57 protein-coding genes, 1 tRNA gene and 1 riboswitch (1 of these 59 running past the window's edge) are annotated in these 55,765 nt (G+C 67.0%); of the genes, 22 read left to right on the top strand and 36 right to left on the bottom strand.

The window, feature by feature from the left end; all coding sequences use genetic code 11:
• From LZ686_RS06070 to pqqA, 6 genes are all read right to left on the bottom strand, one after another.
• On the bottom strand, positions 1-556 hold the 5' portion of the coding sequence (locus LZ686_RS06070) for a quinoprotein dehydrogenase-associated SoxYZ-like carrier (RefSeq protein WP_349547277.1). The gene continues 239 nt to the left of window position 1, outside the view; 556 of the gene's 795 nt are visible here — the first part of the coding sequence; its start codon is at positions 554-556; the stop codon falls past the left edge of the window.
• A 4-nt stretch (positions 557-560) separates the two neighbouring features.
• Positions 561-1,697, bottom strand: coding sequence for a pyrroloquinoline quinone biosynthesis protein PqqE (gene pqqE / locus LZ686_RS06065; protein ID WP_349547276.1), 1,137 nt, complete (start codon positions 1,695-1,697; stop codon positions 561-563).
• Complete coding sequence (gene pqqD / locus LZ686_RS06060; RefSeq protein WP_046000581.1) at positions 1,694-1,987, bottom strand: pyrroloquinoline quinone biosynthesis peptide chaperone PqqD; 294 nt, start codon at positions 1,985-1,987, stop codon at positions 1,694-1,696. Before pqqD ends, pqqE begins: the two co-directional genes overlap by 4 nt.
• Positions 1,984-2,736, bottom strand: a complete 753-nt coding sequence (pqqC, locus tag LZ686_RS06055; RefSeq protein WP_349547275.1) for a pyrroloquinoline-quinone synthase PqqC — start codon at positions 2,734-2,736, stop codon at positions 1,984-1,986. Before pqqC ends, pqqD begins: the two co-directional genes overlap by 4 nt.
• Positions 2,733-3,614, bottom strand: coding sequence for a pyrroloquinoline quinone biosynthesis protein PqqB (pqqB, locus tag LZ686_RS06050; protein WP_349547274.1), 882 nt, complete (start codon positions 3,612-3,614; stop codon positions 2,733-2,735). The genes pqqC and pqqB overlap by 4 nt, the downstream gene beginning before the upstream one ends.
• A 78-nt stretch (positions 3,615-3,692) precedes the next feature.
• Complete coding sequence (gene pqqA, locus LZ686_RS06045; RefSeq protein WP_042250260.1) at positions 3,693-3,785, bottom strand: pyrroloquinoline quinone precursor peptide PqqA; 93 nt, start codon at positions 3,783-3,785, stop codon at positions 3,693-3,695.
• A gap of 147 nt (positions 3,786-3,932) precedes the next feature.
• Between pqqA and LZ686_RS06040 the strand changes: the two genes are divergently transcribed.
• The 12 genes from LZ686_RS06040 (at position 3,933) to LZ686_RS05985 (ending at position 17,925) form a co-directional block, all read left to right on the top strand.
• Complete coding sequence (locus tag LZ686_RS06040) at positions 3,933-4,991, top strand: quinoprotein relay system zinc metallohydrolase 2 (protein WP_349547273.1); 1,059 nt, start codon at positions 3,933-3,935, stop codon at positions 4,989-4,991.
• 87 nt (positions 4,992-5,078) lie between these two features.
• Positions 5,079-6,434 (top strand): ABC transporter substrate-binding protein, encoded by a 1,356-nt coding sequence (locus LZ686_RS06035; RefSeq protein WP_349547272.1) that lies wholly within the window; start codon positions 5,079-5,081, stop codon positions 6,432-6,434.
• A 61-nt stretch (positions 6,435-6,495) separates the two neighbouring features.
• Positions 6,496-7,491, top strand: a complete 996-nt coding sequence (locus LZ686_RS06030; protein ID WP_046000585.1) for a carbohydrate ABC transporter permease — start codon at positions 6,496-6,498, stop codon at positions 7,489-7,491.
• Positions 7,491-8,624 carry a carbohydrate ABC transporter permease gene (locus LZ686_RS06025; RefSeq protein WP_349547271.1) on the top strand — a complete coding sequence of 378 codons (1,134 nt, stop codon included), beginning with the start codon at positions 7,491-7,493 and terminating at the stop codon, positions 8,622-8,624. Before LZ686_RS06030 ends, LZ686_RS06025 begins: the two co-directional genes overlap by 1 nt.
• Positions 8,621-10,162: an alpha-amylase family glycosyl hydrolase gene (locus LZ686_RS06020; RefSeq protein WP_349547270.1), complete on the top strand. Its 1,542-nt coding sequence runs from the start codon at positions 8,621-8,623 to the stop codon at positions 10,160-10,162. Before LZ686_RS06025 ends, LZ686_RS06020 begins: the two co-directional genes overlap by 4 nt.
• A 16-nt stretch (positions 10,163-10,178) precedes the next feature.
• Positions 10,179-11,402, top strand: coding sequence for an ABC transporter ATP-binding protein (locus LZ686_RS06015; RefSeq protein ID WP_139599176.1), 1,224 nt, complete (start codon positions 10,179-10,181; stop codon positions 11,400-11,402).
• Positions 11,403-11,480: 78 nt separating this feature from the next.
• Positions 11,481-12,452 carry a GAF domain-containing protein gene (locus LZ686_RS06010; protein ID WP_349547269.1) on the top strand — a complete coding sequence of 324 codons (972 nt, stop codon included), beginning with the start codon at positions 11,481-11,483 and terminating at the stop codon, positions 12,450-12,452.
• A gap of 117 nt (positions 12,453-12,569) precedes the next feature.
• Positions 12,570-14,096: an aldehyde dehydrogenase gene (gene adh / locus LZ686_RS06005; protein WP_349547268.1), complete on the top strand. Its 1,527-nt coding sequence runs from the start codon at positions 12,570-12,572 to the stop codon at positions 14,094-14,096.
• An 82-nt stretch (positions 14,097-14,178) separates the two neighbouring features.
• Positions 14,179-15,234 carry a DNA topoisomerase IB gene (locus LZ686_RS06000; RefSeq protein ID WP_045982351.1) on the top strand — a complete coding sequence of 352 codons (1,056 nt, stop codon included), beginning with the start codon at positions 14,179-14,181 and terminating at the stop codon, positions 15,232-15,234.
• On the top strand, positions 15,231-15,560 hold the full coding sequence (locus LZ686_RS05995) for a DUF779 domain-containing protein (protein WP_045982321.1): 330 nt from the start codon (positions 15,231-15,233) through the stop codon (positions 15,558-15,560). Before LZ686_RS06000 ends, LZ686_RS05995 begins: the two co-directional genes overlap by 4 nt.
• A gap of 69 nt (positions 15,561-15,629) precedes the next feature.
• Positions 15,630-16,547: an N-acetyl-gamma-glutamyl-phosphate reductase gene (argC, locus tag LZ686_RS05990; RefSeq protein ID WP_349547267.1), complete on the top strand. Its 918-nt coding sequence runs from the start codon at positions 15,630-15,632 to the stop codon at positions 16,545-16,547.
• A gap of 148 nt (positions 16,548-16,695) precedes the next feature.
• On the top strand, positions 16,696-17,925 hold the full coding sequence (locus LZ686_RS05985) for a calcium-binding protein (protein WP_349547266.1): 1,230 nt from the start codon (positions 16,696-16,698) through the stop codon (positions 17,923-17,925).
• 16 nt (positions 17,926-17,941) lie between these two features.
• On the opposite strand, the gene LZ686_RS05980 is transcribed toward LZ686_RS05985, so the two are convergent.
• The 6 genes from LZ686_RS05980 to gcvT form a co-directional block, all read right to left on the bottom strand.
• Positions 17,942-18,017 (bottom strand) — tRNA-Ala (locus tag LZ686_RS05980).
• Positions 18,018-18,077: 60 nt separating this feature from the next.
• Positions 18,078-19,955, bottom strand: coding sequence for a pyrroloquinoline quinone-dependent dehydrogenase (locus LZ686_RS05975; protein ID WP_349547265.1), 1,878 nt, complete (start codon positions 19,953-19,955; stop codon positions 18,078-18,080).
• Between the two features lie 5 nt (positions 19,956-19,960).
• The gene (locus LZ686_RS05970; RefSeq protein WP_046000590.1) at positions 19,961-20,320 is read right to left on the bottom strand and encodes a hypothetical protein; all 360 of its coding nucleotides are present in this window, start codon (positions 20,318-20,320) and stop codon (positions 19,961-19,963) included.
• A gap of 133 nt (positions 20,321-20,453) precedes the next feature.
• Positions 20,454-23,288, bottom strand: a complete 2,835-nt coding sequence (gene gcvP / locus LZ686_RS05965; RefSeq protein WP_349547264.1) for an aminomethyl-transferring glycine dehydrogenase — start codon at positions 23,286-23,288, stop codon at positions 20,454-20,456.
• Between the two features lie 97 nt (positions 23,289-23,385).
• Positions 23,386-23,745 (bottom strand): glycine cleavage system protein GcvH, encoded by a 360-nt coding sequence (gene gcvH / locus LZ686_RS05960; RefSeq protein ID WP_084693814.1) that lies wholly within the window; start codon positions 23,743-23,745, stop codon positions 23,386-23,388.
• 11 nt (positions 23,746-23,756) lie between these two features.
• The gene (gene gcvT, locus LZ686_RS05955; protein ID WP_349547263.1) at positions 23,757-24,872 is read right to left on the bottom strand and encodes a glycine cleavage system aminomethyltransferase GcvT; all 1,116 of its coding nucleotides are present in this window, start codon (positions 24,870-24,872) and stop codon (positions 23,757-23,759) included.
• Positions 24,873-25,030: 158 nt separating this feature from the next.
• Positions 25,031-25,120: riboswitch (glycine riboswitch) on the bottom strand.
• A 147-nt stretch (positions 25,121-25,267) separates the two neighbouring features.
• On the opposite strand from gcvT, the gene LZ686_RS05950 reads away from it, so the two are divergent.
• On the top strand, positions 25,268-26,977 hold the full coding sequence (locus LZ686_RS05950) for a glycosyltransferase family protein (protein ID WP_349547262.1): 1,710 nt from the start codon (positions 25,268-25,270) through the stop codon (positions 26,975-26,977).
• Here LZ686_RS05950 and LZ686_RS05945 read toward each other — a convergent pair.
• From LZ686_RS05945 to LZ686_RS05910, 8 genes are all read right to left on the bottom strand, one after another.
• Entirely contained in the window at positions 26,974-28,053 is a 1,080-nt protein-coding gene (locus LZ686_RS05945) for an ABC transporter ATP-binding protein (protein ID WP_045982329.1), read from the bottom strand. The two genes, LZ686_RS05950 and LZ686_RS05945, sit on opposite strands and share 4 nt — an antisense overlap.
• 64 nt (positions 28,054-28,117) lie before the next feature.
• Complete coding sequence (locus LZ686_RS05940; protein WP_045982353.1) at positions 28,118-28,897, bottom strand: SDR family oxidoreductase; 780 nt, start codon at positions 28,895-28,897, stop codon at positions 28,118-28,120.
• 137 nt (positions 28,898-29,034) lie between these two features.
• Positions 29,035-29,718: a ribulose-phosphate 3-epimerase gene (rpe, locus tag LZ686_RS05935; RefSeq protein WP_349547261.1), complete on the bottom strand. Its 684-nt coding sequence runs from the start codon at positions 29,716-29,718 to the stop codon at positions 29,035-29,037.
• Positions 29,719-29,746: 28 nt separating this feature from the next.
• Positions 29,747-30,670 carry a CbbX protein gene (gene cbbX, locus LZ686_RS05930; protein ID WP_349547260.1) on the bottom strand — a complete coding sequence of 308 codons (924 nt, stop codon included), beginning with the start codon at positions 30,668-30,670 and terminating at the stop codon, positions 29,747-29,749.
• 77 nt (positions 30,671-30,747) lie between these two features.
• Positions 30,748-31,167, bottom strand: a complete 420-nt coding sequence (locus LZ686_RS05925) for a ribulose bisphosphate carboxylase small subunit (protein WP_045982330.1) — start codon at positions 31,165-31,167, stop codon at positions 30,748-30,750.
• A gap of 12 nt (positions 31,168-31,179) precedes the next feature.
• A complete protein-coding gene (locus tag LZ686_RS05920; protein ID WP_349547259.1) occupies positions 31,180-32,640 on the bottom strand; it encodes a form I ribulose bisphosphate carboxylase large subunit in 1,461 nt (486 codons plus the stop codon).
• A gap of 21 nt (positions 32,641-32,661) precedes the next feature.
• Complete coding sequence (locus LZ686_RS05915; RefSeq protein ID WP_252930722.1) at positions 32,662-33,534, bottom strand: phosphoribulokinase; 873 nt, start codon at positions 33,532-33,534, stop codon at positions 32,662-32,664.
• 7 nt (positions 33,535-33,541) lie between these two features.
• Positions 33,542-34,420 (bottom strand): fructose-bisphosphatase class I, encoded by an 879-nt coding sequence (locus tag LZ686_RS05910; protein ID WP_349547258.1) that lies wholly within the window; start codon positions 34,418-34,420, stop codon positions 33,542-33,544.
• Between the two features lie 98 nt (positions 34,421-34,518).
• Here LZ686_RS05910 and cbbR point away from each other — a divergent pair, with 98 nt between their 5' ends.
• Positions 34,519-35,451, top strand: coding sequence for a LysR family regulator CbbR (cbbR, locus tag LZ686_RS05905; RefSeq protein WP_295168500.1), 933 nt, complete (start codon positions 34,519-34,521; stop codon positions 35,449-35,451).
• Positions 35,452-35,568: 117 nt separating this feature from the next.
• On the opposite strand, the gene LZ686_RS05900 is transcribed toward cbbR, so the two are convergent.
• Positions 35,569-36,237 carry a flagellar hook capping FlgD N-terminal domain-containing protein gene (locus LZ686_RS05900; protein WP_349547257.1) on the bottom strand — a complete coding sequence of 223 codons (669 nt, stop codon included), beginning with the start codon at positions 36,235-36,237 and terminating at the stop codon, positions 35,569-35,571.
• A gap of 9 nt (positions 36,238-36,246) precedes the next feature.
• Positions 36,247-37,515, bottom strand: a complete 1,269-nt coding sequence (fliK, locus tag LZ686_RS05895; protein WP_349547256.1) for a flagellar hook-length control protein FliK — start codon at positions 37,513-37,515, stop codon at positions 36,247-36,249.
• Between the two features lie 104 nt (positions 37,516-37,619).
• Here fliK and LZ686_RS05890 point away from each other — a divergent pair, with 104 nt between their 5' ends.
• From LZ686_RS05890 to carB, 7 genes are all read left to right on the top strand, one after another.
• Complete coding sequence (locus LZ686_RS05890; protein WP_045982336.1) at positions 37,620-37,865, top strand: rod-binding protein; 246 nt, start codon at positions 37,620-37,622, stop codon at positions 37,863-37,865.
• Positions 37,862-38,179, top strand: a complete 318-nt coding sequence (locus LZ686_RS05885; protein ID WP_045982337.1) for a hypothetical protein — start codon at positions 37,862-37,864, stop codon at positions 38,177-38,179. The genes LZ686_RS05890 and LZ686_RS05885 overlap by 4 nt, the downstream gene beginning before the upstream one ends.
• A gap of 169 nt (positions 38,180-38,348) precedes the next feature.
• Positions 38,349-39,191, top strand: coding sequence for a flagellin N-terminal helical domain-containing protein (locus tag LZ686_RS05880; RefSeq protein ID WP_045982357.1), 843 nt, complete (start codon positions 38,349-38,351; stop codon positions 39,189-39,191).
• 86 nt (positions 39,192-39,277) lie between these two features.
• A complete protein-coding gene (flaF, locus tag LZ686_RS05875; protein ID WP_052714760.1) occupies positions 39,278-39,643 on the top strand; it encodes a flagellar biosynthesis regulator FlaF in 366 nt (121 codons plus the stop codon).
• Positions 39,640-40,044: a flagellar biosynthesis repressor FlbT gene (gene flbT, locus LZ686_RS05870; RefSeq protein WP_045982339.1), complete on the top strand. Its 405-nt coding sequence runs from the start codon at positions 39,640-39,642 to the stop codon at positions 40,042-40,044. Before flaF ends, flbT begins: the two co-directional genes overlap by 4 nt.
• Before the next feature lie 7 nt (positions 40,045-40,051).
• Positions 40,052-40,825, top strand: a complete 774-nt coding sequence (locus LZ686_RS05865) for a DUF1217 domain-containing protein (protein WP_349547255.1) — start codon at positions 40,052-40,054, stop codon at positions 40,823-40,825.
• A gap of 139 nt (positions 40,826-40,964) precedes the next feature.
• On the top strand, positions 40,965-44,303 hold the full coding sequence (carB, locus tag LZ686_RS05860; protein WP_139599161.1) for a carbamoyl-phosphate synthase large subunit: 3,339 nt from the start codon (positions 40,965-40,967) through the stop codon (positions 44,301-44,303).
• A 2-nt stretch (positions 44,304-44,305) separates the two neighbouring features.
• Here the strand turns inward: carB and LZ686_RS05855 are convergent, their stop codons facing one another.
• The gene (locus tag LZ686_RS05855; RefSeq protein WP_349547254.1) at positions 44,306-44,851 is read right to left on the bottom strand and encodes a hypothetical protein; all 546 of its coding nucleotides are present in this window, start codon (positions 44,849-44,851) and stop codon (positions 44,306-44,308) included.
• Entirely contained in the window at positions 44,851-45,384 is a 534-nt protein-coding gene (locus LZ686_RS05850) for a hypothetical protein (protein WP_349547253.1), read from the bottom strand. Before LZ686_RS05850 ends, LZ686_RS05855 begins: the two co-directional genes overlap by 1 nt.
• Positions 45,385-45,586: 202 nt before the next feature.
• Here LZ686_RS05850 and LZ686_RS05845 point away from each other — a divergent pair, with 202 nt between their 5' ends.
• Positions 45,587-45,841 (top strand): hypothetical protein, encoded by a 255-nt coding sequence (locus LZ686_RS05845; protein ID WP_349547252.1) that lies wholly within the window; start codon positions 45,587-45,589, stop codon positions 45,839-45,841.
• 7 nt (positions 45,842-45,848) lie between these two features.
• Here the strand turns inward: LZ686_RS05845 and LZ686_RS05840 are convergent, their stop codons facing one another.
• The 12 genes from LZ686_RS05840 to pcaD form a co-directional block, all read right to left on the bottom strand.
• The gene (locus LZ686_RS05840; protein WP_349547251.1) at positions 45,849-46,367 is read right to left on the bottom strand and encodes a BrnA antitoxin family protein; all 519 of its coding nucleotides are present in this window, start codon (positions 46,365-46,367) and stop codon (positions 45,849-45,851) included.
• Positions 46,368-46,580: 213 nt separating this feature from the next.
• Positions 46,581-47,867, bottom strand: a complete 1,287-nt coding sequence (locus LZ686_RS05835) for a glycosyltransferase family 2 protein (RefSeq protein ID WP_349547250.1) — start codon at positions 47,865-47,867, stop codon at positions 46,581-46,583.
• Positions 47,804-48,103 (bottom strand): hypothetical protein, encoded by a 300-nt coding sequence (locus tag LZ686_RS05830; protein ID WP_349547249.1) that lies wholly within the window; start codon positions 48,101-48,103, stop codon positions 47,804-47,806. The genes LZ686_RS05835 and LZ686_RS05830 overlap by 64 nt, the downstream gene beginning before the upstream one ends.
• 24 nt (positions 48,104-48,127) lie before the next feature.
• Positions 48,128-48,604, bottom strand: coding sequence for an ArnT family glycosyltransferase (locus LZ686_RS05825; protein ID WP_349547350.1), 477 nt, complete (start codon positions 48,602-48,604; stop codon positions 48,128-48,130).
• Positions 48,582-48,764, bottom strand: a complete 183-nt coding sequence (locus tag LZ686_RS05820) for a lipid-A-disaccharide synthase N-terminal domain-containing protein (RefSeq protein WP_349547248.1) — start codon at positions 48,762-48,764, stop codon at positions 48,582-48,584. The genes LZ686_RS05825 and LZ686_RS05820 overlap by 23 nt, the downstream gene beginning before the upstream one ends.
• A 566-nt stretch (positions 48,765-49,330) precedes the next feature.
• Positions 49,331-50,428 (bottom strand): alkene reductase, encoded by a 1,098-nt coding sequence (locus LZ686_RS05815; RefSeq protein ID WP_349547247.1) that lies wholly within the window; start codon positions 50,426-50,428, stop codon positions 49,331-49,333.
• A gap of 525 nt (positions 50,429-50,953) precedes the next feature.
• Positions 50,954-52,285 (bottom strand): lyase family protein, encoded by a 1,332-nt coding sequence (locus tag LZ686_RS05810; protein ID WP_349547246.1) that lies wholly within the window; start codon positions 52,283-52,285, stop codon positions 50,954-50,956.
• A gap of 97 nt (positions 52,286-52,382) precedes the next feature.
• Positions 52,383-53,222 (bottom strand): 3-oxoadipate:acetyl-CoA acetyltransferase, encoded by an 840-nt coding sequence (locus LZ686_RS05805; RefSeq protein ID WP_349547245.1) that lies wholly within the window; start codon positions 53,220-53,222, stop codon positions 52,383-52,385.
• On the bottom strand, positions 53,215-53,808 hold the full coding sequence (gene pcaG / locus LZ686_RS05800; protein WP_046000608.1) for a protocatechuate 3,4-dioxygenase subunit alpha: 594 nt from the start codon (positions 53,806-53,808) through the stop codon (positions 53,215-53,217). Before pcaG ends, LZ686_RS05805 begins: the two co-directional genes overlap by 8 nt.
• 1 nt (position 53,809) lies before the next feature.
• Complete coding sequence (gene pcaH, locus LZ686_RS05795; protein WP_349547244.1) at positions 53,810-54,523, bottom strand: protocatechuate 3,4-dioxygenase subunit beta; 714 nt, start codon at positions 54,521-54,523, stop codon at positions 53,810-53,812.
• Complete coding sequence (gene pcaC / locus LZ686_RS05790; protein WP_173403393.1) at positions 54,520-54,909, bottom strand: 4-carboxymuconolactone decarboxylase; 390 nt, start codon at positions 54,907-54,909, stop codon at positions 54,520-54,522. Before pcaC ends, pcaH begins: the two co-directional genes overlap by 4 nt.
• A complete protein-coding gene (gene pcaD / locus LZ686_RS05785) occupies positions 54,906-55,688 on the bottom strand; it encodes a 3-oxoadipate enol-lactonase (RefSeq protein WP_349547243.1) in 783 nt (260 codons plus the stop codon). The genes pcaC and pcaD overlap by 4 nt, the downstream gene beginning before the upstream one ends.
• Positions 55,689-55,765: the final 77 nt, after the last annotated feature.

Raw genomic sequence — 55,765 nt, 5'->3', positions numbered from 1 at the left:
GAAGGCCTGAAAAGTTCGGATGCCGGATCATCAGCGTGCCGATCTCCTCTCCGTCCTGAACCTCGGTGCGCCAGCGCATCTGGCCCATGGTCGCCTTGGTCGCGGCCATGTCCTTGCCCGCCGGCGCCGAACAGCCGCCCGCGGCCTTGACGAAGCGCCCGGCCATGACCTGCGTGCCGTCGGCCTGGGTCGCGATGGCGCGGACGTCGGAATAGCTGTCGACCCGGACGCGCACCTCGAAATCCAAGGGCATCAGCGCGGGACCAAAGGCGTATTCGGCGGCGACGGGGGCAGGGTTCTCGTCGATGACCAGGGTCAGGGCGTCGATGGCGGGGGCGTCGGCCGCCTGCGTCAGCCGGATGGGCACGATGGCCGCGTCATGGGCGCGGGCCGGTGCGTCCAGGTCCAGCACCGTCGCGTCCTGCGGCGGATCGCTGTCCAAATCCATCACCGCCCCGCGCAGATCCTCCCAGGTGGGCGATGGTTGCAGCGCGTTGTCCTGCGCCATCGCGGGCGCGGCCAGCAGCGCCGCCGTCAGGGTCAGCCACAGTCTCATTGCCTCATCCTCCCTTGGACATCCTCCGATAGACGAATTCGGTGGTCGTGGCGGCGGCGTCCTCCTCGGCGCGTGCCACGACCCCTGCATGCAGCGGAGATTTCGAACAGACCGGGTCCGTCGCCCGCGCGTCGCCGGCCAGCGCCATCGCCTGGCAGCGGCAGCCGCCGAAATCGACCGACTTGCGGTCGCAGCCGCGGCAGGGTTCCGGCATCCACGCCGTGCCCCGGAAGGCGTTGAAGCTGTCGGACAGGTGCCAGATGTCGGACAGCGACCGCTCCTGCACGTTCTCGAAACGCATCCAGTCGATGGTCTGGGCGGCATGACAGGGCAGCACGGTCCCATCAGGCCCGACGTTCAGCCCGGTCGAGCCCCAGCCCCCCATGCAGGCCTTGGGATAGACCGCATGGTGATCGGCGGGGACGTAATCGATGACCATCCGTCCGCGCAGCCGGACGCGGGCGGCGTTGACCACCTGTCGCGCGAATTCGGCCTGTTCGCGCGTGGGCATCAGCGCGCCGCGGTTGCGGTCGGCCCATCCGTGGAACTGGACGGTCGCCACCTCGATCCGCCGGGCGCCAAGACGTTCGGCCAGATCGATCATGTCGGGCAGGCGGTCCATGTTCTGGCGGTGGACGACGGCATTGATGGTCAGCGGAAAGCCGATCTCGGTGACCCAGTCGCTGAAGGCCATCTTCTTGTCCCAGGACCCCGGATGGCCGCTGATCCGGTCGGCCATGTCGGGGCGGATGCCCTGCAGCGACAGCTGGACATGATCGACGCCCGCGCGGTCCAGTTCGATCAGCCGGTCACGGGTGATGCCGATGCCAGAGGTGATCAGGTTCACGTACAGCCCCGCGTCGCGCGCATGGCCCACGATCTGCGCCAGATCGCGCCGCGCACCGGGTTCACCGCCCGAGATATGGACCTGCAGCACGCCAAGATCGGCAGCCTGGCGGAACACCCGGCCCCAGTCGTCGGCGCCGATCTCGCGCGACGCGCGGACCAGATCGACCGGGTTCGAGCAATAGGGACAGGCCAGTGGGCAGCGGTGCGTGACCTCGGCCAGCATTGCCATGGGCAGGCCGGGGGTGACGGGGTTGCCCTCCAGGTCGCGGGGCTGGTGCTGCTGGTCCTTCATGCGCTGTCCCTGACAAAGACCATGCGCCGTTCGATCAGCCCGGTCAGGAAATCGCGCACGTCACCGCCGATCTGGTCCACCGGCGCGTCATAGCGCGCGGCCAGGTCGCGCACGATCCGGTCCAGGCTGCGGGCGCCGTCCAGTTCGGACAGGATCGCCTCTCCGATCTGGTCCAGCTGCATCGCGCGTTCCGGGGCCTGCAGCACGCGGATGCCGCGCACGCGGTCGCCCTGCAGCCGCACGCCGCGCGGCAGATAGGGGATGTCGTCGGGTCCGATCAATGCGGTCATGCGCGCATCCCCTCTCCGGGCCGCCAGGCCCCGGGGGGCGTGCGCCCCTCGACATAGCCGTGCCACAGCGCGTCCAGTTGGGCCCACAGCACGTCGGTCTTGAAGGTTAGCGCGGCGGCGGCGGCGTCCTGCTTCTCCAGCGTGTCGGCATGGGTCAGGACATAGTCCAGGCCGAACTTGACGTCCTCGGGCGCCTCGGTCAGGCGTTTCTTGAAATAGGACAGGCTGCTGTCATCGGCGAAATCGTAATGCTGCAGCAGACCCTCGATCCGCTGCGCATGGATGCGGGGCGCGAACAGTTCGGTCAGGCTGGCCGCCACCGCGTCCAGCAACGGCATGTCGCGCACGAAGCGGACATAGGCATCGACCGCGAACCGTGTCGCCGGCATGATGCCCACGCCCGATGCGACATAGTCCGGGTCCAGCCCCACCGCCTGCGCCAAGGCCAGCCAGCGGCGGATGCCGCCGCCCTCGCTCTGACCGCCGTCGTGATCCTCGATCCGCTTGCGCCAGGCGCGGCGCAGGTCGGGATCCTCGACCCGACTCATGAAGGCCGCGTCCTTCATGGGGATGCGCGACTGGTACATCCAGCGGTTGATGACCCAGGCCCGCACCTCGTCCGGGGTGCACTGGCCGCCATGCAGCCGGGCGTGGAACGGGTGACGGTCGTGATAGCGCGCGGCGCCGATGGCGCGCAGGCGGGCCTCGAAATCCTCACGGGACTGGGCGTTGGTTTGGACGTCCTTCACAGCGTGATCTCCATTCCGTCGCGGGCGACCTGCCAGCCCTGTGCCGCGGCCTGGGCCGCCTGCGGGCTGTCCGGGTCGGTCAGCGGGTTCGAATTGTTCATGTGCACGAAGATGCGCCGACCAAGCGGCGTGTCGGCCAAGGCGGGGATCGTGTCGGTCACCGCCATGTGCCCCATGCGGCGGCCGGTCTTGCGGCCCAAGCCCATGCGGATCATCTCGTCGTCATCCCAAAGGGTGCCGTCGAAGAACAGCGCATCCGCCCCCGCGACGCGGTCGCGCAGCCAGTCGGGCATGTCCGCGCATCCGGGGATGTAGAACGCGCGCCGGTCCGCGCTGCGCAGCTCGACGCCCACGGTGGTCTCTCCGATCAGGCCCGTCTCGACCGTGGCGCCCTCCTGATACAGTGGCACCTTGCCCGGCACGGCGAACAGCGTCGCGGTCAGGCCGGGGGTCAGCGGGATCGTCTGATCCAGCGCGACGGTCCGGCGTGGGACAAAGTCGGGGTTCACCGCAGCCATCATCGGGTTCGCCGCCAGCGCATCATGGATCGCCTGCGTCGCGAACAGATCGAAGGGCTGGCTTTCGCGCAGCGTCAGCAGCCCGGCCACGTGATCGATGTCGCCATTCGTCACCAGGACCGACCGCAGCGGCATGGTCCGCGGGCCGGACGGATGCAGCGCGGGCGTCGCTGCCAGCTGCGCCCGGATGTCGGGCGATGCGTTCAGGATGGCCCAGTCGCGCCCATCGGCACTGACTGCGACAGAGCTTTGGGTCATCGACGGAATACGTCCAGCGCGGGCCGCGTCGCAATTGCCGCAGCCGCAGTTCCATTGCGGCAGGCCACCGCCCGCCGCCGCCCCAAGGATGATGATCCGCATCGGGTGTCGTGCCTTACGATAAGAAAGCCCCGCCCGAACGAGTTCGGACGGGGCCGCATTCTTGCCTGCGGTACAGGCTCAGAACAGGACGGGCTCGTCCTCGGCGGGTGCGTACATGTTGATTTCCATGCCGCAAGCGATCTCGGTCAGGATAGGTTTGGTCCAGGCCATGTTGTGCTCCTCCTACATGCCGGTGGCGCCGCTACAGAAGGCGACTGGATTCAAATCTAGTATAGAGACAGGATGAATCAACACGACAAAGGTCGCAAGGTCGTGACCATTTCGTGAAGACGGGCCGCAAAAGGGGACGGAAGGACGATGTTTCACCTGGTTCTGGGCGTCTGTCTGGCGATGGCCGCCGATCAATGTGGCCAGGTTCTGCTGCCCCAGGGCGATTCGGCGACGGCCCAGGGGTGTCGGACGCAGGCCGCGCAGGTCGCGGATGCGTGGCTGGCCGCGCGGCCCGATCTGACCGGCAGTGCGCCGGAATGCCGCGCCAATGCCGATCTTCCGGCGCTGGATCTGCAGCAGGTCGCGCCGGGCGTTCATGTCCATTTCGGCGATTCTCACCAGATGGAGGAGACCCCGGACGGGCGCATCGCCAACCTGGGGGTAATCATCGGCCGCGATGCGGTTGCGGTGATCGATGCGGGGGTGTCGCGGGCGCAGGCGCAGGACCTCTATGTCGCGATCCGGAGGATCACCGACCTTCCGGTGCGGCACCTGATCCTGACGCACATGCATCCCGACCACGTGCTGGGCGCGCAGGTGCTGTCCGAGGCCGGGGCCCGCATTACCGCGCATCACGCCCTGCCGCAGGCGCTTCAGGCGCGGGCGGCAGGGTATCTTGACGCGCTGGTTGGTCTTTACCCGGCCCCGGACTGGATCGGCACGCAGGTGGTCATGCCCGACGACCTGGTCGATGACCGCCGCCAGATCGACCTGGGCGATCGGTCCCTGCTGCTGCGGGCATGGCCCGCGGCCCATACCGACAGCGACCTGACCGTGCTGGACCGCAGGACGAACACGCTGTTCACCGGCGATCTGCTGTTCCGGGACCTGACGCCGGTGGTGGACGGATCGCTGCTGGGATGGTTGGAATGGCTGGACAGCGACCCGGCGCGCGGCGCAGGCTTGATCGTGCCGGGACATGGGCCGGCCAGCGAATCATGGGCCGAAGCATCGGCGCCCCAGGCCGCATTATTGAAAGCGCTTGCGACCGCGACGCGCCAGGCCATTCAGGACGGGTTGCCGCTGTCGCAGGCCGTGCCCGCCATCGCCAATGCATTGCAGCCGATGCAGAATTCATGGAATTCCTATCCAGAGACGGTGGCGCGGAACGCAACCGCGGCCTACAAGGAACTGGAATGGGAATGAGAAGCGTTTGACAGGTTCGCCAGAACTGGCAAATGTTCGCGTTAACAGCCGGGCGAAACAGGTCCGGGGACTTTCAGGGAGGAAGACTTGAAAACCGCATTGTACACGACCGCCGCGATCATCGCGCTGACCGCGGGCAGCGCGCAGGCGCAGCTGGTGATCGAACCGGGCAGCGACGACCGCATCAACTGGGCCAGCCTGGACGAGTTCAAGGCCGCGCATTCCGACCTTGAGGGGCAGAGCTTCGACATCCTGGGCCCCTGGCTGGGCGGCGACCAGGAGCTGTTCCAGTCGGTCATCGCCTATTTCAACGAGGCGACCGGCGCGCAGGCGAACTATTCCGGTTCCGACAGCTTCGAGCAGCAGATCGTCATCGACAGCGAGGCCGGATCGCCTCCCGATGTCGCGGTCTTTCCGCAGCCGGGCCTGGCCTCGGACCTGGCCGAAAAGGGCTTCCTGCGCCCTCTGGGCGAGGAGACGGCGCAATGGCTGACCGACAACTATGCCGCGGGCGAAAGCTGGGCGGCGCTTGGCACCTATGCGGGCCCCGACGGGACCGAGGCGCTGTACGCCTTCCCCTACAAGGCCGATGTCAAGTCGCTGGTCTGGTACGTCCCCGAGAACTTCGAGGATGCCGGCTATGAGATCCCCGAGACCTACGAGGACCTGAAGGCCCTGACCGAGCAGATCGCCGAGGAGGGAGAGACCCCCTGGTGCATCGGCCTGGGATCGGGCGGCGCCACCGGCTGGCCCGCGACCGACTGGGTCGAGGACCTGATGCTGCGCACTTCCACGCCCGAGGATTACGACGCCTGGACGACCAATGCGATGCCGTTCAACGACCCCAAGGTCGTGGCCGCGATCGACGAGTTCGGCTGGTTCGCCAAGAACCCCGATTTCGTCGCGGGCGGCGTCGGATCGGTCAGCGCGACCGATTTCCGCGAAAGCCCCGCCGGCCTGTTCGACAGCCCGCCCGCCTGCTACCTGCACCGTCAGGCCAGCTTCATCACGACCTTCTTCCCTGAGGGCACGGTCGTGGGCGAGGATGCCGACTTCTTCTACATGCCCGCGCCCGCATCGGGTGACCTGGGCCAGCCCGTCCTGGGCGGCGGCACCATGTTCGCGGTCCTGTCGGACAACCCCGCCGCGATGGCCTTCGTCGAGTTCCTGAAGACCCCCGTCGCGCACGAGATCTGGATGGCGCAGCAGGGCTTCGTCACGCCCTATACCGGCGCCAATGTCGAGGCCTATGACGATCCGACCGTCCGCCGCATGGGGCAGATCCTGCTGGACGCGACGGTCTTCCGGTTCGACGGGTCGGACCTGATGCCCGGCGCGATCGGCGCGGGGGCGTTCTGGACCGGGATGATCGATTTCGTCGGCGGCGCCTCGGCACAGGACGTCGCGGACAAGATCCAGGCCAGCTGGGCTTCGCTGAACTGACGACGACCGGCGCGGCGGCCGCGACGTCGCCGCGCCCCATGATCCAGGGGGGAGACCGGGAATGGAATTGCTGTGGTTGGCGGTCAGCACGATCGCGATCGGGGTCTTTGGCTGCGTGGCCTGGTTCTGGGGGTCGAACTGGCTGCTGGACCGCATCTATCCGCCGCGCGGGGCGCAGGCGGGCGACAACATCCGGCGGGCGAACCAGATCCGCCCCTGGCTGTTCCTGGGGCCCGCGATCCTGTTCCTGACGACCTATCTGGTCTATCCAGTGCTGGACAGCTTCTGGCGGTCGCTGTTCAATTCGAACGGATCGCAGTTCGTCGGCCTGGACAACTATGTCTGGCTGGTGAACGACGGCAAGTTCCGGGAATCCATGCTGAACAACATGGCCTGGCTGCTGGTCGTGCCGGCCCTGTCCACGCTGTTCGGCCTGCTGGCCGCGCAGCTGACCGACCGGCTGAAATGGGGCAACATCGGCAAGTCGCTGATCTTCATGCCCATGGCCATCAGCTTTGTCGGCGCGGGCGTGATCTGGAAGTTCATCTATGAATACCGCGCCTCGGGCGAGACGCAGATCGGCCTTCTGAACTGGATCGTGACCCAGCTGGGTGGAGAGCCGCAGATCTGGCTGACCCTGCCGGTGTGGAACAACCTTCTGCTGATGATCGTGCTGGTCTGGATCCAGACAGGCTTCGCGATGGTCATCCTGTCGGCCGCCCTGCGCGGCATCCCCGAGGAGACGATCGAGGCCGCCATCCTGGACGGCGCATCCCCCCTGCAGGTGTTCTTCAAGATCAAGGTGCCGCAGATCATGGGCACCATCGCGGTGGTCTGGACCACCATCACCATCGTCGTGCTGAAGGTCTTCGACATCGTCTTCGTCATGACCAACGGGCAATGGGGCACGCAGGTGCTGGCGAACCTGATGTATGACTGGATGTTCCGCGGCACGCCCGATTACGGGCGCGGGTCGGCCATCGCCATCGTCCTGATGATCCTGGTCACCCCGATCATGGTCTGGAACATCTACAACGCACGCAAGGAGGTCCGCTGATGGAGGGGATGGCTGGACAGAAGTCGTCGCTGGCCTGGGCGGTCAACATTGCGGCCTTCCTGCTGGTGCTGCTGTGGACGATCCCGACGCTGGGCCTGTTCGTGTCGTCGTTTCGCGACCGCGACCAGATCTCGACCTCGGGGTGGTGGCAGTCGTTCTCGGGCTCGGTGCAGACCGGTTTCGTGCGTTCGGGCACGGCCGAGGACCAGGTGCAGGAGGGCGATCTCTATGTGATCCAGGGCAGCGCCCTGGAGGGCACGCAGGAGTTGACCGCCTGGGGCACCAGCGCGCGCCAGCCCGATGCCAACGCCCCCGGCGACACCGTCGAGCTGGAGCCGGGGATCGATCTGACCGTGGCCGAGGACGGCAGCTATCGCATGACCTCGGGCCAGCCCTTCGAGATGCGGCGGGGTGAACGGATCTTCACCACCACCCTGTCGCCGCCGGCCTTCACGACCGACAACTATTCCCGGGTTCTGACTGCAGGCGGGCTGGGGCGCGCCTTCATGAACACCATGACGGTGACGATCCCCGCCACCGTCATCCCGATCCTGATCGCGGCCTTCGCGGCCTATGCGCTGGCCTGGATGCAGTTTCCGGGCCGGGCCCTGCTGACGGCCTGCGTGGTGGGGCTTCTGGTCGTGCCGCTGCAGGTGGCGCTGATCCCATTGCTGCGGCTGCACAACGAACTGGGCATCGGCAAGGGATACCTGGGCATCTGGCTGGCCCATACCGGGTTCGGCCTGCCGCTGGCGGTCTATCTGCTGCGAAATTACATGGTCGGCCTGCCACGAGAGGTCATCGAGAGTGCCCGCGTCGACGGCGCGACCGAATTCCAGATCTTCCGCCGGATCATCCTGCCGCTGTCCTTCCCGGCCCTGGCCAGTTTCGCGATCTTCCAGTTCCTGTGGGTCTGGAACGACCTGCTGGTGGCCACGGTGTTCCTGGGCAACACGCGCGAACAGCTGGTCATGACGGGCCTGCTGCGAGAGCTGATGGGATCGCGCGGAGGTGAATGGGAGATCCTTGCAACTTCGGCCTTTATCTCGATAGCGGTGCCGCTGCTGGTGTTCTTTGCCATGCAGAAATATCTGGTCCGCGGATTGCTGGCCGGCTCCGTGAAAGGTGGATGAACTTGACTGAACAGACGACGGATTGGTGGAAGGGCGGGATCATCTATCAGATCTACCCGCGCAGCTTTCAGGACACGACCGGCAGCGGCACGGGCGATCTGGCGGGCATCGCCCAGCGCCTGCCCTATGTGGCGTCCCTGGGGGTCGATGCGGTCTGGATCTCTCCGTTCTTCACCTCTCCGATGAAGGATTTCGGCTACGACGTCAGCGATTACTGCGGCATCGACCCGATCTTCGGCACGATGGAGGATTTCGACTGGCTGGTCCAAAGCGCGCACGAGCTGGGGCTGAAGGTCATGATCGACCTGGTGATGTCGCATACCTCGGACCAGCATCCCTGGTTCAAGGAGAGCCGCGCCAGCCGCGACAACCCGAAATCGGACTGGTATGTCTGGTCGGACCCGCGCCCGGACGGCACGCCGCCCAACAACTGGCTGTCGATCTTCGGCGGCAGCGCGTGGCAATGGGATGCGCGGCGCGAACAGTATTTCCTGCACAACTTCCTGTCGTCGCAGCCGGACCTGAATTTTCACAACCCCGCCGTCCAGGACGCCCTGATCGAGATGGCGCGGTTCTGGCTGGACAAGGGCGTCGACGGCTTCCGGCTGGACACGATCAACTTCTATTTCCATGACGCCCAGTTGCGCGACAACCCGCCCTTGGCGCCGGAACTGCGCAAGTCGGACACGGCCCCCGCCGTGAACCCCTACAACCACCAGAGCCATCAGTTCAGCAAGTCCCAGCCCGAAAACCTGGCCTTCTTGGAGCGGTTCCACCAGGCGCTGGTGCCCTATGGCGCCGCCGTCGTCGGAGAGATCGGCGACAGCGAGCGCGGGCTGGAACTGCTGGAGGAGTATACCGGCGTGCCGGGCCGGGTGCAGATGTCCTATGTCTTCGACTTCCTGTCGGGTGACGACCTGCCCGCCGCGCGCGTGGTCGAGGTGTTCGACAAGCTGCACGACATCGCGCCGAACGCCTGGCCCTGCTGGGCCATGTCGAACCATGACGTGGTGCGCCACGTCACGCGCTGGAACCTGCCGGACCAGGCGGCCAAGGCCTATGCGACGGTGCTGTTGTGCCTGCGCGGGTCGGTCTGCCTGTACCAGGGAGAGGAACTGGGCCTGCCCGAGGCAGAACTGCGCTTCGAGGATCTGCGCGATCCCTATGGCATAGAGTTCTGGCCCGAGTTCAAGGGCCGCGACGGTTGCCGGACGCCGATGGTCTGGGACATGGGCGTGAACGGCGGTTTCTCGACCAGCCAGCCCTGGCTGCCGGTGCCGCACACGCATCTGCAGCGCACCGTCGTCAGCCAGGAGGCCGACGCCCAGTCCATGCTGCACCATTATCGCTGGGCAGTCGGCCTGCGCCGCAAGCACAGCGCATTGCGCTGCGGAAACATGACAGACATCAAGGCCGAGGGGCCGGTGCTGTCCTTCCGCCGCCGTGACGACAAGCAGACCCTGCTGATCCGCGCCAACCTGTCCGACGACGATGCGGGCGGGCTGATGCCGTGGCAGGTCCAGATCATCGAAGGGTAGGGGAGGAAGACCGCAAATGGCCGATCTGAAACTGACGGACGTCGCCAAGTCCTATGGCGACGTGCAGGTGCTGAGGGACATCGACCTGGACATCCGTTCGGGAGAGTTCATCGTCTTTGTCGGGCCGTCCGGCTGCGGGAAATCCACGCTCTTGCGCATGATCGCGGGCCTGGAGCAGATCACCGGAGGAGAGCTGAAGATCGGCGGGCAGGTCATGAACGACATCCCGCCCAGCCAGCGCGGCATCGCGATGGTGTTCCAGTCCTATGCGCTTTACCCGCACATGACGGTCCGCGACAACATGGCCTTCGCGCTGAAGATCGCGGGCCAGTCCAAGGAGCAGATCCAGGCCGCGACCGACCGCGCCGGCAAGATGCTGCAGCTGACGCCCTATCTGGACCGCCTGCCCAAGGCGCTGTCGGGTGGCCAGCGCCAGCGCGTGGCCATCGGGCGGGCCATCGTGCGCGACCCCAAGGTCTATCTGTTCGACGAACCGCTGTCGAACCTGGACGCCGCCCTGCGCGTCGCCACCCGGATCGAGATCGCACAGCTGAAAGCCTCGATGCCCGACCGCACGATGATCTATGTCACCCACGACCAGACCGAGGCGATGACCCTGGCCGACCGCATCGTGGTGCTGGCCGGCGGCGGCATCGCCCAGGTCGGCGCGCCGCTGGAGCTGTACGAGCGTCCGATGACCGAATTCGTGGCCCAGTTCATCGGCAGCCCGGCGATGAACCTGCTGCCCGGGCGGGTCAAGACCGTGGGCGCGATGACCACCGTCGCGCTGGACGTGGGCCTGGAGGCGCAGGTCGCGATCCCGACCCGCGCCGGCGACGAGGGCATGGTCGTCAACCTGGGCGTCCGCCCCGAGGACATGCGCGAGACCGACGGCACCCCGGTCTTCGAGGGGACCGTCGATCTGACCGAGGCCCTTGGGGAGGTCACGCTGCTGTACTTCGGCACCGGGGCCGAGACCGCGCCGATCACCGCCAAGCTGCCGGGCATCCACCCGGACCTGAAGGGCAAGCGCGTCCGGCTGACCGCCGATCCCCATGCGCTGCACCTGTTCCACAAGGGACAGTCGCTGCTGTACCGGGACGGCGCCGACCGCCTGCCGCCCTATCAGCCGCGCATGGCCGCGCCCTCGGGCAGCATGGGCGGCACGCCCGCGCAGTCGGATCGCGGTCCGGACCGGGCGATGGACGGGATGGTCATCCCCGAGGGTCCGGTACGCTGAGCCCCGGGGGGCGCGACCAAAGTCGCAGATCGCGCCCCGCAAACCGTGCTATACTTTCCCCATCCTGAGGGGGAGACCATGACCGAACGCAACCACGCGGAGCTTGTGGCCGCGCAGTCGCAGTCCCGCAGCGCGACCTCGGCGCTGGCCGCATCCTGGCGGCGGTCCATGCTGAAGCACGGGCTGGACCCCGCCGACCGCCGCCGCCCGGATCGCCTGTCCGACAGCGAACTGGCCGACCGCCATCAGGCGATGCAGGCCTTCCTGAACGTCGCCGGACCGCAGCTGGACCAGCTGTACAACCTGGTCGGCCTGTCGGGCTGCAACGTGCTGCTGACCGATGCGCATGGCATCGTGCTGGACCAGCGGGTGTCGGATGCCGACGCCCAGCAGTTCCGCGACTGGGGCCTGTGGCAGGGCGCCGACTGGTCCGAGGCCGCGCAGGGCACTAACGGCATCGGCACCTGCCTGGCCGAGGGCCGGCAGGTGACCATCCACCGCGACGAACATTTCCGCACCCTGAACACCGCGATGTCCTGCATGGACGCGCCGATCTGGGGACCGGACGGGCGGCTGCTGGCGGCGTTGGACGTCAGTTCTGCGCGCGCGGACCAGACCGAACGCTACAACCGGCTGATCTCGGCGCAGGTGGCGCAGACCGCGCGGGCGATCGAATCGCTGTTCTTCCGGATGTCGTTTCCCGACGCGCGCATCGTCGTGGCCTCGGACGATCAGGGCGAACAGGCGGTGCTGCTGGCGGTGGACAAGGATGACCTGGCCATCGGCGCCACCCGCGCCGCCCGCCGCGCCCTGGGGCTGGAGCGCGAGGGTGCGATCCGCCCGCGCCCGGCCGCCGACCTGCTGGGCCGCCAGGACGATCTGACCGGCTTCGACCGGGCCGAACGGGCCGCGGTGATGCGGGCCCTGGCGCGGGCCGAGGGCAACGTCTCGGCCGCCGCACGCGCGCTGGGGGTCGGTCGCGCGACGCTCTATCGGCGCATGGCGCGGTTGGGTCTGGGCGAAAATCACGGGGGACTGTCTCGATCGTGAGACAGCTTCTGCGCTGCGGCGTGGATCGGCGGTTGCTCCGAATCACCTTGCGTCCGACGCTGGCCCCATACCCGGACCGGGAGATCCGGGGGCTGTCATCCTGAGGAGGAGGAACCGATGCCGAACGACCAGACGCACGAATTCAAGGGCGTGGGCGTGATGCCCTTTGCCCGCCGCTATGACAACTTCATCGGCGGCGAGTGGGCGGCGCCCAAGTCGGGCAAGTACTTCACCAACACCACGCCCATCACCGGCGCCGAGATCGGCGAGATCGCCCGGTCGAACGCCGACGACATCGAGGCCGCGCTGGACGCCGCCCACAAGGCCAAGGGGGCCTGGGGCCGCACCTCGACCACGGAGCGCTCGAACATCCTGCTGAAGATCGCCGACCGGATGGAGCAGAACCTGGAGCTGCTGGCCACGGCAGAGACCTGGGACAACGGCAAGCCCATCCGCGAGACCATGGCCGCCGACCTGCCGCTGGCCATCGACCATTTCCGCTATTTCGCGGGCGTGCTGCGCGCGCAGGAGGGCGGCATCTCCGAGATCGACAACGACACGATCGCCTATCACTTCCACGAGCCCCTGGGCGTCGTGGGCCAGATCATCCCGTGGAACTTTCCGCTGCTGATGGCCTGCTGGAAGCTGGCGCCCGCGCTGGCCGCCGGCAACTGCGTGGTGCTGAAACCCGCGGAACAGACCCCGGCCACGATCATGGTCTTTGCCGAACTGATCGCAGACATCCTGCCGCCGGGCGTCCTGAACATCGTCAACGGTTTCGGCCTTGAGGCGGGCAAGCCGCTGGCGTCGAACCCGCGCATCTCCAAGATCGCCTTCACCGGCGAGACGACCACCGGCCGCCTGATCATGCAGTACGCGTCCGAGAACCTGATCCCGGTCACGCTGGAACTAGGTGGCAAGTCGCCCAACATCTTCATGGAGGATGTCTGCCGCGAGGACGACGACTTCTTCGACAAGGCGATCGAGGGTTTCGTGATGTTCGCGCTGAACCAGGGCGAGGTCTGCACCTGCCCGTCGCGCGCCCTGATCCACGAGAAGATCTATGACCAGTTCATGGAACGCGCGCTGAAGCGCGTCGAGGCCATCGTGCAGGGCGACCCGCGCGACAGCGCGACGATGATCGGCGCGCAGGCCTCGAGCGAGCAGAAGGAGAAGATCCTCTCCTACTTCGACATCGGTCGCAAGGAAGGCGCCGAGGTGCTGATCGGCGGCGAGGCCGCGGATCACGGCGGAGAGCTGTCGGGCGGGTTCTACATCAAGCCGACGGTGTTCAAGGGCCACAACAAGATGCGGGTCTTCCAGGAGGAGATCTTCGGCCCGGTCGTGTCCGTGACCACCTTCAAGGACCAGGACGAGGCGCTGTCGATCGCCAATGACACGCTGTACGGTCTGGGCGCGGGCCTGTGGTCGCGGGATGCGAACACCTGCTACCGCTTCGGTCGCGCGATCCAGGCGGGCCGGGTCTGGACCAACTGCTATCACGCCTATCCGGCCCACGCGGCCTTCGGCGGCTACAAGCAGTCGGGCATCGGGCGTGAAAACCACCGCATGATGCTGGACCACTATCAGCAGACCAAGAATATGCTGGTCAGCTACAGCCCCAAGAAGCTGGGCTTCTTCTGACGCGATGCGGGCGGCCTTCGGGTCGCCCGCAACCCGCACCGATCCCGCGGCGTTGGGCCAGACGCCACCTGCGGAGCGCGCCATGCCCAAGGACAGCATCATCGACCCCGAGGACGCCGCGATCAGCGCGGGCCTGACCTATGTCAACGACGACATGCCGGGCATCACACGCCAGCGGTCGGGCAAGGGGTTTTCGTACAAGGGACCGGACGGGCGCACCATCACCGACAAGGCGGAACGCAAGCGGCTGGCGTCGCTGGCCATTCCGCCCGCCTATGTCGACGTCTGGATCTGCCCCGATCCGCGCGGCCACATCCAGGCGACCGGACGCGACGCCAAGGGCCGCAAGCAGTACCGGTATCACCCCGAATTCCGCGAGCTGCGCGACAGCAGCAAGTATGACCGCATGCTGGATTTCGCGCGCGGCCTGCCGCAGCTGCGCGCGCAGGTCGATGCCGACATGTCGCGCCGCGGCCTGCCGGTGGAAAAGGTGCTGGCGACCATCGTGTTCCTGCTGGAGAACACCATGATCCGCGTGGGCAACACCCGCTATGCGCGCGAGAACAAGTCGCACGGGCTGACCACGCTGCGGATGCGGCATGTCACGCTGGACGGCAATCAGGTCCGCTTCAAGTTCAAAGGCAAGTCGGGCAAGGAATGGAACCTGGGCCTGCGCGACCGCCGCGTTGCCCGGATCATCCGTGCCGTGCAGGAGATCCCCGGCCAGCATCTGTTCCAGTATGTGGACGATGACGGCACCCGCCGCCAGGTCACCTCGACCGAGGTGAACGACTATCTGCGCCAGATCACCGGGCGGCAGGTCACTGCCAAGGATTTCCGAACCTGGACCGGCACGGTCCTGGCTGCCCTGGCATTGGCCGAATACGAGAAGGCCGACAGCGAGGCAGCCGCCAAGCGCAACGTGCGCGACGCCATCGAATCGGTTGCCGCGCGGCTTGGCAACACGCCCACCATCTGCCGCCAGTGCTATGTGCATCCCCAGATCATCGACGCCTATCTGGCCGACGAGTTGCGGCTGGAGCTGGCCGACACGATCGACGACACCCTGACCCAGACCGACCTGCGCCCCGAAGAGACGCAGGTCCTGCGGTTCCTCAAGAAGAGGCTGAAGACATGAGCACCGTCACCGCCACCCCCGCCGCGCTGGAACTGATCGCCGAGATCGTGGCCGATCATGGCCCGGTCCTGTTCCACCAGTCAGGCGGCTGCTGCGACGGGTCGTCGCCGATGTGCTATCCCCAGGGCGATTTCCGCGTGGGCGAACGCGACGTGCAGCTGGGAGAGATCGGCGGCGCGCCCTTCTACATCTCGGCCAGCCAGGCCGAGGCCTGGGCCCATACCGACCTGATCATCGACGTGGTGCCGGGGCGGGGCGGCATGTTCAGTCTGGACAACGGTCGCGAGAAGCGGTTCCTGACCCGGTCAGAGATGTGCAGCATCTAGCGCCAAGCAGCGTTGTGACCAAGGCCGCGCTGCGCTAGACACGGGCGACACCTGCGAAAGGCTTGCCCCATGACCCACAGCGTCTTCATCGATGGCGAGGCCGGCACCACCGGCCTGCAGATCCGCGACCGCCTGCTGGGACGCGACGACATCCGCCTGGTTCAGCTGGACCCCGCGATGCGCAAGGACCCGCAGGCCCGCGCCGACTGCTTTGCGCAGGCCGATGTCGCGATCCTGTGCCTGCCGGACGCCGCCGCACGCGAGGCCGTGGCCCTGACGGCCGACATGGACGTGCGCCTGATCGACGCCTCGACCGCGCACCGGATCGATCCGGACTGGGTCTTCGGCTTTCCCGAACTGGCCCCCGAGATGCGCGAGCGCATTGCCGCCGCGCGGCTGGTCAGCAATCCGGGCTGCTATTCGACCGGCGCGATCGCCATCGTGGCCCCGCTGGTCGCTGCCGGCCTGATCGACGAGACCGAGGCGCTGTCGATCAACGCCGTCAGCGGCTATACCGGCGGCGGCAAGGCAATGGTCGCGGATTTCGAGGCGGGCACCGCGCCCGTGCATTTCATCTATGGCCTGGACCAGCGCCACAAGCACATCCCCGAGATCATGACCCATGGAGGCCTGCTGCTGCAGCCGGTCTTCGCGCCTTCGGTCGGGAACTTTGCCCAGGGCATGGCGGTCCAGCTGCCGCTGCAGCTGGATGACGACCGCAGCGTCGCGGCCCTGCACCAGGCGCTGGCCGATCATTACGCGAACGAGGCCTTCGTGCAGGTCGTGCCTGCCGACCAGGTCGGCGCCCGCATCGACCCGACCGCGCTGAACGGCAGCAACGTGCTGCGCATCAGCGTGCATGGCGACGATGAGACCGGATGCGCCACGATCGTCGCGGTGCTGGACAACCTGGGCAAGGGCGCATCGGGCGCCGCGGTCCAGAACATGAACATCATGCTGGGCCTGCCCGAGGGCACCAGCCTCTGACGCGCCACGCCATCCTTGCGGAAACGTTAACGACGTTGCGCGATAGGTTTTGACGCCTGTCGTGCGACGTCGTTAATGAATGCCATTCTGTCCCCGCACATGAACGGGACAGAGCCGATTTTCATGGTTGTTTTGCAAGGGGTTAACGATGGCGCGCGTGCAGGCGTATTCCGGTTTCGACATCACGAATTTTGATCTCAGCGTGTTGTATTACGATGCGTTCAATGTCGAATTCTTTGACAATCTTTATTTCAATTATGACGGACAGCAGTTCGAGGATGTCCTGCTGGTGGATTATTACAGCGGCGGCTACGATTTTGCGACGATCTTCGGCGGCAGCGGCTTTCGTCTGACCGGTGGGGACATCACGGGTGGAACCGTCACTCTGATCGGCGGGGCCGCCAATATCGGCGGAAATTACTACGATCAATGGCAGATCGATCAGCTGAGGGTGCCGTTGGCGGATATCTACAACGCGTCCATGACATTCTCGCGTGTCGATGATCAGCGGATCATCGAACGGATGCTGTCTGGCAACGACGTCTTCAGCCTCAGCTTCGAGGACGACCGCGCCTTCGGAATGGCTGGCGACGACACGCTGTACGGCAATGGCGGCAACGACATCCTTGGCGGCGGGATCGGCCATGACGCGCTGTATGGCGGCGCCGGCCTGGACCGGGTGCTGATGGATGCGGGCAATGACGTGATCGACGGCGGTTCGGGCGTCGATACGGTCGTCCTGCAGGGCGCCACGGGTGGCCGCATCGACCTGGCGCTGACCGGGCGGCAGAACACCCGCCATGGCCTGGACATCATCCGCGGGGTCGAGAATGCCGAAGGCGGCGCCGGCCATGATTTGCTGCTGGGCAACGCGCAGGGCAACCTGATGCGCGGCAACGCGGGCAATGATCGGCTGGAGGGGCGCACGGGCAACGACACGCTGGAGGGCGGGTTCGGCAGTGACCGTTTGCATGGCGGGCAGGGGGCGGATCGGCTGGCGGGTGGGGCGGGCAACGACACCCTGATCGGCGGACAGGGGGCGGATCTGCTGACCGGGGGCGTCGGGGCGGATACGTTCGTCTTCGGGTCGATGGCCGACAGCCAGGGCGCCCAGACCGACCTGATCCTTGATTTTCGGCGCGGCAGCGATCGGATCGACCTGTCCGGCATCGATGCGGACTGGCGGACCCCCGGAAACCAGGCGTTCCACATGACCGACAGCTTCGAGCCCGGGCAGGGTGCACAATTGATGGTGCAGTATGTCCCGCAGACCAACGTGACGCGTGTGATGATGGATGCGAACGGAGATGGCCGCGTGGACGGGATGATCCGCCTGTCAGGCCAGGTGTCGCTGACCGAGGCGGATTTCATTCTGTAGACGGATGATCCGGATATGGTGGAGCCGAGGGGAATCGAACCCCTGACCTCGTCATTGCGAACGACGCGCTCTACCAACTGAGCTACGACCCCAACGCTGTTTTGATCGCGTGGGCGGCGCGGTTTGTCAAGTGGGCCGCGCCGCCCTGTTCATCACTTGGGCAGGGTGAAGGCGATCAGCTGATCGGCCACCTGCGGCTTGATGATGGAATTGCCGCCGACGGCAAAGACCACGTATTGCTGGCCGTCATAATCATAGACCGCGGGGATCGACACGGCCGGGGCGTCGACCTGGGCCTTCCACAACACGTCGCCGGTGGCGGCGTCCAGCGCGCGGACCCGGGCGTCCATCGATGCGCCGATGAAGATCAGCCCGGACGCCGTCACGACCGGCCCGCCGATGGTGGGCGAACCCCAGCTTTCCGGCATGTAGAAGCCCCATTGCTGCGTCTGTCCGAAGGGACGCTCCCACAGCGTTTCACCCGATTTCAGGTCGATGGCGGACATCAGACCATAGGGCGGCTTCCAGCAGGGCATGCCGATCGGGTTCAGGAAGTTGGTCAGGCTGAACCCGTAGGGCGTGCCGGTCATCGGGAACAGGCCGCCCTCGGCCTCGCTGCCGCCGCTGGTCATGGTGTTGTAATCTTCGCGCTCGATCAGCTGATAGATCTGCGCGACACGAGAGCTGTTGATATAAAGGATGCCGCTTTCCGGATCGACTGCGCCGCCGCCCCATTGAAAGCCGCCCGCGGTGGCCGGATAAGCCAGCGTCCCTTCCAGGCTGGGCGGGGTGTAACGGCCCTCATAGCGCAGCTCGTCGAACTTGCGCGAGCAATAGCCGAAGGACGCGATGTCGGCCAAGCCGAACACGCCGCCCCAGTCATCACCGATCGGCGATTTCGGCAGGGTCGGAATGGGCTGCGTCGGGGACGAGACCTCTCCCTCGACATCCGTCGCGGGGACGGGGGTGTCCTCGATCGGAAAGATCGGCTCTCCGGTCAGGCGGTTCAGAACGAAGGCATAGCCCATCTTGGTCGGCTGGACCAAGGCGGGGGTGCTGCCCCCCTCACCGGGGATATCCACAAGGGTTGGTGCCGCAACGGTATCGTAATCCCAGATGTCGTGGTTCACCAACTGGCGCGACCACACGACCTCTCCGGTGTCGCCATTCACCGCGGTGACCGAGGTCGCCAGGGGGATCGAGTCGGTGCGCGTCCCGCCATAGAAATCCGCGCTGGGGCTGGAGACGGGCAGGAAGGCCAGACCGTTCTCCTCGTCGACCGACATGGCGGTCCAGACGTTCGAGGTGCCGGTCACGCCGTCGTAATCCTCGGGGATCGAATGGAAGGTCCAGTCCAGTTCTCCGGTGCGCGCGTCGACGGCAAAGACCGACCCCAGGGGGTTCGCTGCGTCGTGCCAGTCCTTGCCCGCCCAGCCCAGCAACAGCTTGTCGCGAAAGACGGTGGGCGGCTGCAGCTGCGACAGCGGAAAGTTTGCGTCGGGCTTGTTCCACTGGTTCACGTCCAGGATCCCGCCCTCGCCGAAATCGGCGCACAGTTCCCCGGTATCGGCATCCACCGCATGCAGTTCGGCGTCCATCGTGCCGATATAGACCCGCCGGGCGCAGGGTCCGTCGCCCTCTCCCTCCCAATAGGTCACGCCGCGGTTCTTCAGTTCGGGCTGGGACAGGGGCTCCAGCGTGGTGTCGTCGGGCTCATACGTCCAGGCGATCTCTCCGGTGTCGGGATGAACGGCCAGGATGCGATAGAAGGGCGTGCCGACGTACAGCAGGTCGTTGGCCAGAATCGGCGTCGCAGACCAGACCGTGCCCGGAATGTCGCCCGACCCGTCGGAGACATCCCCGGTGTGAATCTCCCAAGCCATCTCAAGATCGCCGACGTTCTCGGGGGTGATCTGGGTGGAGGCGCTGTATTTCTGGGCCATGCCGTTTCCGTGGAAACCGGTCCATTCGGTCTGTTGCGCATGGGCGGCGGGGGCCAGAAGGATCAGGGCGGGAAGGATGCGGATCATGGCTTTTACCTCGCGACCAGGATGAAGATCAGCCACAGGGCCAGCGTCAGCGCGATGGCCAGCATCAGCCAGCCCTGCATCAGGAACCACGCGCAGATCAGCGTCAGCAGCCCCCCGATCAGGATCATCACCGCGACGAAGGTGCGGAACCGGCCCGGCGACAGACGCCCGACCAGCAGCGCAGCCACGGTCAGCGCGACCATGCCAAGGATGGCCAGCCCGGCGCCGGCAGTTCCGGTGATGCCCGATCCGCGCTGGAAGAAGGCCAGGATGGCCAAGACCAGGCCGATCACGGCAGGGACCGCCATCAGATTGGCGACCAGCTCCTCTCGGGCGCGGTGGGCGGGGGGCAGGGTGTCGGGCATCGGGACCTCTGGCATGGGGTCTGACCGGCGCGATCACGGGGCCGTGTCAGATCGTGACATGCAAGGGCAATGCCCGGGGCGGGGCAGGGTTCCCCCCAAGGCCCGGATTTCGGGCCCTGGGGGCTGGCATCGCCTATTCGGCAGCCTCGGCATAGGCTTCTAGCGGCGGGCAGGTGCAGATCAGGTTGCGGTCGCCATGGGCATTGTCCACGCGCCCGACCGGCGGCCAGTACTTGTCCACGCGGAACGCACCTGCCGGGAAACAGCCCTGTTCGCGCGAATAGGGGCGGTCCCAATCGCGGACCAGATCCTCGACCGTATGCGGCGCGTGGCGCAACGGGCTCTGATCCGCGGCGATGCGACCTTCGGCCACGTCGGTGATCTCGTCGCGGATGGCCAGCAGCGCGGTGATGAAGCGGTCGATCTCGGCCTTGGTCTCGCTCTCGGTCGGCTCGACCATCAGGGTGCCGCTGACCGGCCAGCTCATCGTGGGGGCGTGAAAGCCGTTGTCGATCAGACGCTTGGCGATGTCGTCCACCGTCACGCCATGTTCGGCAAAGGGCCGCGTGTCGATGATGCATTCATGCGCCACCCGGCCGCGATTGCCCATGAACAGGATCGGATAGGCCCCGGCCAGCCGCGCCGCGATATAGTTCGCATTCAGGATCGCCACGCGCGTGGCCTGCGTCAGGCCCTCGCCGCCCATCATCAGGCAATAGGCCCAGCTGATCAGCAGGATCGACGCCGACCCATAGGGCGCCGCCGACACGGCGCCTTCGCCTCCCTGCGGATCGCCGGGCAGGAAGGGCGCCAGATGCGCCTTGACCCCGATCGGCCCCATGCCGGGACCGCCGCCGCCATGCGGGATGGCAAAGGTCTTGTGCAGGTTCAGGTGGCTGACATCGCCGCCGATTTCTCCCGGCTTCACCAGGCCGACCAGCGCGTTCATGTTCGCGCCATCGATATAGACCTGCCCGCCATGGTCATGCGTGATGTCGCAGACCTGCTTCACGGTGTCCTCGAAGACGCCATGGGTGCTGGGATAGGTGATCATCACCGCCGCCAGCCGGTCGCCCGCCTTGGCCGCCTTGTCGGCGAAATCCTCCAGGTCGATGTCGCCGTTCGGGGCGGATTTCACCACCACGACCTGCATCCCGCACATCTGCGCGCTGGCCGGGTTCGTGCCATGCGCCGATACCGGGATCAGGCAGATGTCGCGCTCCTCGCCCCGCGCCTTGTGATAGGCCTGGATGGTCAGCAGCCCCGCATATTCCCCCTGCGCGCCGCTGTTCGGCTGCATGGAAAACGCGTCATAGCCGGTGATCACGCACAGCTTCTGGGTCAGGTCCGCGATGGCCTCGTGATACCCCGCCGCCTGATCGGCCGGCGCAAAGGGATGCAGCGCGCCGAATTCCGGCCAGGTGATCGGCATCATCTCGGCCGCGGCGTTCAGCTTCATCGTGCAGCTGCCAAGCGGAATCATCGCCCGGTCCAGCGCCAGGTCCCGGTCCGACAGACGGCGCATATAGCGCATCATCTCGGATTCGGCCCGGTTCATGTGGAACACCGGATGGGTCAGGTAATCACTCTCGCGCAGCAGCGCCTCCGGGATTGCGGGCGCGGTCGCCGCGGGTGCTGCATCGGTGATCCCGAACGCGTCCAGCAGGCGGGTGATCACGCCCGCATCGGTCGTCTCATCGACGCTGATACCCACGCGGTCGCGGCCCACCTTGCGCAGGTTGATGCCGCGATGGCGCGCGGCGGCCATGATGCCCTGCTGGCCCACGCCCACCTTGACCGTGATCGTGTCAAAGAACGCCTCGGGCGCGACCTCGGCCCCCGCAGCACGCAGGGCATCGGCCACCGTCACCGCGTGCAGATGCACCCGCTGCGCGATGGCACGCAGGCCCACCGGCCCGTGGAACACCGCATAGAACCCCGCCATCACCGCCAGCAGCGCCTGCGCGGTGCAGACGTTGCTGGTGGCCTTCTCGCGGCGGATATGCTGCTCGCGCGTCTGCAGCGACAGGCGCAGCGCCTGGTTGCCCGAACTGTCGATGCTGACGCCGACGATGCGCCCCGGCATCGCCCGCTTCAGCGCGTCGCGGCAGGACATGAAGGCCGCATGCGGCCCGCCATAGCCCATCGGCACGCCAAAGCGCTGCGACGATCCGACGGCGATGTCGGCGCCCATCGCGCCCGGCTCCTTCAGAACGCACAGCGCCAGAAGGTCGGTCGCGACGATGGCCAGCGCGCCCGCGGCATGCAGCGCCTCGATCTCGGGGGTCAGGTCGCGGACATGGCCATAGGTGCCGGGATACTGGAACACCGCGGCAAAGACCTGATCCGCCACCAGATCATCGACCGAGCCCTTGATGATGCGAATGCCCAAAGGCGCCGCCCGCGTCTCGATCACCGCGATGGTCTGCGGATGCAGGTCATGGGCCACGAAGAATGCGTCCGCCTTGGACTTCGACTGCCGCCGCGCCATGGCCATCGCCTCGGCCGCCGCGGTCGCCTCGTCCAGCAGCGATGCGTTCGCCACCGGCAGCCCGGTCAGATCCGCGACCATGGTCTGGAAGTTCAGCAGCGCCTCCAGCCGCCCCTGCGCGATCTCGGGCTGATAGGGGGTATAGGCCGTGTACCAGGCCGGGTTCTCCAGGATGTTGCGCTGGATCGCGGGGGGCGTGACGGTGCCGTAATAACCTTGGCCGATCAGGCTGGTCATCACCCGGTTCTTGTCCGCCACCTCACGCATGCGTGCCAGCAGCCCGGCCTCGGACAGCGCCGGCCAGTCCAGCGCATCCGACTGGCGGATCGCCGCGGGCACGGTCTGCTCGATCAGCTGCTCCACGCTGTCGGCCCCGACCGCCTTCAGCATCTCGGCCATCTCGACCGGGGACGGGCCGATATGCCGGCGGTTCGCGAAATCGTCGGGGTTGTAGTCGGTGGGCGTCCAGCGGCTCATCCTGGCCTCCTTGCCGGGCACGCGCGGCGGCGGCCCTTCTTCTTTGTTCAAATACCCTGGGGGTCCGGGGGTGAAACCCCCGGCCGGCGGTCGATCTTCAGTCGACCAGCGCCTTGTAGGCGGCCTCGTCCATGAACCCGTCCAACGCACCGGCATCCGTGGGCTTGATCCGGAAGAACCAGGCGGCCATCGGATCGCCGTTCACGTCGCCGGGGCTGTCCGACAGCGCCTCGTTCACCGCGGTGATCGTGCCCGCCACCGGGGCCGTGATGTCGGAGGCCGCCTTGACGCTCTCGATCACCACGATCTCGTCGCCGGCGGACACCTCGCGCCCCTCCTCGGGCAGCTCGATGAACACCACGTCGCCCAGCTGTTCGCTGGCATGCTTGGTGATGCCCACGACGATCTCGTCGCCCTCGGCGCGCAGCCATTCGTGGTCTTCGGTGTATTTCAGCATGATCAGGTCCTTCAACGTTTATAGGATGGGGTGACGAAGGGCAGGGCGCAGACCGTCAGGGGCACGCGCTTGCCGCGCAGCTCCGCCTGGATCATGGCGCCCTCGGGGATGTCGGCGGGAATGCGGGCCATGGCGATCGGGCCGCCCACAGACGGCCCGAAGCCGCCCGAACCGACCGTCCCGATGGGCGTCCCGTCATCGGCGAACAGCGCAACCCCCTCGCGGATCGGTGCGCGGCCCTCGGGGCGCAGCCCGCGGCGGGTGACGGCGGGCGATCCCAGTTCGGCCAGCACCGCGTCGGCGCCGGGAAACCCGCCCGCCCGCGCACCACCCGCGCGACGCACCTTGGGGATCGACCAGCCAAGCGCCGCCTGCGCGGGCGTCACGCCCCCGTCCATGTCATGACCGTAAAGCGGCATCCCCGCCTCCAGCCGCAGGCTGTCGCGCGCCCCCAGACCGATGGGCGCCACCTCGGGCTCTGCCAGCAGCGTCCGCGCGAAATCCTCCAGCCGGGTCTCGGGAACCGAGATCTCGAACCCATCCTCTCCGGTATAGCCCGACCGCGACACCCAAAGCGTCGCCCCATCCCAGTCCAGCGCGGTGCTGTCCATGAACCGCATCGCCGCGACCCCCGGCACCAGCCGCGCCAGCGCCGCCTCCGCCTGCGGTCCCTGCAGCGCCACCAGCCCGCGATCAGTGACCGGGGTCACCGTCACACCCGAAAGCCGCCCCAGATGCGCGATGTCCTGGTCCGCACAGGCCGCGTTCACGACCAGCAGATAATGATCGCCCCGATTGGCGAACATGAGGTCGTCCAGGACCCCGCCCGCATCGTTGGTGAACAGCCCGTAACGCTGCCGCCCGGGTGCCAAGCCCGCCACATCTGCGGGGATCAGCGTCTCCAGCGCCGCGGCGGCGGTGGCCATGTCGCCATCATCAGGGGTGACCAGCACCTGTCCCATATGGCTGACGTCGAACAGCCCGGCCCGCGCGCGGGTGTGCAGATGTTCGGCCATCACCCCCATCGGGTACTGCACGGGCATGTCCCAGCCCGCAAAGGGCACCATGCGGGCACCCTGTTCGACATGAAGGTCGTAAAGACCGGTCCGGCGGCTCGTCTCGGCCATCTGGCCTCCTGCGTGTCTGCCGGGCAGCCGGCATCGGTTGGACGGGGAATGCCCCCGTGCGTCGATGCCCCCTCTGTCCGTGCCGGTGCCCCTGTCGGGACTTGGGCGCCTGAGATCGTTATCCCTTCGGCGGGCCTCTCGGCCACTCTCCAGAGTTCTTGGGGAAGACGGTCCTTTTGCCTGAGAGCTTGCCGGGGCGGCTTCTCCTTCGGCCCCGGCGCAGCGCCGGTGTCTCCCGAATTCCTGCCCTCGGTGCTAGCCGCCCCCTTGCGGCAAGGCAAGACCTTTGTCGCAGCCGTGCGTCAAAGCGGCGCTTTCCGCCCAAGGGCCAGGCAGACGTTGACAGGCCGCACCCCCATGCGCATCGTCGCGGCTTGCCCCCGGACAGGTCGCCCATGCCGCCCAAGTTCTTCCAGATCGGCTTCAACAAATGCGGCACGACCTTCATCGCGCGCCTGTTCGACCTGAACCGCATCCCGGCTGCACACTGGCTGGAAGGCGCGCTGGCCGATGACATCGCTTATGCCAGGCTGACCGATGCCCGGCCGCTGGCGCGATGGGCGGACAGCGTCACGGCCTTCACCGACATGGAATCGGTGCGCTTCCTGAACATGCCGGTGATCGAGGGGTTCCGCGAATTCGCCCTGCTGGATCGTCACTATCCCGGTTCGGTCTTCCTGTTGAACACCCGCCGGGTCGAGGACTGGATCGCCAGCCGCTATCTGCACCGGGGCGGCGCCTATGCCCGCAGCATCGCGGCCAATCTGGGCGTTCCCCTGGGCGATCTGGGCGACATCTGGGCGCGGGACTGGGCCGACCACCTGTCCGCCGTGCGGGCGCATTTCGCGGGCCGTCCCACCTTCATCGACATCGACATCGACCAGGCCGCCCCCGAGGATTACCGCCGCGCCCTGTCGCCCTGGTACGACCTGCCGCATCTGCCCGCCCTGCCGGGCGCGGGGGTGCGCCAAGCCCGGCGTACCAACCTGCCGCGGGTGCTGGCGATGATGCAGACGGCTGGTCCCGGCACCGACATCGACCCCGACCGTCGCGCCCGGCTGGCGGCGCGCCTGGCCCGGCTGGCCGCGCCCGTCCGCCTGCGGCAGAAGGGTACGGTCGACCGCCCGCCCCATGCGCAGGCGCTGTGCCTGGACATGGATCACGGCCGCCTGCGCACGGCCGACGGGGCCGACCTGCCGCTGCATCGCGGGCCGGACGGGCGGTTCTATCTGGCCGCACAGCGCCCCGGCCTGCTGCGCGCGGCGGCGGTGGCCAATGACATCGCCGCGCTGACAGATCGGGGGCGGTACTGGCTGGACATGCGCCCCGCGACCTTCGCGGGCAGCGGACCGGACGATCCCGCCGACGGACCGCTGATCGCCAGTCTGCGCCGCACGGGGGCGCGCAACGTGTTCCTGTGGCCCGCGCCCTGGCTGCACCGCATCGGCAATGACGGCTTTCCAGGCGCACCCACGGGCGACGACCCCGCATGGCAGGACCGCGCCGACGTGGCGGGGTGGCGCGGAACGCTGTCCGGCCATCACGACCGCCTGACGGCCGAGAGCGCGATCACCGCCCTGCTGACCAGCGCGCCGGGCTCCGACGCCTTCGCACAGGCGGTCGATGCCTTGCCGCGGATGTCGCGCTGGCGGTTCCTGACCGACCATGCAGGACGCGACGGCGTCGACCTGGCGCTGATCCCCGATGCGCGTGTCGCGCGGGCGCTAGACCGCGCCGGGCTGCGCCCGCCTGCGCCGCAGGCGCCGCCCCGGCCGCCGCGCCACGCCTTGTGCCTGTCCGGGTCCGAGGGGGATGCCGACCTCCTGCCCCTGGCCAACAGCCATGCGGTGGTGATCCGCCAGGATGACGGCTGGGAAAGCTTTGCGGGGCGGCTGTTCCGGCCTTGGGTCCACGTCATTCCGATGGCGCAGGACGGGTCCGACCTGCCGGACCGGCTGGCCTGGGCCCGCGCAAACCCGGACGCCTGCCGGCAGATGTCGCGCAAGGCGCGCAGGCTGTGCCATGCCCTGGCCGATCCTGCCGGGCGCAGGCTGCATCTGGCACAGGTGCTGGCCGATTACCGCCGCGCCACGGGCCAGGACTAGCGGCGCGGAAAGACGAAGACCCGGTCGCGGCGCAGCATCAGCCACATCGGCGTCCCGGCAGGCGGCAGGAACACCCCCGGCACCGTCGCGTTCAGCGCGATGCCGCCCGCATCGGTCGCGAACTCGACCAGCGATTCGCGGCCCAGATAGCGGGCCCGCGTGACCCGCGCCAGCGCGGCGCTGCCGTTTTCGGCGGTGGGGGCGGGGCCCTGTCCGGCGCGGTCGAAATCCATCTTCAGGTGCTGGGGCCGGATGACGATGTCGACCTCTGCCCCCTCGGGCAGGCCGGGGGTCAGGAACTGGCCGAAGGGCGTGTCGGTCAGCGCGCCCTGCACCCGTCCCGTCAGCACGTTGATGTCGCTAAAGAACCCCGCCGCCAGCCGGTCCACCGGCGCGTTGTAGAGGTTGTAGGGCGCACCCTGCTGCACGATCCGGCCCCCCCGCATCAGCAGGATCTGGTCGGCCATGCGCATCGCCTCGTGCGGCTCGTGGGTGACCAGCAGGACGGCGGTGCCCTCATCCTTCAGCAGGGCCAGCGTCTCGTCGCGGATGCCGTCGCGCAGGCGCTCGTCCAGGCCGCTGAACGGCTCGTCCATCAACAGGACGCGCGGCCGCGGGGCCAGGGCGCGCGCCAGGGCCACGCGCTGCTGCTCTCCGCCGGACAGCTCATGCGGATAGCTGTCGATATGGGCGGTCATGCGCACGCGGTCCAGCAGCTCGGCCACGCGGTCGCGGTTGGCCTTCCAGCCGCCGGCCAGGCCGAATGCCACGTTCTCGCGCACGGGCAGATGCGGGAACAGCGCGAAGTCCTGGAACATCAGCCCGATCGCGCGGCGTTCGGGCGGGATGCGGAACTGGGTGTCGCAGACCAGCTGGCCGTCGACGAAGATCCGCCCCCGGTCCTGCATGTCGACGCCCGCCACGATGCGCAGCGTGGTCGATTTGCCGCAGCCCGACGGGCCCAGCAGGCAGGCCACCTGGCCCGCCTCGACCTGGAAGCTGACATCGTCCACCACCGCCTGCCCGTCGAATCGGCGGGTCAGTCCCTGAACTTCCAGGCGGGGGGGCACGGTCACGGGCGATCCTTGGCGTTTTGGTCGGGGTTGCGTATCAGGCGCGCCCCCGCCTCGCAACAGGGCCTCAGACCGTGACGTTCAACGCGCCGCCGTCCAGCAGCACGTTCTGCCCGACGATGAACCGCGCCTGCTGGCTGCACAGGAACGCGCAGGTCGCGCCGAAATCGGCGGCCGTGCCATAGGTGCCGGTGGGAATGGTCGCCTGCCGCTGTGCGCGGGCCTGATCGACGGTGATCCCCTGCGCGGACGCCACGCCGCCATCCAGGCTGTCGGCGCGGTCGGTCGCGTGGATGCCGGGCAGCAGGTTGTTCACGCAGACGCCCTTGCCGGCGACCTGGCGCGACATGCCGGCCACGAACCCGGTCAGCCCGGTGCGCGCCGTGTTGGACAGCCCCAGCACCGAGATCGGCGACCGCACCGATGCCGAGGTGATGTTCACGACCCGGCCCCAGCCGCGGTCCATCATGCCCGGCACCAGCGCCTGCATCAGGGCGATGGCCGACAGCATGTTGGCGTCGATGGCACGGATGAAATCGTCGCGCGTCCAGTCCTGCCAGTCGCCCGGCGGAGGGCCGCCCGCATTGGTGACCAGGATGTCGGCATGGCCCACGGCGGCCAGCACACGGGCGCGGCCCTCCTCGGTCGTGATGTCGGCGGCGACCGGGGTGACCTCGACGCCATGCCGTTCGGCGATCTCGCGGGCGGTCCGGGTGATCTCGGCCTCGGTGCGGGCGTTGATGACCAGGTTCACGCCGGCCTCGGCCAGTGCCTCGGCGCAGCCGCGCCCCAACCCCTTGGACGCCGCACAGACCAGCGCCCGTTTGCCCTTGATCCCCAGATCCATCGTGTTCTCCCTCTGCGTTCGACGCGCAGGAAACGCGGGCAGGGCGGCATTGTCAAACGCGATGACGCCGGCGATGCGCGGCGGGGCGCAGCCCCGCGGCAAGGAAGGGGCCTCGACGGCCCCGCCCTTGCCCATGCTCACCCCGCGATGGCCTCGCGGATCGCGCGCATGTTCGCGCCATAGACGTCGGGCCGGTCCACCGACCCGCCCTTGAAGACCGCCGATCCCGCGACCAGCACGTCGGCCCCGGCCTGCGCCACCAGCGGCGCCGTCGCCGGGTCCACCCCGCCGTCCACCTGGATATGGATCGGCCGATCGCCGATCATCCCGCGCAGGCGGGCGATCTTGTCGACCTGGCTCTGGATGAACTTCTGCCCGCCGAAACCGGGGTTCACCGTCATCACCAGCACCAAGTCGCACAGGTCCAGCAGGTATTCGACCGCCTCGACCGGGGTGCCGGGGTTCAGCGCGATCCCGGCCCTTTTGCCCGTCGCACGGATCGCCTGCAGGGTGCGGTGTGGATGCGGCCCGGCCTCGACATGGGCAGTGATCATGTCGGCGCCCGCCTCGGCATAGGCCTCTATATAGGCGTCGACCGGCGCGATCATCAGATGCACGTCCATGACCGTCTTGACATGCGGGCGGAACGCCTTGACCGCCGGGGGGCCGAAGGTCAGGTTCGGCACGAAATGCCCGTCCATCACGTCGACATGGACCCAGTCGGCGCCCTGCGCCTCGATGGCGCGGATCTCGGCCCCGAAATTGGCGAAATCGGCGGACAGGATCGATGGGGCGATCTTGATCGTGCGGTCGAAATCCATGGCGCTCTCCATTCTGTTCGGGCGGGGTTCACTCCGCTGCGGCCTGCCTGCTGGCGCGGTCCACGTCAAGACCGCCGTCGAAGACCCGGCTGGCGCGGATGTCCGGCGCGCTCAGCGTGGACAGGGCGGCGGCGTCCAGCGGCCCCTGCGCCTCGGTGAACAGACGGTTCGCCTGCCGCAGCCGGGCGCGGTCCAGCGCGTTCCGGATCGACCGGGCGTTCGCGAAATGCGGCTGCGTGCGCCGCGCGGCGATGTACTGGCCCATCGCGGTGCGGGCCGCGTCGTCCAGGCGATAATTCTGCCGCGCCAGCATGCCTTCGCAGATGTGCAGCAGCTCGTCGTCGCTGTAGTCGGGAAACTCGATGTGGTGGGCGATCCGCGACCGGAACCCGGGGTTCGAGGCAAAGAACCGGTCCATCCGGTCGCCATAGCCCGCCAGGATCACCACCAGGTCGTCGCGGTTGTTCTCCATCACCTGCAGCAGGATCTCGATCGCCTCCTGCCCATAGTCGCGCTCGTTCTCGGCCCGATAGAGATAATACGCCTCGTCGATGAACAGCACGCCTCCCATCGCCTTCTTCAGGACCTCCTTGGTCTTGGGCGCGGTATGGCCGATGTACTGGCCCACCAGGTCGTCGCGCGTGACCGTCACAAGGTGCCCCTTGCGGACATAGCCCAGCCTGTGCAGCAGCGTGGCCATCTTCAGCGCAACGGTCGTCTTGCCCGTGCCGGGATTGCCGGTGAAGCTCATGTGCAGCGTCGGCGTTTCCGTGGCCAGACCCAGCCGCCGCCGCGCCCGGTCGACCAGCAGCAGCGCCGCCGTCTCGCGGATGCGTGCCTTGACGGGGGCCAGGCCCACCAGCTCCCGGTCCAGTTCGGCCAGGACCTCGGCCACGCCGCTGTCGGCAAAGTCCCGGGCAAGGTCGACATGGGTCGGGACGTCTTCGGTCATCATGCACCTCTTTCGTGGAATGCGTCCGGGCGATGGGAGGACACCGCCCGGACCTGGCCCTGCGGAGGAGCAACCTCTCAGGGATAGCGGGCGCCCTCGGGCTCGCGCATGGCATAGCTCTCGATGCTGTATCGGACCGTCCGGCCCTCGCCCTCCTGGCGCACCAGCCGAAAACCCGGTTCCACCGCCGGGCGGTTCACGATCATCGCCATGCGGATCGATTCCCATCCGGGCGAGGCATCGAAGGCGATGACGCGGATATAGACGCCGCCATGCACCTTGCGGCATTCGTTGACCTCGAACACCACCGCCGCGGCGTCGGGATTGTCGAACATCGGGTGGCCCCACATCTCCCAGTACGTGTTCCGGGGATGCGGATCGTCGGTGTATTCGACCGATACCGCCCAGCCCCTGTCGATGGCGTACTGGGCCTGCACGCGGATGTCGTCATCCGACAGGTCGGGCAGAAAGCTGAACTGGCCTTGGGTCATCTTCATGGCTCTGACTCCTCAGTGGGACACTTCGGGGGTGGGCGCGAAATCGGGCGCATCGGTCGAGGCATAGTCGAAGCTGACGTCCTTCCAGACATCCAGGGCCTGCTTCAGCGGCGTGCAGGTGCGGGCGGCGTCGCGCAGGATGTCCTCGCCCTCGTTCCAGATGTCGCGGCCCGAATTGCGCGCGAACACCATCGCCTCCAGCGCGACGCGGTTGGCCTGCGCGCCGGCGGCGATGCCGTGGGGGTGGCCGATCGTGCCGCCGCCGAACTGCAGCACGACATCCTCGCCCAGGTAATGCAGCAGCTGGTGCATCTGGCCGGCATGGATGCCGCCCGACGCCACCGGCATCATCTTGTTCAGGCTGGCCCATTCCTGGTCGAAGAAGATCCCGTTCTCCAGCGCCATGGGATTCCGCTCCTCGCGGAAGATGTCGTAATATCCCCTGGTGGTCGCCGGATCGCCCTCCAGCTTGCCCACGACGGTGCCTGCGTGCAGGTGGTCGACGCCGGCCAGGCGCATCCATTTCGCGATCACGCGAAAGCTGACGCCGTGGCTGCGCTGGCGGGTATAGGTCGAATGCCCGGCCCGGTGCAGGTGCAGGATCATGTCGTTGTCGCGCGCCCATTTGGCCATCGACTGGATCGCGGTGTATCCGATCACCAGGTCGATCATCACGATCACCGACCCAAGCGATTTCGCGAACTCGGCCCGCGCGTACATCTCCTCCATCGTGCCGGCGGTGACGTTCAGGTACGTCCCCTTGACCTCTCCGGTCGCGGCACCGGCGCGGTTCACCGCCTCCATGCAGTACAGGAACCGGTCCCGCCAATGCATGAAGGGCTGGCTGTTGATGTTCTCGTCATCCTTTGTGAAATCAAGACCGCCCTTCAGCGCCTCATAGACGACGCGGCCATAGTTCCGGCCCGACAGGCCCAGCTTGGGTTTCACCGTCGCGCCCAGCAGGGGGCGGCCATAGCAGTTCAGGCGCTCGCGCTCGACCACGATGCCGGTGGCGGGGCCCTGGAACGTCTTCACATAGGCCACGGGCAGGCGCATGTCCTCCAGCCGCAGGGCCTTCAGCGGCTTGAAGCCGAAGACGTTGCCGATGATCGACGCGGTCAGGTTGGCGATGCTGCCCCCCTCGAACAGGTCCAGGTCATAGGCGATGTAGGCAAAGAACTCTCCGGGGCCGTTGGGGACGGGGTCCACGCGATAGGCCTTGGCGCGGTACTTGTCGCAGGCGGTCAGCCGGTCGGTCCAGACCACGGTCCAGGTCGCGGTGCTGCTTTCGCCCGCCACCGCCGCCGCGGCCTCGACCGCGTCCACCCCGTCCTGCGGCGTGATGCGGAACAGCGCGATGATGTCGGTGTCCTTGGGGGTATAGTCCGGCTCCCAGTATCCCATCTGCGCGTATTTCAGCACCCCGGCAGAGTACCGCTTTTTCGCGTCCAACTTGGCTGGCATCTCGTTCATGGTCAGTCCTCCGTGAAAGGGTCAGGCGCGCTTGGCGTCATGGGTCAGGCGCAGGATCATCGGCGTCAGGATCAACTGCATCGCCAGGTCCATCTTGGGGCCGGGCACGACGATCGAGTTGGCGCGGCTCATCCAGGATCCGTCGATCATCTGGGTCAGATAGGGAAAATCGATGCCCCTCGGGTTGCGGAACCGGATCACCACCAGGCTTTCGTCGGCGGTGGGGATCCAGCGGGCGATGAACGGGTTCGACGTGTCGACGACCGGCACGCGCTGGAAATTGATGTCCGTCTGGGTGAACTGGGGACAGATGCAGTGCACATAGGCGTGCATGCGCCGCAGGATGGTGTCGGTCACGGCCTCGGTCGAATAGCCGCGCTGGGCGCTGTCGCGGTGGATCTTCTGGATCCATTCCAGATTGATCACCGGCACCACGCCGATCTTCAGGTCGGCCAGCGCGGCCAGGTTGACGGTGTCGTTGGCCACCGCCCCGTGCAGCCCCTCATAGAACAGCAGGTCGCTGCCGTCGGGAAAGGGTGCCCAGTCCGTGAAGGTGCCGGGCGAGGTGCCCCATCTTTCCGCCTCGCGGTCGTCATGGACGTAATGGCGGGTCTGGCCGCGCCCCGTTTCGCCATAGACGCGAAAGATCTCCTCCAGTGCCTGCAGTTCGTTGGCGTCGAAGCTGAAATGGCTGAAGGTCGCGTCGCCCGCGGCCAGCCGCGCGGCCAGTTCGGCCTTCATCGCGGCGCGGTCATAGCGGTGGAAGGCATCGCCCTCGATGCTGACGGCGGTGATGCCCTCGCGGCGAAAGATCTGGTCGAAGGTCGACTTGACCGTCGTGGTGCCCGCGCCCGAACTGCCGGTGACCGAGATGATAGGATGCTTGTGGCTCATGGGGTCCTCAGGTGCGGAACAGGCCGCGATGGCCGAACAGGGCCGACACCTCGGCCTCAGGCAGATCGTGATAGGCGGCGACGCGGTCGACCTTGTCGATGCAGCCGAAGACCAGCGGCGTGCGGCTGTCGAACCCGGTGATCACCGCGTCCAGGATCGGCAGCGCGCCGTCCGTTGCCCGTCCCCCGGCCTGTTCGATCAGGAACGCGATGGGCGCCGCCTGGTGCAGCATCGACAGGCTGCCCCGCGCATGCCCCGACCGCGCATCGGCGGGCGCCAGGTAGATGCCGCCGCGCATCAGGATCCGATGCGCCTCGGCCACCAGCGACGGGGTCCAGCGCAGGTCGATGGTCCGTCCGCGCGGGCCCTGAACGCCGGCCAGGCAGTCGTCGACATAGGCCCGCACGGGGCGCGGCCAGTGGCGGTACTGCGACATGTCGATGGCCAGGTCGCGCACGGCGTCGGGCAGGGTGGCCCGCGCCCGTTCGATGGCGAAGGCCCACCCGTCCAGCGCCTGCACCTGCACGCCGTCGCCGCAGGTCAGCACCATCAGGCAGCGCGGTCCGTGCATCACGTATCCCGCCGCCCGCATCTGCCGCGCGGGGCGCAGAAAGCTGTCCTCGGCCGTGGCCGCCGCGTCGAAGATCGCGAACAGGGTGCCCGTGGGGGCATTGGCATCAGGCTGGTCGGGCGGCGAATGCGCGATGGCCAGGGCCAGCGCGCCCCGCGGATCGCCCCCTTCGGGCGTGGCCTGATCCGCCCGGCTGATCCAGCGCAGCCCCTTGCCTCGCAGCGCAGCCCCCGTGGCCAGGTGGCGCGCCAGATCATCCATGCAGGCGTGCAGATCGGCCGGGATCAGGTCCGTGTCGATGGTCGCTTCGGTCATCGTCCCCTCCCCGGCACGAGTGCTGCCAGGGGACATTGACAGGCGACCGCGTTTCGGAAAATTTAATAAGGCGAAAGACGCATTCAGGAAAACTTAAGATGCGCCATGATGCCGTCACCCTCCGCCAATTGCGCGCCCTGCGCGCGGTCGCCGACAGCGGCAGCCTGACCCTGGCCGCGGCGCAGCTGGGCCTCAGCCCGCCCGCCATTCACAGTCAGCTGAAATCGCTGGAAGATCTGGCTGGGGCGCCGTTGCTGCAGCGCGCCGAGCACGGGGCCTTTCGCGCCACCGCACAGGGTCGTGCCCTGCTGATGGCAGAGGCCCAGATCGCCACCGCACTGGCCCGCGCCGGGCGCGAGGTCGCGTCCCTGGCCCAGGGGCACAGCGGCAACGTGGTCCTGGGGGTGGTATCCACCGGCAAGTATTTCGCGCCGTTCCTAGTCGCCACGCTGCAACGCGCCCTGCCGCGGATCGAGGTGACGCTGCGGATCGGCAACCGCGACGCGATCCTGGCCGCGCTGGCCGCGGACGAGCTGGACTTGGCGATCATGGGCCGCCCGCCGCGCGAACCCGCCGTGATCGCCGCCCCCATCGGGCCGCATCCGCACATCATCATCGCGGCACCCGACCATCCGCTGGCGGCCCAGGACCCGGTGATGCCGATGGACCTGCTGTCCCAGACCTTCCTGTCGCGCGAGGAGGGGTCCGGCACCCGCATCCTGATGACCCGCTTTCTGGACCGCATCGGCGAAGGCACGCCCTGGCGCGCGACCGAGATGGGCACGAACGAGACGATCAAGCAGGCGGTGATCGCGGGCCTGGGCATCGCGCTAATCTCTCAGCATACCTGCACCGAGGAACTGCGCACCGGCCGTCTGGTCGCGCTGCAGGCCATCGGCCTGCCCATCCAGCGCAGCTGGTACCTGCTGCACCGCGCCGACCGCGCGCCCAGCCCGGCCACCGAACGCATCCGCGCGGCCATCGCGGGTCTTGGCGGCAGCTTCCTGCCGCGTCTGGAGGGGCGCGGCTGATCTTGCCGGTTCCGGATCGTGTTGTCGTGCGGCCGTCGCCCAGACAAATACGAACGGCCCGCCGCGATGGCGGGCCGTTCCCCTAATCCACCGACACCGCCCCTCAAGGCTGATCCGTCAGCCGGCGTCGCGCAGGGCCGTGACCTCTCCCGCCGGGGCAGAGGCGCCGCCTTCGAACACGACCCGCCCGCCGCTGGCGTCGAACTGCGCCTCGACGATGCGGGCATAGGCGCCGACCTTGCTCTCCAGGATCATCTCGCCGCCGCGCCGGCTCTCCAACGTAAAGCTGTACAGCCCGTCAGGCAGCTTGGTGTCGTCGGCGCTGCGGCCCAGCCAGTCGATCTGGCCCTCTCCGGGGCCGATTTCCTCGCGCGTGACCTCGCGACCCTGCGCGTCGCGGGTGACCAGCTGCACGCTGTCGGCCAGGGAATGCGGCACCACGTCCAGGGTGATGGCGTCGTCGCCGAACCAGACCGGGGCGGTGGTCCGCCCCTCCTTGCCGATCCAGCCCGCGATGCCCGCACCACCGGCCTGCCCGGCCATCTGCTCCAGGAACTTGTTGCTCAGCGCCGCCTGTTCGACCCCGGCGAACGTCGCCAGCTGGATCGCAAAGTCTGTGCTTTCCATGGGGTTCAGCGGGTCCTGGTTCTGCAGCTGCGCGGTCAGCATGGTCAGGAACGTCTGAAAGTCCCCTCCCGCGCCGGCGCCTGCGAACCCGCCCGCGCCTGCCGCAGAGGGGGCGGCCGCGGGAATCGTCACTGTCGGGCTGGTGATCGCGTCAACCATGAAAGGCTCCTATAATCTGATGTCCAGGCGGCGGTCGCTTAACGCGGTGGGCGACATGCGGACCCGCAAGGGGGCGGCCGAAAGGGGAATGTCGTCGTCATCGCTGGCACGGCCCTGCGCAGGCTGGCTGTCGCTGCGGTCGTCGCGGCGGAAATCCAGACTGCCCGCGGACACGCCCGCATCGGCCAGCTGCTGCGTCAGCAGGTCCGCGTTGCGGCGCACTAGGTCCAGCGTCTCGGGGCGCTCGGCCCAGATGGTGATCTGGCCGCGATCGGGGCCCGACATGACCAGGCGGATGCGGCCCAGCTCCTCGGGGGACAGGGCGATCTCGGTCCGGTCGCCACGGGTGCTGACCAGCGCGTCGGTGACCTGCTGCAGCACGGGGCGCGGATCGTGCGACGCAGCCTGCCAGCCGGACCCGGCAGCGGCGGTGGCAGTGGCCCGTGCGGCGGCGGGGGTGTGCGAATCGGTGCCGAAGGGCAATTCGGCCAAGGTCTCGGCAAGGCCTGCGGGCAGGGCGATCTCGGACCGAGCGGCAATGACGGGGTCGCGGGCCACCGCTGGCGCCGGACGGTCCGGTGCCGCCCGGTCGACCGGGGGCGGGGCGGCGTCGATCGTGGCGCCATCGACGGGACGGGCGGTCGCGACGCTCTCGGTCGCCGGGATCGGACGGCCCGGGCGCGCCGGTGCGACAGGCTGGCCGCCGCCATGGATCGGGACCACCTCTGCGGCGTTTGCCCCAGGCAGGGTGGGGGCCGGGTTGGCGGCCTGCTGTGTGACGCCTGCAGCGACGATGGGGGTCGTGGTCGGCGCGATTGCGGTCTGCACAGCCGGCGCTTCCGCGGGATCAGTCGCAGCAGGGGTCGTCGGGTCGGTCGACTGCGGTGCCGTTGGAACCGCATCGCCGATCAGGCCCGCATCGGATGTCTGTGCGTCCACAGGCAGCAGGCTGGCCAAAGGATCGCCGCCCTGAATGTCGGCTGATTCGTCAATCTCGGGCGCTGGCAGCTGCGGAAGGCCTGCGGCCAGCGCCTCGATCGCGGGATCGGTACCGGGCGGTGCGCTGAACTCTCCGCTGAAGCCCATCTGCTGCTGCAGCCATGCCGCAAGCGGGTCCTTCGGTGGTGTCGGCACTGCGGTCGCCGGGGCGGCTGGTACCATTGCGCCTGCCGACCAGACATCGAAACCCGATTCGCCCGTCACGGGAACAGGCGTCGCCGCATCGACGAAGGCATCGGCGCGTGCGGGCATGGGCGATATGATCTGGATGTCAGCCATGAAAAAGCCTCTTTGGGTTTTTTCCTGATTAGTCCTTATTCCTTACCAATTATTTACGACGCCCCGATATTTTGAATCTCATCGTCATATGCAGCGGGGACAGAATGCAGATCGAACCGATTATTCCCACGGCGGCTCAAAAGCCCTCGCCCGTGGCCGTCGCGAATCAACTTGAACAGGCATTTCTGGAGGAGATGCTGAAATATTGCGGCCCCGGCCCGTCCGAAGGCGCCTTTTCCGGCGGCGCCGGAGAGGAGCAGTTCTCCAGCTTCCTGACGCGCGAACATGCGGGGCTGCTGGCGGAACGCCTGGACCTTGGGTTTGCCGCCATGCTGGAGGGCCGCGCATGAGCCGCGCCCTGACCCGCCAGGTGGCCCAGATCCGCGGCGCGCTGATGGCCGGAAATGCCCAGGCAGCGCTGGCAGGATTGGACGAACTGACCCGCATCGCCGCGCGCAAGGGCATCGACACCCCCACCCGTGATCTGCTGGAGCCCGCCTTGGCCGACCTGCGCGCGCTGGCACAGGCCTCGCTCAAGGGCGCGCAGCAGGCGGCCGAACAGGTGCGCGCCATCGTGCAGGCCGCGCGCAGCCTGCAGACCTATGATTCCCTGGGTCAGCGGCACGTGAATGAAACCCGCGCGAATGCACCGCAAAGGTTTTGATAAAATGCGTCGGAAGGTTTGTTTGAGAGGAGGGCCGATATTCACTAGTTGTCAATAACCGGCCGCTAAACCGGGGACATGCCAGGGAAATGGCAAGGGCAACCGCCCGACAGGTCAGAAGGCCACAAGATGCAACCTGGGTGCAAAGCACCTTATATTGGAGGACACCATGTCCAGCATTCTGACCAACAACAGCGCCATGGTCGCGCTGCAGACCCTGAAAAGCATCAACTCGCAGCTGGGTAAAACCCAGTCCGACATCGCGACCGGCAAGACCGTCGCGAACGCCAAGGACAACGCTGCCGTCTGGGCGATCTCGAAAGTCATGGAAACCGACCAGTCGGCATTCAAGACGATCCAGTCGAACCTGAACGTGGCCGACGCCGTGGTGGGAACCGCCCGCGCTGGCGCCGAGCAGATCACCGATCTGCTGAAGGAGATGAAGAACCTGGCGATCGGCGGTGCCAACGACGCTGCTGACTTCGGCAAGATCCAGACGGATATGGCGAAGAAGGTCGAGCAGATCACGGCGATCATCGAGGGGACGCAGCTGAACGGCGTCAACCTGCTGAAAACGAACCCGACCGGCACCAACACCGCCTTTACGGTTCTGGGTTCGCTGGACCGCACCAACGGCACCGTGGCCACCGGTGCTGCCAACATCGAGGTCGACTCGGTCGACTTCGAGGCAGGCTTGGATGTCGCCGGTCTGACCGCGGTCACCGACCGTGCCTCGGCCGAAACCGCGATCGGCGAGATCGAGGCCCTGATCGACGTCGCTGTTCAGGGTGCCGCCGATCTGGGTTCGGCCGGCAAGCGGATCTCTGACCAGTCCAGCTTCGTGGGCAAGCTGTCGGACTCGCTGAAAACCGGCATCGGCTCGCTGGTCGACGCCGACATGGAGGAGTCGTCGGCTCGCCTTCAGGCCCTGCAGACGCAGCAGCAGCTGGGCATCCAGGCGCTGTCGATCGCCAACCAGGGGCCGTCGGCCGTCATGTCGCTGTTCCGCTGATAAGACCGGCGGGCGCCCCAAGGGCGCCCGCCACCCTCTGAATATCATTCAGCCCCTGATCACACTCCAGAATGGGAAGCACGATCTTGAACGCGGTAACGCCACTGACCGACCATGGCTACAGGACATCCGCCATCCGCTCTCCGCGCGATGCGGAGTACGACATCTTCTCGCGCGTCACGCGCATGCTGCGGCAGGCCCCGAGAAAGGCCGACAACACCGATACCATCCAGGCGGTGCACAAGAATTCCGAACTGTGGACGATCCTGGCAACCGACCTTGCCGATCCCGGCAACGGGCTGCCCGATCAGGTCAAGGCCGGTCTGATCTCGCTGGCGGGATTTGCCATCCGCCACGGTCAGGCCGTGATGGCGGGCAGCGCCCAGACCGATCCGCTGATCGACATCAACATGACCGTCATGCGCGGTCTGCGCGGAGAGGGCGCACCATGAGCGGCCTTGTCCTCAAGCTGGCACCGAACGAACGCGTCCTGATCAACGGCGCGGTAATCGAGAACGGCGACCGTCGCACCAAGATCGCGATCAAGACGCCCAATGTGAACGTCCTGCGCCTGCGCGACGCGATCCACCCCGACAGCGCCCAGACGCCGGTGTCACGCGCCATGTATGTCGCGCAGATGATCCTGTCCGGCGATGCCGAACCGTCCGAGGGCCGCCGGCAATTGCTGATCGCCATCGAACAGCTGAGCCAGGTGTTCGACGATCGCGACAGCCGCCTGCTGTTGGCCGAGGCCAGTGCCGCCGCGGTCGATGCGAATGCCTATCAGGCGCTGCGCAAGCTGCGCGATCTGCTGCCCCGAGAGGCGCGGCTGTTCGCCGCCGCCCGGACGTGAGGGTATCATGACCATCTCTGTCGGCGCCACGGGCCTGCTGGGCTGGAAGATCGTCCAGCGAACCGAGGCCCGGCAGATCGAATCCGTTGCCCGCGACCCTGTGGTCCAGCGCAGCACGACCTACTTCCGTGACAAGATCGCGGCCACCACCAAGGCCGAGGAGTTGGTCAAGGATTACCGCCTTTTAAGCACGACGCTTTCGGCCTTCGGGCTGGAGGCGGACCTGCCCAACAAGGCCTTCATCCAGAAAGTCCTGGAAAGCGATCCCGCGGACAAGTCGTCGCTGGTCAACCGTCTGGCCGACAAGCGCTATCTGCGCATGAACGAGGCAATGGGCTTTGGGTCGACGAAGCCCGCCAAGGATCTGGCCGACACCATCAGCACCGCCTTTGTGCAGCGTGAATTCGAACGGCGCATCGGTGAAAGCGACGACAACCTGCGTCTTAGCCTGAATGCCCGGCGCGAGGTGCAGGACCTGGCAGGCCGCACCTCGACCGACCGGACCCTGTGGTTCGAGGTCATCGGCAACGCCCCGCTGCGCAAGGTCTTTCAGGGCGCGTTCGGGTTCGGCGACAACTATGCCCGACTGCCGATCGACCGCCAGCTGGAGGAATACACCAAGGCTTCGGAGAGGCTGCTGGGCAGTTCCAGCTTCAAGGACATTTCCAAGCCCGAAAACGTGGAGAAGCTGATCCAGACCTTCATGGCGCGATCGCAGCTGACCACGTCGCCGACGGCCAATCGCTACAGCGCGGCGCTGACCCTGTTGCAGAACTTCTGACCCTGCGTCACCCTGGCGGCGGGCAAAGCTTGATTTCCACGCGCCAGCGGCCCGCCGCACCTTGCGCCCAAGGCGTGGCTGGCTATAACCCCGGACGATTTGCCGCGATCGATGCACGACCAGCCCGGGGGCCAGAACCATGCCGAAACGTACCGATATCAAGTCGATCCTGATCATCGGGGCAGGGCCCATCGTCATCGGGCAGGCCTGCGAGTTCGACTATTCCGGGGCCCAGGCCTGCAAGGCGCTGCGCGAGGAAGGTTACCGGGTCATCCTGGTGAACTCGAACCCGGCGACGATCATGACCGACCCGGAAATGGCCGATGCCACCTATATCGAGCCGATCACCCCCGAGATCGTCGAAAAGATCATTGCCAAGGAACGCCCCGACGCCTTGCTGCCGACGATGGGCGGTCAGACCGGGCTGAACACCGCGCTGGCCCTGGCCGACAGCGGCGCGCTGAACCGCTATGGGGTCGAGCTGATCGGCGCGCAGCGCAGCGCCATCGAGATGGCCGAGGACCGCAAGCTGTTCCGCGAGGCGATGGACCGCATCGGCCTGGAGAATCCCAAGGCCACGATCATCGCCGCCCCCAAGCTGGCATCGGGCAAATACGACATCAATGCCGGCGTCAGCCAGGCGATGGACGCGCTGGAGGAGATCGGCCTGCCCGCGATCATCCGCCCGGCCTTCACCCTGGGTGGCACCGGCGGCGGCGTGGCCTATAACCGCGACGATTACGAACGCATCGTCCGATCGGGCCTGGACGCCTCGCCCATGGCGCAGGTTCTGATCGACGAAAGCCTGCTGGGCTGGAAGGAATACGAGATGGAGGTCGTGCGGGATCGCAACGACAACGCCATCATCGTCTGCGCGATCGAGAACATCGACCCGATGGGCGTGCATACCGGTGACAGCATGACCGTCGCCCCGGCCCTGACCCTGACCGACCGCGAATACCAGATCATGCGCACGGCCAGCATCGCGGTCCTGCGCGAGATCGGCGTCGAGACCGGCGGTTCCAACGTGCAATGGGCGGTGAACCCCGCCGACGGCCGCATGGTCGTGATCGAGATGAACCCCCGCGTGTCGCGGTCGTCCGCGCTGGCCTCCAAGGCCACCGGCTTCCCGATCGCCAAGATCGCCGCGAAGCTGGCGGTGGGATATACGCTGGACGAGTTGGACAACGACATCACCCGCGTCACGCCCGCCAGCTTCGAGCCCAGCATCGACTATGTCGTGACCAAGATCCCGCGTTTTGCGTTCGAGAAGTTTCCGGGCAGCAAGCCCGACCTGACCACCGCGATGAAGTCCGTAGGCGAGGTCATGGCGATCGGCCGCAGCTTCCACGAATCGCTGCAGAAGGCGCTGGCCTCGATGGAGAACGGCCTGACCGGCCTGGACGAGATCGCCATCGAGGGCGCGTCCGAGCAGGGCAAGCCCGCCGTCATCGCTGCCCTGTCCAAGGCCACCCCCGACCGCATCCGCGTCATCGCCGAGGCGATGCGGTTCGGCCTGTCGGATGACGAGATTCACCGCGTCACCAGCTTTGATCCGTGGTTCCTGGCCCGCATCCGCGAGATCATCGATGTCGAGCATCAGATCCGCGAGAACGGCCTGCCGACCGATGCCGACGGGATGCGCCGCATCAAGATGATGGGCTTCACCGATGCCCGCCTGGCCCACCTGACCAAGACCGACGAGACCACGGCCCGCCGCGCCCGGCGCAACCTGGACATCCGTCCGGTGTTCAAGCGCATCGACACCTGCGCGGCCGAGTTCGAGGCCCAGACCCCCTACATGTATTCCACCTACGAGGCGCCCGCGATGGGCGACGTGGAATGCGAATCCCGCCCCACCGATGCGAAAAAGGTCGTCATCCTGGGCGGCGGTCCGAACCGCATCGGCCAGGGGATCGAGTTCGACTATTGCTGCTGCCACGCCTGCTATGCGCTGACCAAGGCGGGCTACGAGACGATCATGATCAACTGCAACCCCGAGACGGTCAGCACCGATTACGACACCTCGGACCGGCTGTATTTCGAACCGCTGACCTTCGAACACGTGCTGGAGATCCTGCACACCGAACAGCAGAACGGTACCCTGCACGGCGTCATCGTCCAGTTCGGCGGCCAGACCCCGCTGAAGCTCGCCAATGCGCTGCAGGACGAGGGTATCCCGATCCTGGGCACGACCCCTGACGCCATCGACCTGGCCGAGGACCGCGAGCGGTTCCAGCGCCTGCTGCAGGATCTGGGCCTCAAGCAACCGATCAACGGCATCGCCAGCAGCGACGCCCAAGCCATCGAGATCGCCGAGCGTATCGGCTTTCCGCTGGTCATCCGCCCGTCCTATGTCCTGGGCGGCCGCGCGATGGAGATCGTGCGCGACATGGACCACCTGCGCCGCTACATCACCGAGGCCGTGACCGTCAGCGGGAAAAGTCCGGTCCTGCTGGACAGCTATCTGTCCGGCGCGATTGAGGTCGACGTCGATGCCCTGTGCGACGGTGAGACCGTCCATGTCGCGGGCATCATGGAGCATATCGAGGAGGCCGGCGTCCATTCGGGCGACAGTGCCTGTTCGCTGCCGCCCCACACGCTGGATGCGGCGACCGTAGCGGAACTCAAGGTCCAGACCACGGCCATGGCCCGTGCGCTTAAGGTCAAGGGCCTGATGAACGTACAGTTCGCCCTGAAGGACGGAGAAATCTTCGTGCTGGAGGTCAACCCGCGCGCCAGCCGCACCGTGCCCTTCGTCGCCAAGGCCACGGACAGCGCCATTGCCTCGATCGCCGCGCGGCTGATGGCGGGCGAGCCGATGTCGAACTTTCCCGCGCGTGCGCCCTATCCCGAAGGCGTTGGCCCGGAAACCGACCTGCCCTTTGCCGACCCGATGACGCTGGCCGACCCGATCACGCCCTGGTTCTCGGTCAAGGAGGCCGTGCTGCCCTTCGCCCGCTTCCCCGGCGTCGACACGCTGCTGGGCCCGGAAATGCGCTCGACCGGCGAAGTCATGGGCTGGGACCGCAACTTTGCGCGCGCCTTCCTCAAGGCGCAGATGGGCGCGGGCACCGACCTGCCGACCACCGGCCGCGTCTTCCTGTCCGTCAAGGACGCCGACAAGACGCCCGCTTTGGCGCAGGCCGCCCGCGACCTGGTGACGATGGGCTTCGATCTGGTCGCGACCTCGGGCACCGCCGATTTCCTCGACGCGCAGGGCGTGGCGTCCACACGCGTGAACAAGGTCTATGAAGGCCGTCCGAACATCGTCGACCGCCTCAAGAACGACGAAATCGCGATGGTCCTGAACACGACCGAAGGCGTCCAGGCCATCGCCGACAGCCGCGACATCCGCGCCGTCGCCCTCTACGACAAGATCCCCTACTTCACCACGGCCGCAGGCAGCATCGCCGCCGTCGCGGCGATCAAGTCGCGGGAGGAAGGCGAAGTCGGGGTGAGGTCGCTGCAGGCTTGAACTCAGTTTACATTAGTCGTTTGCAGCAGGTTAAAATCTAACTCAATAGGTCTGTTAGGCCGGGCAGGTGGGTTAAACGCCACCACCGGTCTACTTTCATCCTCACCGCTTTCATCCTCGTCATTTGGAACATGACGCGCTGCTCTATCAAAGATGATGACAGTTAAGTTGAGCTTCAAAGCAAGCATGAACTGTCGCTCCGCATTCATTTCCTCTAAGGACCGTGCGATAAGCATTTCACTTTCTGCCGTAAGATTTCCAGATAGCTCTCCGATCCTGTGAAGAATTGTATTTCGGTTCTCTCGGCATATGCGCATCCGATCAAGAGAAGCATTTATTTCAGCAGTTATCGTTCGTTCAGGTTCCTTCGCTGAAATCAGTTTGCGAAGGAGCTTTTCTAAGCTTGCTGTATTAAGTGGTCGAATTATTAGACCAAATGTAAGCGCGTCAATGTCGACATAGAGATTCACAATATCGCGTAACGCAACCTCCGCTTGGTTCCAAGTTAACGCGATGCTGCCAATCTTCTGCCTTACGCTGTCTTGCATTAGTCGTAAAGGTCCGCCGGAGGAGTGATATGCGGCCAAAACATCGCAATTTCGCTGCAAGATGCGTCGATGTTGCCGAGAATTCTTTTATAGTGAGCGGGTGTTTGCGTCACTTTCTTTGCGAACACGTCAATCGCTAAGCACAATTTTCGGTCAACATCCCCATGGTGAGATAGGCTGTTATTAGCACTCATCCAAACTAATGATGCAACACACTTTGCATGATCTTCTCGCCAACTTTTAGATGCAACGGCCTTCGAGGTTTGTATCATGACGCCGCCAACGCCGCCTTTGCTTAAATTAAAACATAGAAGATCTAAGTTTACACTGACGAGAACGTTTGAAATTTCTAATTTCTGCGATGAACCTGTGTTGGCTTGAAAAGTGTAATTTTTAAGTAGGTTATCACCTGCCATTGAACGAAAATTTGCTATCGCTTCTGCTGATAGTGCTGCGTCGTTCTTCGTAAATGATGTTCCAGTACCTTTACTAATATCCAACTGCTCGTTCTGTGCATCGGAAAGGATGCTCAAGTGCCGAGTATCATCTGTCAGAAAGCTACCAATAGCTGACTTGGCGGCTGAGTACCTCATAACGAGGAACGTAGGCGCGTACTTTGCGTTGCGAATTATTGCTTGTCGACGAGTTGGTGATGCGAGTGTATACTCTGCCAACTGGTTGGCGGACATCCGCGGTTCGTCATTTATCCTATACTTTGAGGAGGTTAATCCGCTCATGGAAGATGTATTCCTCTCTGAATCCGTCAACGGCGATACAATTTTCGTCACGCCTCTCTCGAACTTGTTCTACCGGCAGGCGGGTGGTCAAGGGCTAGGAGGTTCCGAGGGTTACTTCATTTGCTGCTCATCGGACAAACGGCCAGACGCCGGAATCGAGATATTGGCGAAGGCAGCATCTGTTGAGGCTGCCGAACGTATCTTCTATGCGTTGGTGGCACAGGGCCGGTATCTTGAGAAAGCGGCGGCCTAAAGTTCGTTCACAACCCCCTCCGCCCCTTCATCTCCTCCAGCAACGCCCGCTTCCCCGCTGCGCCCATCCGCCGAGGGCCGTCCATCGGCACCCCCGGCGCATCCGGGGGCAGGGGCGTCTCGCCCATCTCGGCCCAGGCTGCGTCCTCGGCGCGCTGCAGGTCGCCGAATTCGGGGCGGGGGCCGTCCAGACCCTCAGCCTCGCGGCGCTTGAGGTAATCCATCGTCTCGGCCCCCTCGATCAGCCCCGCCAGCCGCGCATGCATCCAGGCCGCCATCAGCCGGTTGACCCGCACCTGCCAATCCGGCCCCATGGATCGAAAGAACGCCACCACATCCGCATCCAGCCGCAGCGTGACGCGCGTCTTGGGCGCCGTGCCCTTCTCCTGCGCGATGCGGTGCCAGTCGTCGGGGATGCGCATCCGCGCCATGACGGTGCTGTGCAGGTCCCATTCCAGCATCCGCATCGCGTCGGCCATATAGTGGTAGTTCGCGCGCCTTGTGCCTTCGGCCTTGGTGACGGTCATGATGCCTCCGCAGGATCAACGGCCCCCAGACTGCCGCCCGACCGTTAACGACGCCTTAAGCGACCGTGCGTTGTCGGTGTACGCCCTGTGTCTGCGCGGTGCGCCCCCGGTGACCATCTGGCACGTGCCGTTCCGGGCTAGAAGAAAGAAGTCCATGATCCAGCCATGCGCCGCGCGCCGCTCTCTCAACGCACACAATCCGCGGCCCGGTTTCTACCAACAACTCAGCGTCCAGCAGCGCAGCCCCTGTCTAGCATCACCACCACTCATTCCTACCCCGCGGGCTAGCCGCGCTCTTGTATCTGGCGACCGGTAGTGATGCGGACCTCTCCGCCAAGCACGTTCAGGGGAATGGCATGGGCATCGCAGAGGGCCTTGGATGGCCGTGATGCCGATGGACACTGCAGAGCCGGTGATCAGGAGGCTCATGCTGCGCCCCTTAGGTCGGTGGCTCCGGACCGGGCCAGGTCGCGCGTGCAGCCCGCAGCCGCTGTCGCGCACGCCGTCACGCAGCAGTGCGTTGCGGATGCCGTTCGCCGGGGCCGAGGCCAGCCGCCGGGACGGGCGGTCGCGGCGGTCCACCCGCTGGCCCTGGACCAGGCCCAGCGCAATGCCGCCCCCGGCAAATGACTCCAGCAGGGCAGGAATGTTGTCGGGCGGGTTCTGACCGTCCGCATCCAGCGTCACGATCAGCGCCCCGCGCGCGGCCCAGACCCCGCTGCGGATCGCGGCGGACTGCCCGCAGGACCGGTCGTGGCAGATCACCCGCAGCTGCGGCAGCCGCGTCTGCAGCGCGGCCAGTTCGGCCCGCGTTCCATCGCGCGAGGCGTCGTCGATAACGATAATCTCGTGCGCGTGGTCCCGCAGAGTGGCGGCGATGCCGGTCAGCAGGGCGGTGATGTTGCCGGCCTCGTCGCGGGCGGGCAGGACGACGGAAATGTCGGGCGTCATGGCGCGACCTTCTGTGAGCGGTGAAGGGTATAGGTCTTGTTGCGGAACGGCAGCGGCAGGACAGGGGTCATGCTGGGGGGGCGGGTCCGTCTGGTCCAGAAGCACGCCGCCCGGATGGTCGCGCAGCCACCCCGCAACGGCGTCGTCGGACAGGCGGGCGACCGGGTTCAGCAGGCGTCCGGAAAAGTTCAGCTGCACGTGATAGGTGCCGTCGGTGACGGCGATGCCTGCGGCATCATGGGGCGTCACGGCCCGGCCCAGATCGGTCATGTCATAGCACGCGGACAGCAGCGGGCTCAGCCCGAGATGCAGCCCGATCATCAGCGCCAGCGGCAGCGCGGCCAGCGCCGTGACCCGCGCCCGCAGCCGCAACCGCAGGAACGCCCCCATGGCCCAGACCGCCGCCAGCCGCGTGCCGGGATCGGCCCACAGTTGCCTTGGCCGCAGCGCACCAAGCCCCGCCCCGGTCCAGCCGAACGGCCAGATCATCGCGGGCAACAGGGCGGCATAGAACCACCAGGGTTTGCGATGGGCAAAGGATGCCACCATGCGCCCGCCGCTTTGCCGCCACAGGACCTCGATGCGGTACTCCGGCCGCCCAGGATCAGCGCGGGCACCAGCCACAGGCCGACCGCCACCAGCGCGACGGCCAGCGCCAGCCCGCCCGCCCATTGCCGCGCCGACGGACGGTCCCGCCCTGCCCACAACGGCATCGACAGCGCCACGGGCAGCACGTGGATCAGGATCACCGGCCCCTTGGCATAGACGCCCAGAGCCACGGCCATTCCCAGAGCAACCCAGGCCCCGCGTCACGGCCTGCGGACCGCCGACCACAGCGCTAACTTCGCCAGCAGCGTGGCCACTGTCAGCATCGCGTCGAGCATGGTCGTCGATCCGAACAGCAGCCAGACCAGCGACACCGCCAGGATCAGCGCCGCAGCCCCGCCGCGCGCTGGCCTGTCCGGCCGCAGCCGCAATGCCAGCAGCCGGGTCATCGCCACGCAGGCTGTCGCGAAGGCCGGCCCGACCAGCCGGGCCGCGAAGGCATCGACGCCCACGACCGCCCACACCAGGTTGATCAGCCAGAACAGCAGCGGCGGCTTGTGCCCGTAGATCGCCCCGTTCAGGTGCGGAACCCAGGGCGACCCGCCGACATGCATCTTCCACGCAGCGGCGACATAGCGGGCCTCAGCAAGCGCAGCAGGATCAGCGTCAGCGCGGTCAGCGCGAACAGCAGAGTGGCGGACAGGACGGGACGCATCCTCATGCCGCGGCCGTCCGGCGATGCCTGCGGATCAGCATCAGGTTGCGCCGATAGACGAACAGCCTCAGCCCCTGGCCCGGCACGAAGACCGGGTCACCACGCCACGACGCATAGGCCAAACGCGTGACCCCGCCCGCCAGCGTGAACCACCAGAACGCGTGCGGCACGACACTGCGTCGCATTCGTTCGCTGGCCAGTCACTGGATGACGAAACGGGCGCTGAACAGCGCCTGCCCCAGAAACCCGATCCCAAGCCAAACCGTCTGCCCCGTCATCCGCCCCGTCGTTGCAGGACAGCCCTGCCACGCAAGGCTTGCAGGAACCGTGCAGTCGAGAGCTTGGATGCGCCGAACTGCATCGTCGATCGCCGGGCGTCTTCCAAAAGGCCTGTCATCGAATGGCCGGGGCCGTCCCTCAGGTCATGACAGCTGCGACACCGGGCCGCTGATAGGCCGTGGAATTAGGAACCGCGCTGGCCCGGACGCCCCATTACGGTTTCAGCCGGATGCGACCCTCCACCACGGCTGTGCCGACTATCTATGATCAGTGGAGGCCAACTGGCGGGGCATGCTCACCGCTGTGATCGGACCAAATCATCTTAGATAGGGGGACGTTGCGAAGTGGTTAAGCTGCCATCCTGCTGTCCCGCCATCTAATGAATTGCGTCGCATGACAGGGGCCGGCCCATGTATCGGGCCGGTCCATCGGGTGCGACGCGACGCCCTGCCATGGGCGCCGCGGAGGGGACTTAGGCCTGATCGGCCGTTGCGTCCATCGGGGGATAGTCCACATAGCCTTCGGCACCGCCGCCATACATCGTTGACTCGTCGGGCTTGGCCAGGGGTGCGCCGGCCTTCATCCGCGCGACCAGGTCGGGGTTCGCGATGTAGGGGCGGCCAAAGGCGAACAGATCCGCCTTGCCCTCCTCCAGGCGCTTCGTCGCCAGGTCCAGGTCATAGCCGTTATTGGCGATATAGGTGCGCGAAAATCGCTGGCGCAGGCTGTCGAAATCGAACGGCGCCACGTCGCGCGGGCCGCCGGTCGCGCCCTCTACAACGTGGATGTAGACCAGGCCAAGCGCCTCCACCCCGTCCACGATATGATCGAACTGCGGCTGTGGATCGCTGCAGGACACCCCGCCGGCCGGAGAGACCGGAGACAGGCGGATGCCCGTGCGGTCCGCGCCGATCTCGGCCACGACGGCTTGGGCCACCTCCAGCATCAGCCGGGCGCGGTTCTCGACCGAGCCGCCATAGGCGTCGGTGCGCTTGTTCGCGCCATCCTTGGCGAACTGGTCCAGCAGATAACCGTTGGCCCCATGGATCTCGACCCCGTCGAAGCCCGCCTTGATGGCGTTGGCCGCAGCCTGGCGGAAATCGTCGACGATGCCCGGGATTTCGTCCAGGCGCAGGGCGCGCGGGGTCGAGGTCTCGACAAATCCGCCGTTCACGAAGGTCTTGGTTTCTGCCGCGATCGCCGAGGGGGCCACGGGGGCCGCGCCGCCCGGCTGCACGTCGACATGCGACACCCGACCCACATGCCACAGCTGCAGGAAGATGCACCCGCCCTTGGCATGGACAGCATCGGTGACCTTGCGCCATCCGGCGATCTGTTCGGGCGTATAGACGCCGGGCGTGTCCTGATAGCCCTGCGCCTGCGCCGAGATCTGCGTCGCCTCGGCGATGATTAGCCCCGCGGTCGCGCGCTGCGCGTAATATTCGGCCGCATGGGGTCCGGGCACCAGGCCCTCCGCGGCGCGGTTGCGGGTCAGCGGTGCCATGACGATGCGGTTCGCCAGGCGCAGGGGGCCAAGGTCATAGGGCTGAAAGAGCGTGTTCTGGTTCATCGTTTCCGCTTTCCGGGTGTGATTGGTCATGGTCGTTCAGGGCAGGTAACGCGCAGCGGGCGGAATGTTTTCAGGGCCGTGAAATATTGCCTGACGCACGGTGTCGCAGCATCCGCAGCCCGGGCGATGGGGGGCTGACAGCGGCGGCACAGGGCGGACAGTCTGGGCTTGGTAGAGCATGCGCGTCGCCTGAGCCATTGCCAGGGGCGTTTCCGTCCCCTCATCGGGGCATGGTCAGCTGCTTGCAGACCCCTCACTGATCGTGAGTCGGACCCTCGCCATAGCGGCGCGATGACGGGGACGTTGGCAGCGCGCAGGTCGGTTTAGGGCGCCGGCTGCCGAACCCCGGCATGACCTCTGGCAGCCGGGGTTTGTCCAGGCATGGCATGATGCATGACCATCTCAACAGGGAAGGGCGCCCGCCGCGACGGGGTCGCGTCGGAAACGCCAGCCACGGCGGGCCTTGCAACGACCGCTGGTCGTGCGCCTGCTGTTCACCTTGCCGCCAGACCGACAGACCGACGCCTAGGGCATACGGGTCCGCTGACGGTCGGCAAAGGCGCGGGCCTCCTGCGGCGCCAGGCCGAGACCGTTGGCGCGGACCAGCGCGGCCCAGTCCCGGTCCGGCCATTCCTTCCGGGCCAGGGCCAGCAGGTCGCTGCCCTCCGCCGGGGCGGTTGCGCAAAGCTGACCGACCCTACCTGCGACAGAGGCACGGTCCAGGCCCAGTTCGGCCACGACCGCGAATGTCAGCGCCTCGGCATGGATGGTGCCGGATCCGCCACCCAGGTCGCGCTCCATTGCTTGGGGGTCAGGGGTCAACCGGTCCAGGACATCCTGCGTCAGTCGCAGCATCGCGCCCAGGCTGACACAGATCTGCGGCAGGGTCAGCCATTCGGTGAACCACGCCGCACCGTCGCGGTTCTGACGATGCACCCCCGCCGCCCCGAAGACCGATGCAAGCCCGATTACCTGCCGCGCCAGGGCCGCCAGCGCCGAGGGGCCGACCGGGTTCTGCTTTTGCGGCATGGTCGAGGATGCCCCACCGCCCTCGATCCGCACCAGGGCCAGGCCCGACTGCGTCATCAGCAGCAGGTCCTCGGCCAGCTTGGCCAGGGCGACGGCCACCGCCGCAGCCCAATCCGCCAGCCGGCCCAGCCCCGAACGGTCGGAATGCCAACCGTGGCCGGGATCCGACAGGTCCAGCGCCTGCGCAAGGCCCGCCCGAACGGCCGGGCCCTGCGGCCCCATCGCCGACAGCGTGCCCGCCGCCCCGGACAGCGAAACGCGCAGCACCGCGTCACGAACCCGCGCTAGATCCTGCGCGTGATCCAGCAGCGGCCATCCCCAGCTGGCCGCGACCGTGCCAAAGCTGGTGGGTGTCGCCGTCTGGCCATAGGTCCGCGCGGCCATGGGCAGGGTGGCGTGCCGATCCGCCAGCGCGGCCAGTTGGGTCAAAACGGCATCCAGGCGGGCGCCCCACAGGTCCAGCATTGGGCGCAGGCGCAGGGCCAGCGCGCTGTCCATGATGTCCTGGCTGGTGGCGCCCCAGTGCAGATGCGCGGCCGCGGGATCGCCGGCCATCTGCCGCCGCATCTCCTGGACCAGGGCGGGGACGGGGACGCCGTTGCGGGCAGTGGCTTGGGCCAGGGATGCCGGATCGATCAGCAGGCCACGGCTGGCCGCGGCGATGGCCGGACCGGCATCGGGGGGGATGACCCCAAGCTGCGCCTGAACCCGGGCCAGCGCGACTTCGACCCGGATCATCGCGTCCAGTTCGGCCTCGGCCGTGAACAGCGCCTGGGTGTCCGGGTCGCCGAACAGCATGGCATATAGGGGGTTACCGGTCGCGGTCATGGACCGACCATGCCAGGGCTGCGCTCCCCCTGGCGGCGCGGGCCGTGGGTCGGCGGTGGCAGGGGCGATTGCCGCCCCGTCGTGACATGGACCTGTGTCATGAAACGGCCTCTGGCAGGTTCAAAATCGCGCGGGCCTGCTGCCACGTCGCCACCGGCCGGCGATAGCGGTCGCACAGGTCCACCACCCGCCGCACCAGCGCCGCGTTGGACGGTGCCAGGTGCGTGCGGTCCAGGCGCACGTTGTCCTCCAGGCCCGTGCGGGCGTGACCGCCAGATGCCACGGCCCATTCGTTCAGGACGATCTGGTTCGGGCCGATCCCCGCCGCGCACCAGGGCGCATTCGTGCCGAACAGCCGCCGGACCGTGGCGATGTAGTAGTCGAACACGTGGCGGTCGACCGGCATCGCATTCTTGACGCCCATCACGAACTGCACATAGGGCCGGGTGGTCAGTCGCCCGTCCTGCCACATCGCATGGGCCTGCAGGATGTGGGACAGATCAAAGGCCTCGATTTCGGGCATGACGCCGTGGGCGGCCATCTGCGATGCCAGCCAGTCCACCAGGTCTGGGCTGTTTTCATAGACGCGGGTTGGAAAGTTGTTCGACCCGACCGACAGGCTGGCCATGTCCGGCCGCAGCGGCAGCATGCCGCCCCGGTCGCGGCCTGCGCCCGACCGCCCGCCGGTGGACAGCTGCACGATCATGCCGGGGCAATGCCGGCGAACCCCCTCTAGCAGGCGGACAAAGCGGTCGGGATCGCTGGTGGGCTTGCCCTCGTCGTCGCGGACATGGGCGTGAACGATGGCGGCGCCCGCCTCGAAGGCCTCGTGGGTCGATTCGACCTGTTCGGCGATGGTCACGGGAACGGCCGGGTTGTCGGTCTTGGTCGGAAGGCTGCCGGTGATGGCCACGCAGATGATGCAGGGGTCAGACATCGAGAAATACCGTTTCCTTGTCACCTTGCAGGTGAATGTCGAAGTGATAGTGGCCGTCGGCGCCACGGGCGATCAGGGTGTCGCGGCGATGCGGCTGTTCGATCAGGGACAGCACCGGGTCGGCGGCGTTGTCCTGATCGGCGAAATACATCCGCGTCTGCAGTCCGGTGTTGATACCCCGCGCGACCAGCCACAGCGACAGGTGCGGCGCCTGCATGCGGCCCCGCGGCCCCGGCACGGCGCCGGGCAGGACGGTGTCCAGCGTGAACTGCCCGGTGTCGAAATCGGGCACCACGCGCGCCCAGTGCCGGAACCCCGCGGCGGCCCCCGGCTGATCGGGGTACAGCCCGGCCGCGTCGGCCTGCCAGACCTCGATCAGCACGTCCCGGACCGTTGCGCCCATGCCGTCGAAGACGCAGCCGGTGACGCGGATGCGCGGGCCGGGCACGTCGTCGGGCATGGGGTCAAAGCCCAGTTCGGTGTCATAGATGTCGAATCCTGCCGCCCGCGGGGCCAGCCCGATATGGACATAGGGTCCGGCGGTCTGGGACGGGGTCTCCTTGAGGTAGTTCAACGGCTGCGGCATGTCAGTTTCCCTCCGGCCGGTTCTCGAAGAAGGTCGACCGCCGCCCGCGCAGCACGATGTCGAACCGATAGGCCAGACAGTCCAGCGGCACCGCCTGGTTCATGTCCAGCGGGGCGATCAGCACGTCGATGGCGCGGGGATCGGGGATCGCCTGCACGATCGGGCAATGCGCGATCAGCGGATCGCCCTCGAAATACATCTGGGTGATCAGGCGCTGCGCGAAGGCCGTGCCGAAGACCGACAGGTGGATATGCGCAGGCCTCCAGTTGTTGACCCAGTTGCGCCACGGATAGGCGCCGGGCTTGATGGTCCGAAAGGCGTAATTGCCCTGATCGTCGGTCAGAACCCGCCCGCAGCCGCCGAAATTCGGGTCGATCGGGGCCAGGTATCCGTCCTTCTTGTGGCGGTATCGGCCGCCGGCATTGGCCTGCCAGATCTCGACTAGGGTACGGGGGACGGGGCGGCCGTTCTCGTCCAGGACGCGTCCGTGGACGATGATGCGTTCGCCCACCGGATCGCCGTCCTTGGCATAGTTCGCGATCAAATCGCCATCCAGCGGGGTGATGGCGCCATGACCGAAGCGGGGGCCGGTCAGTTCCGACACGGTGCCCTCGATCGACAGCATCGCCTGTCGCGGCGACCGCGCGACCGAGGTCTTGTAGTCCGGGGCCAGCGCGGGCGGATGCCAGGTGCGGTCGCGTTGATAGAGCGTCATGCCTGTCCTCCTTCGGCATCGGCCTCGGCAAAGATGCGGCGGGCCAGGGCGATGGCGTGATTGGCGCGCGGGACGCCGGCATAGATGGCGACGTGCAGCAGCGCCTCCATCACGTCGTCGCGGCTGGTGCCGGTGTTCGGGATGGACCGCAGGTGCAGGGCCAGTTCGCCGTCGTTGCCAAGGCCCGCCAGCAGGGCGATGGTCATCATCGACCGCTCGCGCAGCGGGATCGTGCCGCGCGACCAGACATGGCCCCAGGCCGCATCGGTGATCAGCGCCTGGAACGGCGCATCGAAGGGCGTCTGCGCAGCCTGCGCGCGGGCGACATGGGCCGGTCCCAGCACGCGTCTGCGGGTGGCAAGCCCGGTGTCGGACAATTCGGTCATGCGGCATGCCTTTCCAGAAAGGGGGTCATCAGCGCGGCGTGGCCGTCGGGCGTCTCGACGCAGGGCAGGTGGCCCGCGCCGGGGATCAGGTGGAAGGTCGCGCCGGGGATCAGGTCGGCGGTGGCGCGCACCACGTCGGGGGGCGATGCGCCGTCGGCCTCGCCCGCGATCACCATCGTGGGCAGGCGCAGTGCGGCGCTGGCCTGCCGTTGATCGGCCCCGGCCAGCGCCCGGCAGGCGGCGACATAGCCCGCGGCAGGCGTGCGGGCCAGCATGTTGCGCCAAGGTGCCAGCGCGGGCGTCGCGCGGAAGGCCGGCGCGAACCAGCGTTCCATCACCGCATCCGCGATACCGGCCATGCCGTCCCGTTCCACCGCATCGATCCGGGCCTGCCAGCTCTCGGGCGTGCCAAGACGCGCGGCGGTGTTGGACAGGATCAGCGCGCGGACCAGATCGGGCCGGTCGGCCGCCAGGCGCTGCGCGATCAGCCCGCCGATGGACAGGCCCAGCACGACCACCGGGCCGGGGGCCACGGCCTCGATCAGCGCGGCTGCGTCGGCGGCGTGGTCGGCGATGCGGTCTGCGGCGCCCAGATCGGACAGCCCGTGCCCCTGCTTGTCATAGCGCAGATAGCGCAGCCCCTGCGGCAGCGGCGGCAGGACCGCCTCCCACAGGCGAAGATCCGTGCCAAGCGAATTGGCCATCAGCACCACCGGCGCGCCCGTCGGCCCGTCCAGCCGATAGTGCAGCGCGCCATAGGGGCGGGACAAGATTTGCATGGATACTCCTCCTGTCCATAACGTAACATGGGGGCAGGATCGCCGATAATGCAAAATCGGCAGCAAAGGATGCCCAT

Origin of the sequence: Paracoccus sp. NFXS7 (assembly GCF_040148865.1) — a bacterium.
Classification (GTDB): domain Bacteria; phylum Pseudomonadota; class Alphaproteobacteria; order Rhodobacterales; family Rhodobacteraceae; genus Paracoccus; species Paracoccus marcusii.
The sequence above is the reverse complement of the archived record's forward strand: the minus strand, read 5'-3'. Positions and strand labels throughout refer to the sequence as shown.

Excerpts from the sequence above, each read along its gene's own strand:
- LZ686_RS05845 (WP_349547252.1), top strand. The coding sequence starts at position 45,587 with ATGGAAGATGTATTCCTCTCTGAATCCGTCAACGGCGATACAATTTTC.
- carB (WP_139599161.1), top strand. The coding sequence starts at position 40,965 with ATGCCGAAACGTACCGATATCAAGTCGATCCTGATCATCGGGGCAGGG.
- pcaD (WP_349547243.1), bottom strand. The coding sequence starts at position 55,688 with ATGCAAATCTTGTCCCGCCCCTATGGCGCGCTGCACTATCGGCTGGAC.
- LZ686_RS06010 (WP_349547269.1), top strand. The coding sequence starts at position 11,481 with ATGACCGAACGCAACCACGCGGAGCTTGTGGCCGCGCAGTCGCAGTCC.
- gcvH (WP_084693814.1), bottom strand. The coding sequence starts at position 23,745 with ATGCTGAAATACACCGAAGACCACGAATGGCTGCGCGCCGAGGGCGAC.
- LZ686_RS05975 (WP_349547265.1), bottom strand. The coding sequence starts at position 19,955 with ATGATCCGCATCCTTCCCGCCCTGATCCTTCTGGCCCCCGCCGCCCAT.
- LZ686_RS05805 (WP_349547245.1), bottom strand. The coding sequence starts at position 53,222 with ATGTCTGACCCCTGCATCATCTGCGTGGCCATCACCGGCAGCCTTCCG.
- LZ686_RS06025 (WP_349547271.1), top strand. The coding sequence starts at position 7,491 with ATGGAGGGGATGGCTGGACAGAAGTCGTCGCTGGCCTGGGCGGTCAAC.
- LZ686_RS05810 (WP_349547246.1), bottom strand. The coding sequence starts at position 52,285 with ATGACCGCGACCGGTAACCCCCTATATGCCATGCTGTTCGGCGACCCG.
- LZ686_RS05900 (WP_349547257.1), bottom strand. The coding sequence starts at position 36,237 with ATGGTTGACGCGATCACCAGCCCGACAGTGACGATTCCCGCGGCCGCC.
- flbT (WP_045982339.1), top strand. The coding sequence starts at position 39,640 with ATGAGCGGCCTTGTCCTCAAGCTGGCACCGAACGAACGCGTCCTGATC.
- pcaG (WP_046000608.1), bottom strand. The coding sequence starts at position 53,808 with ATGCCGCAGCCGTTGAACTACCTCAAGGAGACCCCGTCCCAGACCGCC.
- cbbR (WP_295168500.1), top strand. The coding sequence starts at position 34,519 with ATGCGCCATGATGCCGTCACCCTCCGCCAATTGCGCGCCCTGCGCGCG.
- LZ686_RS05925 (WP_045982330.1), bottom strand. The coding sequence starts at position 31,167 with ATGAAGATGACCCAAGGCCAGTTCAGCTTTCTGCCCGACCTGTCGGAT.
- LZ686_RS05815 (WP_349547247.1), bottom strand. The coding sequence starts at position 50,428 with ATGAACCAGAACACGCTCTTTCAGCCCTATGACCTTGGCCCCCTGCGC.
- argC (WP_349547267.1), top strand. The coding sequence starts at position 15,630 with ATGACCCACAGCGTCTTCATCGATGGCGAGGCCGGCACCACCGGCCTG.
- cbbX (WP_349547260.1), bottom strand. The coding sequence starts at position 30,670 with ATGACCGAAGACGTCCCGACCCATGTCGACCTTGCCCGGGACTTTGCC.
- LZ686_RS05840 (WP_349547251.1), bottom strand. The coding sequence starts at position 46,367 with ATGACCGTCACCAAGGCCGAAGGCACAAGGCGCGCGAACTACCACTAT.
- pqqE (WP_349547276.1), bottom strand. The coding sequence starts at position 1,697 with ATGAAGGACCAGCAGCACCAGCCCCGCGACCTGGAGGGCAACCCCGTC.
- pqqD (WP_046000581.1), bottom strand. The coding sequence starts at position 1,987 with ATGACCGCATTGATCGGACCCGACGACATCCCCTATCTGCCGCGCGGC.
- LZ686_RS05985 (WP_349547266.1), top strand. The coding sequence starts at position 16,696 with ATGGCGCGCGTGCAGGCGTATTCCGGTTTCGACATCACGAATTTTGAT.
- LZ686_RS05880 (WP_045982357.1), top strand. The coding sequence starts at position 38,349 with ATGTCCAGCATTCTGACCAACAACAGCGCCATGGTCGCGCTGCAGACC.
- LZ686_RS05830 (WP_349547249.1), bottom strand. The coding sequence starts at position 48,103 with ATGGCCGTGGCTCTGGGCGTCTATGCCAAGGGGCCGGTGATCCTGATC.
- pcaC (WP_173403393.1), bottom strand. The coding sequence starts at position 54,909 with ATGACCGAATTGTCCGACACCGGGCTTGCCACCCGCAGACGCGTGCTG.
- LZ686_RS05865 (WP_349547255.1), top strand. The coding sequence starts at position 40,052 with ATGACCATCTCTGTCGGCGCCACGGGCCTGCTGGGCTGGAAGATCGTC.
- pqqA (WP_042250260.1), bottom strand. The coding sequence starts at position 3,785 with ATGGCCTGGACCAAACCTATCCTGACCGAGATCGCTTGCGGCATGGAA.
- LZ686_RS05970 (WP_046000590.1), bottom strand. The coding sequence starts at position 20,320 with ATGCCCGACACCCTGCCCCCCGCCCACCGCGCCCGAGAGGAGCTGGTC.
- LZ686_RS06020 (WP_349547270.1), top strand. The coding sequence starts at position 8,621 with ATGAACTTGACTGAACAGACGACGGATTGGTGGAAGGGCGGGATCATC.
- pqqB (WP_349547274.1), bottom strand. The coding sequence starts at position 3,614 with ATGCGGATCATCATCCTTGGGGCGGCGGCGGGCGGTGGCCTGCCGCAA.
- LZ686_RS05890 (WP_045982336.1), top strand. The coding sequence starts at position 37,620 with ATGCAGATCGAACCGATTATTCCCACGGCGGCTCAAAAGCCCTCGCCC.
- LZ686_RS05820 (WP_349547248.1), bottom strand. The coding sequence starts at position 48,764 with ATGCGACGCAGTGTCGTGCCGCACGCGTTCTGGTGGTTCACGCTGGCG.
- LZ686_RS05910 (WP_349547258.1), bottom strand. The coding sequence starts at position 34,420 with ATGACCGAAGCGACCATCGACACGGACCTGATCCCGGCCGATCTGCAC.
- LZ686_RS05940 (WP_045982353.1), bottom strand. The coding sequence starts at position 28,897 with ATGGATCTGGGGATCAAGGGCAAACGGGCGCTGGTCTGTGCGGCGTCC.
- LZ686_RS05950 (WP_349547262.1), top strand. The coding sequence starts at position 25,268 with ATGCCGCCCAAGTTCTTCCAGATCGGCTTCAACAAATGCGGCACGACC.
- LZ686_RS05915 (WP_252930722.1), bottom strand. The coding sequence starts at position 33,534 with ATGAGCCACAAGCATCCTATCATCTCGGTCACCGGCAGTTCGGGCGCG.
- LZ686_RS06040 (WP_349547273.1), top strand. The coding sequence starts at position 3,933 with ATGTTTCACCTGGTTCTGGGCGTCTGTCTGGCGATGGCCGCCGATCAA.
- LZ686_RS05855 (WP_349547254.1), bottom strand. The coding sequence starts at position 44,851 with ATGCAAGACAGCGTAAGGCAGAAGATTGGCAGCATCGCGTTAACTTGG.
- gcvP (WP_349547264.1), bottom strand. The coding sequence starts at position 23,288 with ATGAGCCGCTGGACGCCCACCGACTACAACCCCGACGATTTCGCGAAC.
- rpe (WP_349547261.1), bottom strand. The coding sequence starts at position 29,718 with ATGGATTTCGACCGCACGATCAAGATCGCCCCATCGATCCTGTCCGCC.
- pcaH (WP_349547244.1), bottom strand. The coding sequence starts at position 54,523 with ATGACGCTCTATCAACGCGACCGCACCTGGCATCCGCCCGCGCTGGCC.
- adh (WP_349547268.1), top strand. The coding sequence starts at position 12,570 with ATGCCGAACGACCAGACGCACGAATTCAAGGGCGTGGGCGTGATGCCC.
- LZ686_RS06030 (WP_046000585.1), top strand. The coding sequence starts at position 6,496 with ATGGAATTGCTGTGGTTGGCGGTCAGCACGATCGCGATCGGGGTCTTT.
- LZ686_RS05920 (WP_349547259.1), bottom strand. The coding sequence starts at position 32,640 with ATGAACGAGATGCCAGCCAAGTTGGACGCGAAAAAGCGGTACTCTGCC.
- LZ686_RS05885 (WP_045982337.1), top strand. The coding sequence starts at position 37,862 with ATGAGCCGCGCCCTGACCCGCCAGGTGGCCCAGATCCGCGGCGCGCTG.
- gcvT (WP_349547263.1), bottom strand. The coding sequence starts at position 24,872 with ATGGCCGAGACGAGCCGCCGGACCGGTCTTTACGACCTTCATGTCGAA.
- LZ686_RS06000 (WP_045982351.1), top strand. The coding sequence starts at position 14,179 with ATGCCCAAGGACAGCATCATCGACCCCGAGGACGCCGCGATCAGCGCG.
- LZ686_RS05835 (WP_349547250.1), bottom strand. The coding sequence starts at position 47,867 with ATGGTGGCATCCTTTGCCCATCGCAAACCCTGGTGGTTCTATGCCGCC.
- LZ686_RS05995 (WP_045982321.1), top strand. The coding sequence starts at position 15,231 with ATGAGCACCGTCACCGCCACCCCCGCCGCGCTGGAACTGATCGCCGAG.
- LZ686_RS06015 (WP_139599176.1), top strand. The coding sequence starts at position 10,179 with ATGGCCGATCTGAAACTGACGGACGTCGCCAAGTCCTATGGCGACGTG.
- fliK (WP_349547256.1), bottom strand. The coding sequence starts at position 37,515 with ATGGCTGACATCCAGATCATATCGCCCATGCCCGCACGCGCCGATGCC.